Here is a 57,671-nt window from a genome sequence, read left to right as displayed (position 1 = left end):
AAAATAATTATTGGAAAAATTTTAGGTTTTATTTCTTTAAACTTAAAAGCAATTCCGTACGAAATTAAGAAAGGTAAAAACACTGCAAATAAAGATACTGGACCTTTACTTAAAATTGATAATCCTATAAAAAAAGCTGAGAGCATTACATTTTTCCAAATAGCTACTTTTTCTTTTAATATCAAAAATAAGTAATAAATTCCTGCAAGCATAAATCCGTGCGTGTAAATATCCCAAGGAGCTTCATTAATAATAGCAAATACATAAAATGATGTAATTACAATTAATGCATTGTAAAAACTATGCAGTTTTGTTAAGTTTAATTTTAGCGATAAGAGATATAAAAATATACCTAAAAAAAGCACCATTAATGCAGCAGGAAGTCTTAAAGCAAAAATACTATTTATACCAAAAATTAAGCCCGAAAATGCACTCAACCAAGTTGGTAATGGTGGTTTTTCATAACGCGCTTCGCCATTCATGGTTGTTAAAAGCCAATTATGATCCCGTACCATTTCTCTAGCTGTAATAAAATTACGAGCCTCCATAATTGTAACGCTTGGAACATCTAAATGAACCAATAACATTAAAATTATTATGATTGATAATACTAGAATTGGATTTTTTTCAATTATCTTAAGCGCCATAATGTATTTAAAATCAATTATTTAAATAGAAATATTATTTTTCAAATAGGTACATTCCGTTTTTATTGTTTTTATCAATTTCTTGTAAAGATTTTAAATAAACTGGATCCATTTTTTTGAATCGTTTATGAGAAATTAATAATAAAAAAGAATTTCCTTTATTTAAATGATTTATTAATTCTTGTTCATTTTTTATTACTTTTACAGCACCTTTTGAATAAAATTGACTAGAATAACTTTTAATTTTCCAGCAATACAAAGGTATTTCTTTAGTTGTGTTATTTGAAATTAAGTACTTATCTGAATTTATGTAATACTCTAATTTTGGATTAAACTGTATCCCTATAAATAATATTAAAGCAAGTCCTGGGAATATTAATGAGATATAAACAATTTGTTTGACATGTTTAAATTCTTCCCACCAATACGTAATCAATAAAGCAATTGGCACCATTACAGGCATAATGTATGGATGAATTAAACTTTTTGAAACTGTAAAAAATCCAGGAGTCCACAATAACCACAGAAGCAAAAAAAGCACCCATTTATCTTTTAAAATTGCTAATTTTTTTTGCCACACTTTTTGAATAACAAGCAATATCCAAGGAATTGCAAATGCAATTAAAAATAACCAAATCATTCCCATGGGTTGCGATTTTGGAAAACCGTATTTGTCACCTTGCCAGCTAGAATCGAAAAAGCGTTTAAAGTGCTCACCTACAATAAAATAATCAATAAATCCAGGAGTTTTAAGTTCGGCTAAGTAGTACCAAGGCACGGCAATAATTGCAAATAAAAGTATTCCTAAAAACCAATTAAAGTTTTTCCAAACTGCTTTGTATTCTTTAAAAAACACCATCCAAACAAAAATTGGAGGAGCAGTTAAAATAAAAATAATGGGACCTTTGGCTAACATTCCTAATCCTAAACCAATAAAAAACAAGTATTTCCAAAGTTGATTATTGGTTGTTTTAACAGCTTCCCAAAAGGATATCATCACCAAAGTAACGCAAAATGCCAAAGCTGTATCAGTTGATACAACTCCTGTGTGAATGAGAAATTCTGGAATAGTCAATAAAACAAAAGCAGGAATAAAGAAATTTAACTTTTTTTCTTTGGCATATCTTCCAATTAATAAAAGCACCAAAATATTTAGTATTAAGTAAGGAAAACGCACAGCAAATTCATTTTCTCCAAAAGCTTTGATACTTATTGCTGATAACCAAGTAGATAATGGTGGTTTTGCCCAAAAAGGCACATTATAGTCAATTTGCGGCGTTACAAAATCGTTAGTTTCAGCCATTATTCTGGAAATTTCTGCATAACGAGCCTCTGTTTTATCCATTAATGGAATGGAATAATTTAAGACAGCTCTAAAAAGCAGCAATGCAATAACTAAAAGTGCGAAAGGAGATATTTTTTTTGAAAACAAAGTCATTTGTTGTGTTTTGTTTTATACGTTTTTCCAATAGTAAATAAATCGAGCCATAACTTAAAAAAATAGGTGAATTGAACTTTAGATTCTCCAATATCAATCCATTTTTTTAGTGGAATTTCTCGACAAATTTGATGCATTTTATCTTTTCCATAAATAGCAATAATTCTATGAAATAATTCTACATCAAACAACCATTTTGAAATAAAACTTTCTTTAAATATTTTTTTAGAAAGCTCATTATCAATTATTTTGCAACCACATTGTGTGTCATACACTGTAATTCCTAATTGTTGCGATATTGCTGTAGCAATAATTCGCCCAACGTAAAAACGATATAATTTTCGATCAATTTGATTATCAATTTTTGAAATTCTTGAGCCAAAAGCAAACACTACTGTAGTATTTATTTGCTGACTAATTTCATAGCATTCTTCTAATGAAGTAGCTAAGTCAGCATCTAAATATGCCACATGTTTTTGATTCAATTGTTGATTGCAATACAAAACACCAGTTCTAACAGCTGCTGCTTTTCCACCATTTTTTATTGTTGAAATTACTTCAACAGAAGTAGGGAAATTATTTTTTAAATTATGAAGTACTTCTAAAGTATTGTCTTTAGATCCATCATCTACAAAACAAAGTAAAACGTTTTGCTGATTTTTTAAAAACTGAGATATTTGAGCAACATCTAATCTTTTTGCTTCGTTATAGCAAGGTATAACAATAGATAATTCTAATTGTTGTGTCATTTAGTATGTTGTTAAAATATCAATATTTAATTAGTAAATATATAAACTTAATTAATTAGCTTCAAAAAATATTTACAATAGTATTAATTTGTATTTATTTTTAGTTCATTTTTAGAAATTATAATATTTCTGAAATAAATAATAGAACCCATTAAATGGCCAATTAATAACACTGGATCTTTTCTGAAAATGGCGTAAATTAAAATTAAAATGGAGCCTATTAAACTAAGTATCCAAAAACCGATTGGTAAAATAGATTGTTTGTTTTTTTCTGAATAAATCCACTGATATATAAAACGTAATGTAAAAATAACTTGAGAAATTATTCCTAATATTAGTAACCAATATGGAATTGCTTCGTTTTTAAGTAATTTATCTACATCATAAGAGTTGTTGTTGTACGAGTAAATAACAATTAAAATTGGGAAAACCCATAAAAACAAACGAACTAGTTTAGGTGTTTTATACCATTCTCCTTGTAATTGTAAATTTCTGATGTATATAAAGTAAGTTAAAGCTTGCCCTAGCATAATGGCAAAATCTTCTCTTAAATAACCATACACAAATAGTAAAAATGAAGCTAGTAAACTGAGCCACCAAAATAGGCTAGGAGTTAAAACTTTTTTACTTTTTTCAGATAAAATCCATTGTAAAACCAACCTTCCAGAAAATAAAAGTTGTGCTATAAAACCAACGCTGTAAATTAACCAGTTATTCATTAACCTTTGGTTGCTATTTTATAATTTATGTATTTCTTTTTCATCCATACATACGCAAAACAATCTAATAAAGGTCCTAATAAACGGTTCCATAAACCATATTTAGCAACTCCTGCAATTCTTGGAAAATGTTGAACAGGAATTTGTTTAATGCTGCCATTTTGCAACAAAATCATAGCGGGTAAAAAACGATGAAGGCCTTTAAACATTGGAATATTTTTGGCAAAATCAGTTTTAATAACTTTTAACGGACAACCAGTATCATCCATTCCATCATGTGTAAATGCGCGTCTTATTCCGTTAGCAATTGTTGACGACATATTTTTAACAAATGAATCTTTTCTGTTTGCTCTAACGCCTGTAACCAATTCGTAGTTTTCTATTTCAGCTAATAACAAGTTAAAATCTTCTGGCGCTGTTTGTAAATCGGAGTCAATATATCCAACTAATTCAGTTTCTGTATGTTTAAACCCAGCTGCAATAGCAGCACTTAATCCACAGTTTTTTTCGAAGCTTATAAAGCTAAAATCAGAATTATTAGTACAAATTTCTTCAATTAATTCTTGACTTTTGTCTTTACTACCATCGTTTACAAATAAAATTTTTGTTTTTTTTGTGGCAATTTTTATATAGTTAGTTAGCTCTTGTTCAACACGTTTAAGATTTTCTTCTTCGTTAAAAACAGGAACAATAATAGTAAATTCGTACATCATTATTTTTCAATAATTTTTATGAATTGTATTTTTCAAAATTTATGTAAAATTAGAATATTTATATCATATATATGTAACACATCAAAAAAGTTTTAATTTTATGGGTTTTACTATTAAAAAATGGTGAGATTAAATTTTAATAGAAAACTCCATTCCCTGTTTTTAGGTATTTCATAAATAAAATTTATATTCAAAATTTTTAATAAAAGTTTAAATTTTTCCATTACGTAATTGTTATTATCTTTACCACTTTAAATTAAGCAGTAATTAATGGAATTATACAAAACAAATCAATTAAAATTATACAACTCCTTAAGCAAATCTAAAGAGTTATTTGTGCCAATTGTTGAAGGAAATGTAGGAATGTATGTGTGTGGACCAACCGTGTATAGTAACGTGCATTTGGGAAATGTTAGAACGTTTATGTCTTTTGATTTAATTTTCCGTTATTTAAAACATTTGGGATATAAAGTTCGCTATGTTCGAAATATTACTGATGCAGGTCATTTAGAAAACGATGCCGATGCTGGTGAAGATAGAATTGCTAAAAAAGCGCGTTTAGAACAAATTGAACCCATGGAAGTTGTGCAACGTTATACGGTTGATTTTCATAATATTCTTCAAAAAATAAATAATTTACCGCCAAGTATAGAACCAACTGCAACGGGACATATTGTTGAACAAATTGAAATAATTAAAGATATTTTAAACAAAGGCTTAGCTTATGAAGTAAATGGATCTGTATATTTTGATGTGTTAAAATACAATGAAACAGAACATTACGGAATACTTTCTGGTAGAAATATTGAAGATTCTATTCATAATACACGTGAGTTAGATGGACAAAGTGATAAAAAAAATCCACAAGATTTTGCACTTTGGAAAAAGGCGGAACCGCAACACATTATGCGTTGGCCTTCACCTTGGAGTGATGGTTTTCCGGGTTGGCATTTAGAATGTACTGCAATGAGTACAAAGTATTTAGGAGAAACTTTTGATATTCACGGAGGTGGAATGGATTTAAAATTTCCACATCATGAATGTGAAATAGCGCAATCGCAAGTTAAAAATAAAGTGAAACCTGTAAATTATTGGTTACATGCTAATATGCTGATTTTAAATGGCATGAAAATGGCAAAATCAACAGGAAATTATATTTTACCTAATGAAATATTTACTGGTGATAATAAAATTTTGCCGAAAGCATTTTCACCAAGTGCAACACGTTTTTTTATGTTGCAAGCACATTACAGAAGTATTTTAGATTTTACAAGTGCAGGAATTGAAGCGTCAGAAAAAGGTTATTTAAAATTAATGGAAGCGGTTAATAGTTTGAATAAAATTGAACCGAATAATACTTCTTCAATTGATGTAAGCGCTTGGACAAAAAAGTGTTATGACGCAATGAATGACGATTTTAATAGTCCAATTTTAATTGCAAATCTTTTTGAAGCTGTTAAATATGTGAATTTATTAATTGAACAAAAAGAAACATTAACAGCAGAAGATTTAAACCTTTTTAAAACTACTATAAATGCTTTTGTTTTTGATGTTTTAGGTTTAAAAAATGATATGCAGGAAGATAGTTCTGATAAATTATCTGGTGTTGTTGAGTTATTAATTTCTATGCGAAAAGAAGCCAGAGACAATAAAGATTGGGCATTATCTGATAAAATTAGAGATGAACTTTCAGCAATAGGAATTCAATTAAAAGATGGAAAAGAGGGAACAACTTTTTCAGTAAACTAGTTTGAAAAGTATATCAAAAATAGTAGCAATACCGTTTATTTGGTTGGTACGTTTTTACCAAGCAGCTATTTCACCATATACACCATCTAGTTGCAGATATTTGCCAACGTGCTCAAGTTATACGTTAGAAGCGCTACAAAAACACGGTGTTTTTAAAGGTGGTTGGTTGGCATTAAAAAGAATTGGAAGTTGTCATCCTTGGGGAGGTAGCGGATATGATCCTGTACCAGATAAAATTGAGAAAAAAGAAGCATCAAAATAATTAGTACAATTAATAATAAAATAAAAAATAATGACATTACTTCAAATAGATTGGAATCCAGCACCAGAAATTTTTAAAATTGGTTCTTTTGCTTTACGATATTATAGCTTAATGTTTGTAATAGCATTTATGTTAGGGTTACATTTAATGAAGAAAATTTTTATAAATGATAAAATTCCTATTGAAAAGTTAGATTCACTCTTTATTTATGTGGTTATTTCTACACTGATAGGAGCGAGACTTGGACATTTTTTATTTTATGATCCAGAGTTTTTATTTAAAAAACCATTAGAAGTTATTTTACCATTCCGTTTTTCTCCAAAGTTTGAATTTACCGGTTTTGCTGGTTTAGCAAGTCACGGAGCGGCCATTGGAATTATAACAGCTTTATATTTTTATAGCAAAAAAGTATTAAAAGAACCATTATTATATATTTTAGATAGAGTAGCTATTCCAGTTGCAATTGCTGGAGTGTTTATAAGAATTGGAAATTTAATGAATTCTGAGATAATTGGTAAAGCTACCAATTCAGATTTTGGTTTTGTGTTTAAAAGATTGGGTGAAGATTTTCCACGTCATCCAGCACAATTATATGAAGCATTTTGTTACTTAATTATTTTTGGAATTTTAATGTTTGTGTATTGGAAAACTGATAAAAAGCAAAAACTAGGTTACATATTTGGATTGTTTTTTGCATTACTTTGGTCAGCGAGATTTATGGTTGAATTCTTTAAGGAAAAGCAAGTTGAAGGTGGTGAAAATTGGATTTTAGGATTAAATACAGGGCAGATGTTAAGTATTCCACTAATTATAGTTGGACTTTATTTTATGTTTCGAAAAAAAGAATAAATTAAAAAAAACCGCTCATTTCGAGCGGTTTTTTTTATCCTTTAATTTGATTTCGTTTAAATTCTTCAAACTGCGTTTCATTTGTTTTTGGCCAACTGTTATTACTTGTGTCAACATCGGCAGTTTCTTCATCTGGGTCAATTGTAATTTTAACAATTGTTTTACTTGAAGGGAAAACCTTTGTAACTTCTGCATCATTTTTTCTCCAAATTTCAGCAGGATATTGTTTGCGTTCTTTGGTGCCATCTTCATATTCAAATTCAACAATAATTGGCATTACTAATCCTCCAGGTTTGTCAAAAGTTAATTCATAAAAATATTTTGGAGATTTTAAAGTAGCTTTTTCTTCTGTAGTAAAATTTTGTTCAATATAAGTATTTAATACACTGTAATCTTCAGGTTTTTTCCCTTTCAATTCATCTGAATACGCTTTACTATCTTCAGAAACTAAATATAACGATGGAGGCAATTGATCTACCGTAATTCCATATCTTTTTGCTAAATTTTCAGCTTGTTCAGTAGGTTTGTCTGTGATATGATATTTTTTAACTTCTTTAATACCTATATCGTTATTATCTGTAGTATAAAACCAGCCTCTCCAAAACCAATCTAAATCCATTGCAGAAGCATCTTCCATTGATCTGAAAAAATCAGCAGGTGTAGGGTGTTTAAATTTCCATCGTTTTGCATAGGTTTTAAAAGCGTAGTCAAAAAGTTCTGGCCCCATAATTGTATGGCGCAACATCCAAAGTCCGGCAGCTGGTTTTGCATACGCATTATTTCCAAATTCATATAAATCTTCTCCTTCAGCCATAATTGGTGCTAATTGCGATTGATCACCTTTCATATAATCCACAATATTTTTTGGTAAACCTCTATTTAACGGATAATTTTTTTCATAATCTTGTTGTGCTAACATTTGCACAAAAGAATTTAAGCCTTCATCCATCCAAGTCCATTTACGTTCATCAGAATTAATAATCATTGGAAAAAAATTATGACCAACTTCGTGAATTGTTACACCAATCATTCTATATTTTGTACGATCGTTATAGGTTCCATCAGGATTTGGTCTTCCAGGATTAAAACAAATTTGTGGATATTCCATTCCCATTTGTCCATCAACTGAAATAGCTTTATGATACGGATAATCAAAAGTATGTTTAGAATATGTTTTTAAAGTTTGCGCAACTGCTCTTGTTGAGTGATCGCCGTATAACGGATTTGCTTCTTTTGAATAATAAGAATATGCCATTACAGTTCTTCCGCTAATACTTACTGCCATTGCATCCCAGATAAATTTACGTGAAGTTGCAAACGCATAATCGCGTACATTTTCTGCATAAAATTTCCAAGTTTTAGTTTCTTTAGATTTTGTTTTTTCTATTTCAATAGCTTCTTCTTGCGTAACTATTACTACTGGATTGTCAAAAGATTTTCTTGCTTCAGCTAATCTTTTTTGTTGTGTTTTAGTTAGTACTTCATTTTCGTTTGTTAAAACTCCTGTGGCACCTAACATATGATCTTTTGGAGTGGTAATATTAACTTCATAATTTCCAAATTCTAGTGCAAATTCACTTCGTCCATAAAATTGCTTATTTTGCCATCCTTCAACATTGTTATAGACACATAATCTTGGAAAAAATTGCGCAATTACATAATTGTTATTTCCATCTTCTGGAAAATGTTCAAAACCAGATCTTCCGCCTTGGGTAACGTGATTATTAATATTGTACCACCATTTTATTTTAAATGAAAACGTTTCACCACTAGCCAATGGTTCATTTAAATTTAAACGCATCATGGTTTCATTTATAAGATATGATGCATTGCTACCATCAATATTTTTTACGTATTCAATTTTAAAACCACCATTAAACGGTTGTTGAATATATTTTTTTGAAAATTGCTCTGGAGAATAGAGTGTTCCTATTCTATCATTTCTTAAATCTGGGGTTTTAGAATCTGGAGCTCTCATGTTTTGATCTAACTGAATCCATAAATATTCTAAATTATCTTTAGAATTATTATGATACGTAATAGTTTCTTCACCATAAATACGCTGGTTTTCGTCATCTAAAACAATATCCATTTTATAATCTACTTGTTGCTGTGTATATTCATACCCAGGCGCTCCAGAAGCAGTGTGTTCAGTATTTGGTGTTGGTAATTCTTCATCTAATTGTTTAAATTTACTACTATTGTAATGCCCTTTTTTCTTAATTTCTTGTGAAAAAGATACATTTAAACTTATTAGAAACAGTAAAGTAATGGAAATGAGTTTTTTCATAAAAAGTAATAATTAATTTTCTAAAGTAATGAAATTGTTGAAATAAATAAAGCCACTCTTAGAGTGGCTTATTATTATCCTTTAATTTGTTTTTTTTTGAAATTATCAAATTGTGTTTCTGTATTTTTTGGCCAGCTGTTATTACTTGTATCTACATCGGCTGTTTCTTCATCGGGATCTACAGTAATTTTACTTATTACTTTACTTGAAGGAAACACTTTGGTTACTTCATCATCATTCAAACGCCAAATTTCAGCTGGATATTGTTTACGTTCTTTGGTGCCATCTTCATATTCAAATTCAACAATAATTGGCATTACTAAATCACCTGGTTTTTCAAAAACTAATTCATAAAAATATTTAGGTGATTTTAAAGTAGCTTTTTCTTCTGCAGTAAAATTATCTTGTAAATAACTATTTAATACGCTATAATCTTCAGGTTTTTTTCCTTTTATATCGTCTGTATAATCTTTACTGTCTTCTGAAATTAAATATAATGACGGCGGAAGTTGGTCAACAGTAATTCCATATCTTTTGGCTAAATTTTCAGCTTGCTCTGTTGGTTTATCAGTTACATGGTATTTTTTTACTTCTTTAATTCCTATATCATTATTTCCTGTTGTGTAAAACCAACCTCTCCAAAACCAATCTAAATCCATAGCTGAAGCATCTTCCATAGATCTAAAGAAATCAGCAGGAGTAGGGTGTTTAAATTTCCAACGTTTAGCATAGGTTTTAAAAGCATGGTCAAATAATTCTGGTCCCATAATTGTTTGACGAAGTATAAATAATCCTGCAGCTGGCTTTGCATAAGCGTTAGATCCAAAGTTAAAAATGTTATCCCCTTGCGTCATAATTGGAGTTAATCTATCTTGGTCTCCTGCCATATACCTTACAATATTTTTTGGATATTTTGATAATGGAAATAATTCTGGATCGTATTTGTATTCTGCTAATATTTCTACAAATGAGTTGATACCTTCATCCATCCAAGTCCATTCACGTTCATCAGAATTTACAATCATAGGAAAAAAGTTATGCCCAACTTCATGAGTTATAACTCCAATCATTCCTTTTTTTGTTCGGTCGTTATATTTTCCATTAGCATCTGGCCTTCCTCCATTCCAGCAAATCATTGGATATTCCATTCCTTGACGTTCAGCATTGATAGATGTTGCGTGTGGATAAGGATAATCAAAAGTGCTTTCAGAATAAACTTTTAGGGTATTTGCAACCACTTTTGTTGAGTGTTCTTCCCACAATGGATTTCCTTCATTTGGATATAATGAATAAGCCATTACTGTTTTGCCATTAAAATCAACAGCCATTGCATCCCAAATAAATTTTCTAGATGAAGAAAATGCAAAATCTCTAACATTTTCAGCGTAAAATTTCCATGTTTTTGTAGATGTTGCTTTTCCATTTTCAGCAGCTAAAGCCTCTTCAGGAGTTACAATAAATACGGGTTTATCAAATGCAGTTTTTGCTGCTTCATATCTTTTATATTGATCTTTTGTAAAAACATCTTTAGGGTTTTGAATAACTCCAGTTGCATTTAAAATATGATCTTTTGGTGTAGTGATGGAAACATCATAATTTCCAAATTCTAAAGCAAATTCACTACTGCCCCAAAATTGTAAATTTTGCCAACCTTTTACATTATTATACACTGCTAAGCGTGGAAAAAATTGTGCAATTACATATAAATTATTGCCATCAGGAAAAGGTTCATAACCAGATCTTCCTCTATCGGCCATATAATCATTAATATTATACCACCATTTTATGTTGAATACAAATTTTTCACCTGACGCTAAAGGTTTCGGTAAATCTACACGCATCATAGTAAAGTTAATCATATAATTTAAAGAGTTTCCATTGGCATCTTTTATATAATCTATGTTAAATCCTCCTTCAAAAGGTTTTCCCATAAATGTTTTTGCAAATTTTGCAGGTGTATATAAAACGTCTGGTCCACCACCATTAATATCGTTTGATTTGGAATTTGGCGCACGCATATTTTGATCTAATTGCACCCATAAATATTCTAAAGCATCTTTTGAGTTGTTGTGATATGTAATAGTTTCTTCTCCAAATATTTTTTGATTGTCATCATCTAAAATAATGTTCATTTTATAATCAACCTGCTGTTGCGTATATTCATAACCTGGAGCTCCTGAAGCAGTGTGTTGCTTGTTTGGAGTTGGTAACTCTTCATCTAATTGTTTAAATTTGCTACTGTTGTAGTGTCCTTTTTGTCTTACTTTTTCTTGTGAATTTTCTTGTGCAAAAAGTGCGGTGGTTAAGAATACTAAAGATAGTATTGCAACTGTAATTTTTTTCATTTATAAAGTTAATAGGATTTACATTCGAAAATAATTCATTTTAACATAAATTTAATTGTTTTGTTGAAAATTTAACAAACCTTTCACATTGTTTTTAGTTAAATAAAGTGTTTTGTTGAATTTCTTTACTTTTATTTTAATGATATTTTGTTGATCATCAAAATCTTTAATAAGGCAAGTATTTTCAACTTCTATAGAAGTTAGTTTCTCAATATTTGGAATTTCTAAATAAAAGCGTACTAAATCGTCATCGTATTCCTTGCCAATGAATTGATAGGTAGTTTCTTTATTGTTAATTGTAAATTTTAGATGTTTGTTTAAATATGCTTCAAAAATTTGATTGCTATTTTTTACTTCTTTATTTGTGGCTAAAAACAAGTTTTTTTGACCTTCATTATTTAATGAAATTTCAAGGTCATCAATAAAATGACTAATGATTATTTGAACAGATTGTTTTTCTGGAATATATTCAACTTCGCATAAACTAATGTAATATTTATGTATTGTAAAGGCTAATAATGGAATGGATATTAGTAATATTAAATATGAACGATATTTCATAAACTGATTTTTTGCTAATTAACAAAAAGGATTTGATATATTGAAAAAAGGTGCTAACAAAACTATTCTTTTTTTATTTCTAAAAATTTTTTGCGTTGAATTACCATAAAATTTTTGATTGTAAATTCATCACTTAAATAATAATCTTTTAAACCATTATCAGTGCAAAAATCTATAAATAGATACACATCATTTTTGTTGATATTTAAATTTTCAGTAAAAAAAATTTCACCATATTTTTCAAGTATCGTTTCAGGAAAATTTTGTTGAAGACTTTTCATTTTTTTTGCTTCTTTTTTTCGTTCTCTCGATTTTTCAAAAATTTTATCGGTAAGCATTCCAATAATTGCAAAAAAGTTTAAACCAGAATTTCCATATGTAGGGTCAGTTAATTTTCTAGCATTCGGAGCACTTTTTAGATCTAATTGATCTTTTTCAAAAACAGCACCTTTTGGCAGTGAAACCTTTCCAAAATCTAACCTAACTTTTTGTTCAATTGCTATTTCATCTAATTCATTTAAATCGGGTTCTAAAAAAACAATAATTTGCTTATTTTTTATATGATTTAATGATATAGCTATGGTTTTAGTTTTATAGCTAATTGAAGTAAACCGAATTGAATCGCCTAATGAAGCATACATAACAAATTCACCTTTGGAATTACTTGAAGTACCTACTTTACTGGTTTTATTTACAATGTTTATATCTTGTAAAACTATAGAGTCGTTTCTAACAATTCCGTTAAAAGTTATGATTTCTTTTTGTGCGTAACTTACAGAAAAAGTGCATAATATAACTATTAAAAGATAGTTTTCCTTATTCTTTAATTTGTTTGTAAGAAATACTTTCTTCTTTAAATATTTCAATAACTTCAAACAGTTTTTTTTCATAATATTTTTTAATTACATCTCTATATTCGCAATAATTAATAAAGTTATCAATTTTTTCTTCTGGAATATTTAATTTTTCAGTAAAAAATTTGATACCCAATTCTCTTCTAATTTTAATAGGAAACTCTTTTAATTTGGCAATTTCACGCTTTAAGCGTTGTTCTTTTTCGTAAGCAAAATTTGGAATGGTTGCCAATGCAGGTAACGGTTTAAAAGGACCAACAAAAGGAGCGCTTTTTGGACCGTGAATATCAGGACCTAAATCTTTTTTTAAATCTGCTTTAGTAAATGAAAATGTGTGTTTAGGAATAGTATCTTTTGGTTTGTTTTTTAAATCGAAAGATAAATTACCGGTTAGTCCAACAAAAACTTCTTTTAATTTATTTACTGAAGTAATTAAAAAAACAGTAATATTTTTTGATTTCACCATATTTTCAGTCACCTTTATTTTTTTAGGTTCAAATTCAATAGATGAAAATAGTATGGAATCATTTAGTTTGGCTGTAATTTCAAAATCACCATAATCATTACTAACTGTTCCAACATAAGTATTTAAGTTAATAATATGTACATCACTTACTTTATTTAAACCACTATAAATTTTACCCTGTAATTTAAATGGTTCATTTTGAGCAAAGCAATAAATAGTAACTAATGTGAAAAAAAATAGATTGGTTAGCTTTAATTTCATTTAACAAAGAAAGATGATGAAATCTTAAATTTATATTAATGCCATTGTAAACTTTTGTTAAATAGTGATTGTTTATTACATTTGATAAAAAACATTTTAGGATGAAAAAATTATTGATTGCTAGCACGTCAACTGTACACGGTAAAGGATATTTAGAATATATTTTACCAGAATTATCTAAATTTTTTAAAGGTATTCATGAAATTTTATTTATTCCTTATGCCAGACCTGGTGGATTATCGCACAATGATTACACGGCAAAGGTTCAAGAAGCATTTGAAAAAATTAATATTAAAGTTAAAGGAATCCACGAATTTAACAATCCAATAGATGCTGTAAATAATGCTAAAGGAATTTTTACAGGTGGTGGAAATACTTTTTTACTAGTTTTTGAATTATACGACCATAAATTAATGTCTACAATAAAAAATGTTGTTGAAAATGGTACACCATATTTCGGAACAAGTGCAGGTAGTAATGTTGCAGGTTTAACAATGCAAAACACGAATGATATGCCAATAATTTATCCGAAAAGTTTTATCACATTTGGGTTTGTGAAATTTAATATTAATCCTCATTACTTAGATCCAGACTTAAATTCTACACATATGGGTGAAACCAGAGAAACTAGAATTAATGAATATCATACAATTAATGATACGCCAGTTTTAGGTTTAAGAGAAGGTAGTTGGTTAGAAGTTAACGGGAGCAAGGTTGTGTTAAAAGGGAAATTATATGCCCGTTTATTTCAGCCTAAAAAGCAAGCTGTTGAATTGCCGCCAAACACAGATTTAAGTTTTTTAATGTAACTCTAAAAATGTTGCAATTATCTCTGCATCAGGAGAATGTTTAATTTCTTCTGGTAGTAGTTGATAGCTTTGTTTTATTTTAATAGTATCAATAGTTGATGTTTTTAATTGATCGGTTAAAAGCATTGGAGCAATATATGAGTTGTTATTTTTTTTTATAAATTGGAAACTAAATTCTTGAAATTCTTTTTCTATGGCTTTCATTTCAGTACCAATTTCTTCTAACTTTTTCACGTCATTTTCTAAACGAGCTTTTTGAAATCGAGGGAATAAATAATCTATTTTTCTAAAAATTGATTTTGAAATAGTTTTGTATTCATCAAGTTTAGTATTTAATGGAGAACCCGTGATTATTGGATCGTTAATATTTTCAACATCAATAGTAATATTAATGGGTAGATTTTCTAAAATTAAAATGGTTTTTGAAGCATAGGAATTAAAAGTAATGGCAAAGCGTTCAGGATATTCTACAACACCTTGAATTGTAAATTTGTTATTTTCAATTTTTGCAGAATCTATTTGATAAATGGAGTTGCCAATAATTTTATTTAAATAAACTGTTGAAGCTTCACCGTTTAATAGTTCGCCTTTAAGTATAAACTGATTGGAAAAATTGTTTGTATTTGTTGCTTTTTTAGTATCCTTATTTTTTTGATTACAACTAAAAAAAAGTAAAAGGCAGCCTATAATAATGAAACAATTTTTCATAGTAAAGTTAATAATTTACATAATCAACAATTTCAAGTCCGTAACCAGTCATTCCAATACGTTTTTTTACAGATGGTGAATTTGTAAGAACGCGTAATTTTGTTACTTCTAAATCGTGTAAAATTTGTGCGCCAATTCCAAAATCTTTATCATCTGGTTGAATTTTTGGAACGTTATTTAACTCTGCTTTTTGTGATTGTTTTAGTAATGATAAACGGTTAATTAAGTTAAATGACTGATTTTCCTGACTGATAAAAACTGCAACGCCTTTACCAGCATCATTTATAATTTTAAAAATTCTTGAAAAAGAATCATCAGGACTCATAGTAAGCAACCGAATAATATCGTTATTTATTAATGCAGAATTAACGCGTACTAAAATAGGCTCATCTTTGGTCCATTTTCCTTTAGAAAGTGCAATGTGTACTTGTCCGTTATTTGTTTGTTTGTAGGCTTTTAGGTTAAATTCTCCAAAACGTGTTTGTATGGTAAAATTTTCAACTTTATGAATTAATGAATCATATTTCATTCTATATGCCACTAAATCTTCAATAGAAATAATTTTTAAGTTGAATTTTTTAGCAACCTCAATAAGCTGTGGTAAACGCGCCATTGTACCATCTTCATTTAATATTTCTACCAGAATTCCTGCAGGTTGAAATCCTGCTAAACGCGCTAAATCAATAGCAGCTTCTGTATGGCCGGTTCTTCTTAAAACACCTCCTTGTTTTGCTCTTAGTGGGAAAATATGCCCTGGTCTTCCAAAATCTTCAGGCTTTGTTGCTTTTCTAGTTAAAGCTTTTATGGTTTTTGCTCTATCTTGAGCAGAAATACCCGTAGTACAACCTTCACCAATTAAATCTATAGATACCGTAAATTGTGTATTATGTAACACTGTATTTTTACTTACCATTAATGGCAATTCTAATTCTTCACAACGTTCTTCAGTTAAAGGTGTACAAATTAAACCACGTCCGTGTTGCGCCATGAAATTGATCATTTCGGGTGTTACACATTCAGCAGCGGCAATAAAATCACCTTCATTTTCTCGATCTTCATCATCAACAACAATAATAATTTTGCCATTTTTAATATCTTCAATAGCTTCTTGTATTGTATTTAATTTAATATTGTTTTTTGAAGTTGTCATTGTTATTTAATTGGTTTTTTAAATTTTTCGAATACTTTTTTTACAGATTCAAATACGTTATCAATGTTAAATATTCCCATTCCTTTTGCGGCACGTCTAGTAAGTAAAATTCCAAAAGGTAATAAGATTAAAGTTGAAAGCCAGCTTCCAAATAAGGTAGAAATTGCACTTTCTTCTGCTAAATTTCTTCCTAACTGAGAGATAAAGAAATATATTACAAATATGGTAATTGCCATAATCATTGGAAGTCCAAAACCACCTTTTCTAATAATAGATCCTAAAGGAGCTCCAATAAAAAACAGTACCAAACAAGCCAGTGAAAAAGCAATTCTATAGCTTAATTCAAAATCATATAAGTTCAATAATTTACGTTGCTCTTTAAAGCCTCTCATTTGGTTATCGTTTCTAGAAATTATCCGTTTAATACTTTGTAAAGCATCGTTTATTACAATGCTTTTATTTACTAAATTAAAGTTTTCTAAAATAGTTGGATTTAGGCTATCTCTTTTAACTGTGTCTGAAATTTTATAAAGGTTTTTACCTTCAAAACTTTCATAAAAATAATTTGCATTCAGACTCACTTTTTCATCAAATGTTGTTTTTTCTTTTTTTGAAAAAGAATCTAGCTGCTTAATTGTAAGCATTCCATGATGTTCTTTTACAAGTGTATCATTTAATTTTTCAGAATCATTAAATGAGGAAATATCAATATTTATGATGTATTTTTTAAATGTTGCTCTTGAAGCGGGCATTTTTGCTCTATCGGCAGGTGAAAAAGATGATTTTATATGATCTTCGTAGTAATTACCATTATTTAAAGTAAGTGTCATGTATTTACTACCTTCATCGGAAGTAATTTCTCCTTTTTCGGCAGTTATCACTTTTACTTTACCTTTTCCAGCACTTAAATCGGCAATTTGAACATTTTTTAATAAATTTTCTTCTTCACCATATTTTTCATCAAACTTTATACTAAAATTAGGAATGTCAGTATTAAATATCCCAGGAACCAACGCTAAAGCTGGTTTCTTTTTTTTCATGTTTAAGTATAAATTTTTTTGTTTTAATGTTGCCCAAGGATAAATATTATTTAAAAATACAAAGTTAAGCGCACTTAAAAGTACTGTTAAAATTACCAATGGAAGAATCACTCTTTTTAAAGAAATTCCTGCAGATTTTATAGCGGCAAATTCATAATTTTCGGCTAAATTACCCAATGCCATAATTGATGACAGTAAAATTCCGATTGGTAATGCTGTTGGTGTTAAAATTAAAGCTAAATACCATAGAAATTTTAGAATAAAAAACAGGTCAATACCTTTTCCTGCAATTTCATCAAAAGCAAGCCAAAGTGCTTGCATTACTAAAACAAAAAGAACCACAAAAAATGTGGCTAAAAAAGGTTGTAAAAAACTTTTTAAAATATATTTATCAAATATTTTCAAGACGATTATTTTGGCTCAGAGATTGAATATTTTTTCTGATCTCTGTATTTTGACATGTCAAAGATAAAAAGCTTTTCTGAAACTGGTTGATTTGTTTTAAAACTTCTTATTTCAAGTGTTGTTTTAGTGTTGTTTTTACCAGTTTCAATAATATTATAAATATGGTTTGTTTTAGCATCAATACCTACCATAACATTTGAAACTTCAGATTTGTTATCTGTAGGTGTAAGTTTTACATACTGAATTTTAATTCCTTTAATAGTTTTAAGTTCACCCATTGCATAGTTAAACCCTTTTTTATAAAAAGAAAACATTTTAGAAGGTGTGATTGTTTCATCGTTATTTTTTGATGGTTTTTGAATAATAACTTCTTCATCTTCATGTATTATTAAATACGTTTTTTTTCCATCATATATTTGTTCAGTTCCCATATAATTCAAATGATACAAATCTCCTTTTAATGTAACATTTCCTAATGTTTCTTGATGCACATTAGCTTCTTCATTATCTAGTTTATGGTTAAATTCAATATAAATATTTTTATAGCCCTCAACTTTTTTTGCAACATTATCAAGTAGCGTTTTTGCTTCTTGAGATTTTTGTGCAAATGTTTGAAAACTAATAAGTAGTACTGTAATTAAAATTGTTAATTTTTTCATTCCTTTTCTTAAATCTATTATTTTTTAATTTTCTTCATTATTTAATAAAAAGTTTAAAGCGGCTTCATCAGCAACTAATACTTGCCTTGCTTTACTTCCTTCAAAAGGGCCAACAATTCCGGCAGCTTCTAATTGATCAATTAATCTTCCAGCTCTGTTGTAACCTAGTTTTAACTTTCTTTGTAATAGCGATGCAGATCCTTGTTGCGCATGTACAATTACTAATGCGGCATCTCTAAATAAAGCGTCGCGTTCGCTTATATCAATATCAAGACTTGTGCCAATTTCTTCTCCGCTGTATTCTGGTAGCATGTGTGCGTCAGGATATGCACGTTGAGAGCCAATAAAATCTGTTATTTTTTCAACTTCCGGAGTATCTACAAAAGCACATTGTAAACGTATTAAATCGTTTCCTGCAGAAAAAAGCATATCTCCTTTTCCAATTAATTGATCAGCACCTGAGGTGTCTAATATTGTACGTGAATCTATTTTAGAAGTTACTCTAAAGGCTGCTCTAGCTGGGAAATTAGCTTTAATAATACCCGTAATAACATTTACAGAAGGACGTTGAGTAGCAACTATTAAATGAATTCCGATTGCTCTTGCTAGCTGTGCTAAACGTGCTATTGGTGTTTCTACTTCTTTACCAGCAGTCATAATTAAGTCGGCAAATTCATCAATTACTAAAACAATGTAAGGTAAAAATTTATGACCATTTTCAGGATTTAATTTTCTTGCTTTAAATTTAACATTGTATTCTTTAATGTTACGAACCATGGCAGATTTCAATAAGTCGTAACGAGCATCCATTTCAATACATAATGAATTTAAAGTATTTATTACTTTAGTTGTATCAGTAATAATTGCTTCATCTGTATCTGGTAATTTTGCTAAATAATGACGTTCAATTTTATTGAATAATGTTAATTCAACTTTTTTAGGATCTACCAATACAAATTTAACTTCGGCAGGATGTTTTTTATATAATAATGATGTTAAAACGGCATTTAAACCAACTGATTTTCCTTGTCCGGTTGCTCCAGCCATTAATAAATGTGGCATTTTAGCAAGGTCAACCACAAAAGTTTCGTTTGAAATAGTTTTACCCAAGGCAATTGGTAATTCCATTTCAGAGTTTTGAAATTTAATGGATGAAATCACAGATTTCATAGAAACCATTGTTGGCTTTTTGTTAGGCACTTCAATACCAATAGTTCCTTTCCCTGGAATTGGCGCAATAATACGAATTCCCATGGCAGAAAGTGAAAGTGCTATATCATCTTCTAAATTTTTAATTTTTGAAATTCGAACACCAGCTTCTGGAACAATTTCATATAAGGTAACTGTAGGACCAACTGTAGCTTTAATTCGGTCAATACCAATATTATAATTGTTAAGTGTTTCAACAATTCTGTTTTTATTGGCTTCTAACTCTTCTTGATCTACAGATATACTTTCGTTATAATCTCTTAATAAATTTAGTGTTGGAAATTTGTAGTTTCCAAGTTCTAGTGTTGGGTCAAATTCACCAAAATCTTTTACCAATTGATCCGATAAATTTTCATCAACCTGGTTTTCTTCTACAATATTATCAACATCAATGGTTATGTTTTCTTCTTTAGGTTCTTCAGAATTAATAATTTTAAAATCCAGTTCATTATCTGGTTTTTCAAAAATAGGAGTGGGTTTTTTAGTTAATGGAATATCAACTGTTGGCTGTGGAACAGATATTACAGGTATTATCTCTTCACTGTGTTCCTCTTTTTTGTCATTATTTATTTCGTTATCTTCTAATGCTGTTTTATTAGATTTTACGGCACTATGCACCATTTCAGGAGTTAATTTAAAACGGATAACTAAATACGTAATTAATAAAAAAAGTAGACTTAATATTAAGCCAGTTTTTCCTAAAAATTGTTGTAGGTAACTATTTAATTCAAACCCAACAACACCTGCTAGTAATGCGTTTTTATTTGCAAAAAATGCTAATGAAATTGAAATCCAAACCATTCCTAAAAGTCCCCAACCCCAAAATTTACGAACTTTAATTAGAGTACCTTTTAAAAATATAGAAATTCCTGTAAAAAATAAGAGTATTGGTATGTACATTGCTGCAATTCCAAAACCTTTATATATAGATAAATGACTTAAACTAGCGCCAATTTTACCTAATAAATTATTTACAGTAACTTTTTTATCAGTAAAACTATCAAGTTGACTTTGGTCTTGTTGCCAATTAAATAAATAGGATATAAATGAAGAAAGTAGAAATATACTAAATAGTACTAGAAAAGCGCCCAAAATAGTTTGCGTTTGCCTATTTCCAAAAAAAGATTTTATTTTTTGAAAACGCTGTTTATCAGTAGTTTTGTTAGTTGTTTTTGCTTTTTTTGCCATTTACTTCATTATCTCACAAAAATAGAAAATTTATGTGATTGCGTTTAAATTACTAAATAAATTTAGGTATGTAAATTATTAAACCAATAATTACAGCAAATATTGCTGCAAAAAATGCAGCGCCTGCAGAAATATCTTTAATAAAGCCAATTTTTGTGTTATAATCTGGATGAATAAAGTCGGCCATTTTTTCAATCGCAGTATTTAATGATTCTGCTACCAAAACAATTGCAATTGCTGTAATTTGAAACAACCATTCGGTAGCAGAAATATTCATTAAAAAGCCAATTATTGTCATTATAATGCCAATAATAACTTGTGCTATAATACTTTTTTCAGATGTAATTAAAATCCAAAAGCCTTTTGCAGCATATTTAACAGATTTTATTCTGTTTAGAAAAAAATTACGTTCTGAATTCATCTTATTAAAGTGCTTTTAACGCAGCTTCATAATTTGGTTCATCAACAATTTCAGGAACTTGTTCAGTATAAGTTACAATTCCTTCTTCATTAATTACAACAACAGCTCTAGAGTGTAAATTTGCCAAAGGACCATCTTTAATTGTTAATCCGTAAGATTTTCCGAATTTTCCTTTAGCAAAGTCTGATAAAGTAACTACATTTTCAATACCTTCAGCACCACAAAAACGTGCTTGAGCAAAAGGTAAATCTCTTGAAATACAAAGTACTTTTGTGTTTTCTAAACTTGCTGCTTCTTTATTAAAATTTCTAACAGATGCAGCACAAGTGCCAGTATCTAAACTAGGAAAGATGTTTAAAATTAATTTAGAACCTTTAAAATCTTTTAATTTAACTTTAGATAAATCAGATTTAATTAATGAAAATTTAGGTGCTTTTTTCCCAACTTTTGGTAATGATCCAACTGTTTTAATTGGATTTCCTTTTAATGTTATTTTTGCCATAATATTTATTTTTTAGTACTTAGTAAGTGTGAAGTAGCAAATGTACATTTTTTAACGGTCTTTTAAAATGATGATGAATGAATATTTAATATTAAAATGAAATTTAAGAACACACAACAAATTCATTAAGCAATTTAAAATATGTATCTTCGCAAACTGAAATAAAAGCAAGGTTGAAAATACATAATTACACTTCTGAATTTAAGAATAATTTAAAATTAGCTACACCAATAATGATGGGCTCATTAGGGCATTTGTTAGTTGGTTTAATTGATGATATAATGGTGGGAAGACTTGGTCCAATTCAACTTGCAGCAACTTCTTTAGGAAATAGTTTGGTGTTTATTGCACTTTCAATTGGTATTGGTTTTTCATTGGCAATAACACCTTTAATTGCCGAATCTGATGGAGAAGGTGATAAACAAAAAGGAAGAAGTGTTTTTCAACATGGATTAATTTTAACAACAATTATTGGGTTGGCAATGTGGGTTTTATTATTGTTTATAAAACCTATTTTATATCATTTAGATCAACCTGAAGAAGTTGTTAAATTAGCGATTCCTTATTATGAGATTGTAGCATTTTCTATGATTCCATTAATGATTTTTCAGGGTTTTAAACAATTTACTGATGGACTTTCTGAAACAAAGTATGCCATGTGGGCAACCATTTTAACCAATGTTGTAAATGTAGTTTTAAACTTTGCATTAATTTATGGATTTTGGATTTTCCCTCGATTAGAAATTGTTGGTGCCGCAATAGGAACCTTAGTTTCACGTTTTGTGATGGTGATTTTTATTTATTATGTGTTGAAAAAAAGAAAAAAATTCAGCATATATATGAAGAAACTTCAATTAGCTGAAATTAGTAATATTGTATTTAAAAAAATTATAAAATTAGGATTTCCCACAGCATTACAAATGTTATTTGAAGTAGGTTTATTTACAGCTTCCGTTATTTTGGCGGGAACATTTGGAGCCTTACCACAAGCAGCAAATCAAATTGCTTTAAAATTAGCTTCTACAACTTTTATGATTGCAGTTGGAGTAGGAGTTGCCGCAACAATTAGAGTTGGAAACCAAATTGGACTAAAAAATTATATTGAATTACGAAGAATTGCTTTTTCAAATTTTTTACTCATCTTTATAATCATGTTTGGTTTTGCCATTGGTTTTTTTATTTTTAAAGATTTATTACCGCTGGTTTTTACAGAAAATTTAGAAGTAATCCAAATTGCATCAAGCTTGCTAGTTGTGGCTGGTTTTTTTCAACTTTCAGATGGTTTACAAGCAGTAGTTTTAGGAGGTTTAAGAGGTTTGCAAGATGTGAATGTACCTTCTTTTATAACCTTTGTTGCTTATTGGATTATTGGATTTCCAGTCTGTTTTTATTTAGGTAGAACTTTGAATATGGGACCATTTGGGATATGGATTGGTTTGTTAACAGCATTAACCAGTTCAGCAGTAATGCTATTTTTAAGATTTAATTATTTAACGAATAAATTAATACAAGAAAAAAATGAACTTACCTAAATTTTTATTGGGAGATAATACGGATCATCAAGATGCTATTTTTGTAATACATACTGATTTTCCACGTTTTATAATCAATTTAGTTGATGATGAAATTGAATGGTTTGAAGATTTTCAGGGAGAAGATCAAGAAGAACTAGAAAATGAAGTAGCATCACTTATTGAACAAGCAACTGCTTTTTACGATCGTGAAATGGAACGCTATCAAAGTGAATAATCTTCATTATTCTTTTTTGTTATTTCCGTTTAATAATTTATAGGCTTGACCTACCCAATCATCACGCTCAATTCTACCAGGGAAAAACTTAATTAATTCAGTTAAGTCTTCTATATCTTTACTTGTAAAGTTAGATATTTGAGTGTAATTATAGATACCAACTTCATTTAGTTTTTCCTCTATATTAGGTCCAATACCTTTTATTAATTTTAAATCATCTTTTGTTTCTAGTGATCCTTTTCCAATGGTTTCAAAATCCAAGCTTTTAGGTGCTTCAAAAACAGTATTTACAGTTTCTTTTCCGCCACGTTCAAAGGTTTTTTTTGCTCTAATTTTGCTAATATCGTCCACTAAATCAAAAGAATCATCATTGTTAATGTCGGTTATTGCTGTTTCTTTTCTTTCAGATTTTTTTGTTGATTTTCTTTTAAGAGTACCAAAGTAATAACCAATTACAAAAGCGCCTAAAAGCCAAAAAAATAGTTCCGCTAAATGAATTAAATTTTGATTTGAAAATATAGACTGCATATTTGTTTGTTATTTTATAATTTTTATTTCAATTCTTCTGTTTTTAGCTTTTCCTTCTTCTGTGTATTTATTTGCAATTGGTTCAGATTCTCCTTTTGAAGTAGCTTTTATTTTTGTAGAATTTAATCCTTTTTTAATTAAATAATCTCTGGTAGCATTTGCCCAATTTAAACCTTTAATTACATTGTTTTGGTAAAAGCCATCGTTATCAGTATGGCCAGTAATTATAATTTCTGATTCGTTATATTTTTCAAAATATCTTCTTAAATATGGGATGTACTCATTTAATTGTAATGAATCAATAATTTTATAATCATCAGTAAAATTAATGTGTAAAATTTTATTTGAAATTGCTGCCTCAAGGCTATCTATTTCCTGTTGATTTCGATTTTTAAGTTCAAATTTTATGGCATTTATAGCTGTTTTATTTTTTTTAAAAATCTCAAAATTTTCAATTTGAGCAGTTTCAATTCTATGAGGATTTATTGTAGAAGCGTTAAAAATATTTTTAACAAATTCAGCTCTTTTAATACCTAAATTTTTTAAATTTTCTGTGGTTGAATAAAAACCAGAAATTAAAATGTTTTTATCGTAATTATTTAATAGATAGTTATTTATGCTATCTGTGAAATTGTAGTTTTCTGATGATACAAATACACTATCAGTATTTTTAATAATTGTAATTTTTTGGTTAAAAGCAAAAATAGTATCATTATTTGTACTTGTAACCACCATTTTTAACGGCTCAATTTTTGTTGAAATTAATAGAGCATTTTCATTTTCTGGAAAACAATTGTGAAAAATTTTATTTGAAACAAAATAATGAAAAGTTAACGCAATAGAAGACCATATAACAAAAGTAAGGATGGCTTTACTAAAATTTAGCATGGTTAATTTTTTTGCACGCTAAATTTAAGAATAAAATTCCTTTAAATCAAATATAACTTGTTATGGTTGATGGAATTAAAACAAAATTATTTTTTAGCTGCTTGAACCAATTCTAATTTATTTAAAGCGGTTTTAGTAGTAAATACGCCGTAATTTATAAAGGCATTTTTCTTCTCAATTTTTTCAATAATACCAATTGCATTGCTATCAATAATTCTAACTTTATCGTTTGTTTTAAAAACATAATCAGCTTTTTGTTTGGCAATTACCTTTTCTTCTTTAATTTTTTCTTCACGGACTTTTTCAACAGCTACTAATACTTCTTTTTCAACAACTTTTAGTTTTTCTTCGGCTTGTTTTTTTTCTACTGTTAGCTTTTTCTTTTCAACCTTTGTTTTAGGTTTTGGTGGGTGTTTCTTTAAATATTTTGTTTTTTCAACAACTAACCAATTATTAAAATCGGCAGTTAATTGTTTTTTATTATTTGTTTGAAAATATTTATTTAATAAGTCGTTAATTTTTCTTCCGTATTGTAGCATTTTTTGATTGCTATCATACAATTCTTGAAAGCTTTCTAATTTTTCCTGAATTTTTTGCTGTTTTTCAGTTAAATTATCAGTTTGTTCAATAGCTTTAAATTTTTCTTTCTCTAATATTTCAGATGTTTTTTGAAGTTTGTTCCGTTCTTTTTGAAGGTTTGAAATGGTTTTGTCTAACCGAACTTTTTCTCCTTCAACACGTTTTTTTGCTTTGTTAATTAAGCTATACGGAATTCCATTTTTTTGAGCAACTTCAAAGGTAAAAGAACTACCTGCTTGTCCAATAAATAATTTAAATTTTGGCTCTAAAGTTTTTTCATCAAACTGCATATTTGCGTTTGACACAAATTCTAATTCGCTTGCCAAAACTTTTAAATTGGCATAATGCGTAGTAATAATTCCAAAGGCTTTTTTCTCGTAAAATTCTTCTAAAAATATTTCTGCCAAAGCGCCACCTAATTCGGGATCACTTCCAGTACCAAATTCATCAATTAAAAATAACGTATTTTCATTGCAACTTCTTAAAAAGTTACGCATATTTTTTAGGCGATAACTATAGGTACTTAGTTGGTTTTCAATGGATTGGTTATCTCCGATATCCGTTAAAATTTTATCAAAAATATATGTTTCTGAACGTTCGTGCACTGGAATTAATAAACCACTTTGCAACATAGCTTGTAATAAGCCAATGGTTTTTAGTGTAATACTTTTTCCACCTGCATTTGGACCAGAAATTACAATTATTTGTTGTTGTTTGTTTAACTCTAAAGTTTGAGAAACTGTTGGAAGGTTTTTACTATTATTTTTTACCAATAATATTGGGTGAAAAGCATCTCTAAAATAAATTTTCTTTTCGCTAGTAATTTTAGGTAAACACGCATTTATCTTTTTCGCATATTTAGCTTTTGCACCAATAACATCAAGCTTCGTTAAATATTTTTGATATTCTAATAATTGAGGTGAAAAAATGCGTAAACTGTTGGTTAAATCTTTTAAAATTCTAACAATTTCTTCGTGTTCGTCAAACAATAAATTTTGAAGTTCTCGGCTATATTGCAATGTTGCTTCTGGAGCAATATATACAATACTTCCGGTTTTAGAACTTCCTAATAAACTCCCGCGCACTTTTCTTCTATGCATTGCCTGTACGGCTAAAACACGCTGATTATCTACTACAGATTCTCTAATTTCATCTAAATAACCAGAACTGTTGTAATAAGCGAGTGCCTTGGTAAAACTTGCGCCAATTTTTCCGCGAACCGAATTTATTTCGTTTCTAATTTGCTTTAAAGTAGGTGATGCATTATCATTTACTTCAGCAAAAGGTGTTATATATTTTTGAATATTTTCAACGATAAACTTTTCATATTCAATTTCTTCCGATTTTAAATACAGAATAGGGTAGTAGTCTTTAAACTTTTTTAAAAATTTCAACAATTCATAAACCGTTGATGCGTTGTTTGCAATTCTTAAAAAGGCAGCAGGTTCTAAATAGCTGTTTTCAATTTTTAGCAAATGAATTTCCTTTAAAATATCGTCAAAATAATGATTTGGAATTCTGTTTTCATTTACAAAGGATGAAAGATATTCATTAACCTGATACAACTCTTGTTGTAGTTTTTCACGACTTTTTATAGGCTTAATTTTCTTGCTGGCTTCTTTGCCTAATTCAGAAATACACAGTTCACGTACCGATTGTAAAATGGTATTAAATTCTAAATCATTTAATGTTTTTTCTGAAATGTTACTCATAAAAAGTGCTACTTTTGAAAAGTTATACAAAAATAGACATTTAACACAAATACAAGTAATGAAAGTACAAATTGCCGAAAGTTGGAAAAAAGTGTTGCAAGATGAGTTTGAAAAGCCTTATTTTGAGGAGCTTACAAAATTTGTTAAGCAAGAGTATAGTTCAAATATTTGTTATCCTGAAGGAAATAAAATTTTTGAAGCCTTTAATTTATGCGATTTTAATCAGTTAAAAGTGGTAATTATTGGTCAAGATCCATACCACGGACCAAACCAAGCTCACGGATTGTGTTTTTCCGTAAATGAAGGAATTGCACATCCACCATCATTAATTAATATTTTTAAAGAAATTGAAGCCGATATTCAGATTCCGTATCCTCAAAGTGGTAAACTTGAACGTTGGGCAAAACAAGGTGTTTTGTTATTAAATGCAACACTTACTGTTAGAGCTCATGAAGCAGGTTCTCATCAAAAAAAAGGTTGGGAAGAATTTACAGATGCTGTAATAAAAATAATTTCTAAAGAAAATGAACATGTTGTTTTTCTGTTGTGGGGAGGTTACGCAAAAAAGAAAAGTGTTCTAATTGATAGTAAAAAGCATTGTGTTCTAACAACTGGACATCCATCTCCTTTAAGTGCAAATAGAGGGTATTGGTTTGGTAATAAACATTTTAGTAAAGCAAATAGTTATTTAAAAACCAATAATTTACCACAAATTAACTGGTGATGAATGTCATACAATTTAATAACAAATTCGCTTAATTTTACACTAAAATAAATAATATAAATAATGAAAAATACGATAAAACTTTTAGCAGTACTCATTTTAATTTTAACAGTTGTGAGTTGTAAGGATAAAGCCAATTATTCTAAAATAAATTCACCTTTAGAAACAGTAAATAATGATCTTCATAAAATTGTTGTTAAAGAAAAAATTGATGGCGGTGGATATGTGTATTTAAATGTTGAAGAAGATGGAAAAGATTATTGGATGGCAATTGCAAATATGCCAGTTGAAGTAGGTAACACATATTACTACAATGGTGGTATGGTAATGAAAGATTTTATTAGTAAACATTTAGATAAAACTTTTGAAGCAATAACATTTGCAGAAGGAATTCGTTTAACTGAAGAAGTACAGGTAACTGAAGACCACGTACATGAACATAGCTCTGAAATGGAAGCAGCAGCAGTTATGACTGAGAAAATTGAGAAAGCCAAAGGAGGAAATTCGCTAGAAGAAGTTTTTAAAAATAGAGCAACATTAGATAAAAAAAATGTAATTGTTAAAGGTAAAGTGGTAAAAGTTAATAATGGAATTATGGATAAAAATTGGGTGCATATTGAAGATGGATCTCAATTTAATAATGAAAAAGATTTAACAATTACTACACAAGAAACCGTTAAAGAAGGTGATATTGTTACATTTAAAGGAACAATAGTTTTAAATAAAGATTTTGGAGCTGGGTATGTTTATGATATTATACTTGAAGAAGCTACCTTACTAAAATAAAAGCAAGATATATAAAATAAAAAAAAGCGCTTTAAGCGCTTTTTTTTATTAACCAAACTTAAATTATATAATGAAAACAAAGCTTACCACTTCTTTGCTTCATTTCTATATACACAATACTTGTGCCAAATATTTTACATTGTTGTTAATTAAGTGTTAAACTATAAGTTTTAAAGCGTTTTAAAAAAAATGTATATCAACTATTTTTTATATTTTCGTGGAGTAAAATATACATTATATAATGAATATAGATAAAGTACTTCTTATAATAATTATTGCAAACGTATTAGCATCAATTAAAGGATTTAATGACCGTTTGTTTTTCGATAAATATAAATTTCAAATAGGCGCTATAAATAGAGGTGAAAAAATACGCATGCTAACTTCAGGTTTTCTGCATGTAGATTATGTGCATTTATTGTTAAATATGTATGTATTATACATATTTGCACCAATTATTATAAATACATTAAGTACAATAAATTTTTTAATTATTTATTTTGGAAGTTTAATTGCAGGTAGTGTTTTAACGCAAATTTACCATAAAAAGGAATTGTATTATACCGCTGTTGGAGCATCAGGTGCCGTTGCAGGAATTATTTATGCAGCTATCTTATTAAAGCCAGGAATGAACTTATTTATGTTTCCATTACCAATTCCAATTCCTGGTTATATTTTTGGAGTAGGATATTTACTTTACTCTATTTATGGTATGAGAAAACAATTAGGAAATGTTGGTCATACAGCACATTTAGGAGGAGCAATTGGTGGTTATGCTTTGTTACTTTTAGTATATCCTGAAGCTGTTTTAAACAACACGCTTACAGTTATTTTATTAGGAATTCCAATTGCTTTATTATTGCTTTTTGGGCATAAGCTAAAATGAAAAAAGCCAAACAAAAGTTTGGCTTTTTTTGAGCGAGAGACCGGGCTCGAACCGGCGACAGTCAGCTTGGAAGGCTGAAGCTCTACCAACTGAGCTACTCTCGCATTAACGGTTGCAAATATACAATCAATTTACAATCTAGCAAATGATTTTTAAAGAATTTTAAATTTTTTTTATATAATGAAATCCTAATTTTTTAAAGCCTTCATTTTCATAGAATTTATGAGATTTTATATTTTCAACATAAGTGTTTAACTCTATAGTTTCAAAGTTGTTTTTTTGGGCATAATTATAAATCCATTCAAATAATATTTTACCAATACCTTTGCTTCTAAATGTATGATCAATAATAACGTGATCCGGTTCAATTGTTTTTCCACAATAATGTCTTGTTAAAAACCACAAACCAGAAATACCAATTAATTTATGGTTAACATATACACCAATACATTTGTAATTTAAACTTTTAGACATTTCTAAAATTCTTTCTTTTAAAATATTTTCATCGGTAAAGGAATTTAATTCTTTTAAAAGAGGTAAAATAATAAGAATTTCTTCTGATGGAATTAGTTTAATATCAATGTTTTCCATGATAAATTGTAAATTAGCATTTTATATATCAATAGTATGAAAATTATTTTAGAAACCGAAAGACTGTATTTAAGAGAGTTTGAAATTTCAGATGCTATTAATTTATACCATTTAAATAGCGATTTTGATGTTATTAAATATACCGGAAATAAACCTTTTCAATCAGTAAATGAAGCTGAGAATTTTATAAAATTATATACAGATTATAAAAAAAATGGTTTTGGAAGATGGGCAGTTTGTTTAAAAGGAACCCATGAGTTTTTAGGTTGGTGTGGTTTAAAAAAAGATACAGACTCAAAAGAAGTAGATTTAGGTTTTCGTTTTTTTAAAAAACATTGGGGTAAAGGTTATGCAACTGAATCGGGTTTAGCTTGTATAAATCTAGGTTTTAGCACTTTAAATTTAACAAAAATTATTGGCAGAGCTTATATTGAAAATAAATCTTCAATTCGTGTGTTAAAAAAATGTAAATTTAAAGCCGTAAAAAATTTTACATATGACAATCAACCAGCCGTTTTGTTTGAAATAAATTATGATAGAAGTTAAAAAAATTAGCGCATTGGATACTTACCCAGTTAGGTTAGAAGTATTAAGAAAAAATATTCCGCTTCCATATCAATTTAATGGAGATTTAGATTCAGATACTTTTCATTTAGGTGTTTTTAAAAACAATCAGTTAATTGCAGTTTCCAGTTATATGAAAGCTGAAAATTCAAACTTTAAAGGTAGTCAATATCAATTAAGAGGAATGGCAACTTTATCAGAATATCAAGGACTTGGCGCTGGAAAACTAATGATGGAAAAAGCTGTTGCAATATTGAAAGAATTTCACATAAATTGTTTGTGGTGCAATGCAAGAGTTGTAGCCGTTCCGTTTTATGAAAAGCAAGGATTGAAAACTTTCGGTGATAAATTTAATATTCAATATGTTGGAGGTCATTATGTAATGTATAAATATTTATAACGTGAAAAAATTAGTAGTTTATTTGTTTATTGGAGTGTTATTATCAAATTGTGATGTTAAAGTTACTCAGCAAAATGATATAGATGACATTAAAAAAGCATTAAATCAAAGTGCAGAAAATTGGAGTAGAGGTGATATAGAAGGCTTTATGGATGTGTACTGGAAATCTGAAAAACTTCAATTTATTGGTAAAAAAGGAATAACTTATGGTTGGAATGCTACATTGAATAATTATAAAAAGAAGTATGCAACTCCCGACCAAATGGGCACTTTAATTTTTAAAGTTTTAAGCACTGATTTTTTGGCCAAAAATTTATATTCATTAACTGGTGAATATTATTTAAAAAGAAATTCTGGTGATTTAAATGGTATTTTTACGCTTATTTTTAAAAAAATTGAAGGTAAATGGGTGATTGTTTCAGATCATACACAATAAAAATAAAGTGTTTTATCACTCTTTTTATAAAAAAATGGTTGATTTTATAGATTTAAATGCGGTTCTAAAATAGAATGATTCTAAAGTTATATTCAAAAAAAATATAGTAAGTTTGTCAAATACAATTAATTAAGAGTTTTTTATTTGTCCCCCCATTCAAAATGCTTTAATGAAATATAGATTATTAATTTTACTTCTTAGTTTTTTTTACTTCACAGCTTTAAGTCAAGTATCCAAAAATTCAATTCAACAATTAAAGTTAGATTTAAGCAATGAATCTGTTGATACGGTAAAAGTTATAAAACTTATTAAAGTAGCTGAATATTATGAATCATCGAAAAACTTCGATTCAACATATTTTTATTATAACGAAGCAATTAAATTAGCCGAAAAAAATAAAAATCAAATTTACATAGCAAGATCCTATAAAAAGCAAGCAGTATATTGCTTTTATGTAAATAAATATATTGATGCTTTAGAAAATTTTGAAAATGCACTTTTAGCTTACGAAACTTTAAATGATAATGTTCAAATTGCTGATATATTTAATTATATAGGTAGAGTTTATTCTTTAATTTTTAGAGAAGATCAAGCAATTCAGTATTTTTTAAAATCACTTAATTTATATGAAAATAATTTAAAAGATAAAGATGGAGTTGCCATGAACTATATAGATATTGGCAACTTATATTATGGCCAGGAAAATTATGAGTTTGCATCAAAATATTTTGACGACGCTTTAAAATTGTATGAAGAATTAAATGATGAAAGTGGTGTTGCTACTTGTTATACAAATCTTGGAAATGTTTTTGCTGACAACAATAATATATCAAAAGGGTTGTATTACTATTATAAATCAATTGAAATACAGGAGAAAACAAACTTTAAAGATGGATTAGCTACAAATTATAATAATATTGGCGATTGTTATATAGGTTTAAAACAATATAAAGAAGCAAGTATTTATTTTGAAAAAGCATTAAAAATTGTAAGCGAAAATAATGCACCGGATTTGAAAGTTATAGTTTATTACAATTTAGCAGATTTAAATAGCAAGCAAGATAAAATAAATGAAGCAATTAATTATTCTTTAAAAAGTTTTAATTTATCAAAAGAAATAGGAGATTTAGAGTTTCAAATTTTAAATTTGCTATCGTTATCTGATAGTTATGATAAATTAGGAAATTTAAGTAAATCGTATGAATATTTAAAAAAGTATAACAAGTTAAAAGATAGTGTTTTTGATAAAGAAAAGCGAAAAAATGTAGGTTTATTTCATGCGCTTAATGAATTGGAAAATAAAAGAGTAACAATTAACGAGTTGTCTTCTAAGAGTGAATTAGCCGAAATAAAATACGAAAACGAAAAAAAGATTTCTTATGTGTTAATTATATTAATGACAATTTTTGTTATTTTTTTAGTAATATCAATCCATCTTCATACAGATAAGAAAAAAGCCTATAATTTATTAGAATTTAAAAATCATCAAATTAATAAGATGAATGAAGAAATTCAGAAACAAACTTTAAAATTAAAATTGCTTAACAGTACAAAAGATAAGTTTTTTTCAATAATTGCTCATGATTTAAAAAATCCTTTTAATTCTATTCAAGGTTTTACAGAACTTTTAATAGACCATTATAAAGATTATAATGATGAAAAAAAGCTAAAATTTTTAAAAATAATAAAAGGATCATCATTAAAAGCTTCCAACTTATTATCAAACTTATTGCTTTGGGCAAATAACCAATCTGGTAATATGAGTTTTAATCCTAAAAAACTTGAATTAGCAATGGTAGTGTCTGAATCTGTTTCATTTGTTGAAATTCAGGCTTATAACAAAGAAATTAATATTATTAATAACGTTGATAGTCATATTTTAATTTATGCTGATGAAAATATGATTGATACAGTTTTAAGAAATTTAATATCCAATTCAATAAAATTTACGTACGCAAAAGGTGAGGTTCAAATTTATGCTCTTGTTAAAGATGATTTTGTTGAAATTACTGTAAAAGATAACGGTATTGGAATTCCGCCAGAAGAATTAAAAAACCTTTTTAATATTGAAGTTAAAAATACAAGTATTGGTACAGCTAATGAACACGGTTCTGGTTTGGGCTTGATTTTATGTAAAGATTTTGTTGAAAAAAATGGAGGTAAAATTTGGGTTGAAAGTATACCAAATGTTGGAAGTGAGTTTAAGTTTACACTGCAATTATATAAAAATTAATTACCCAATTTAATTAAAACATTACTTTTCAAAATATTTTTTAATTAAAGAAAATAAATTAGTTGCCTGAATTGGTTTTGAAATATAATCAGTACAGCCATAGCGCAATGCTTTTTCTTTATCACCCGGAAAAGTAAACGCAGTTTGTGCAATTATAATCACATTTTTGTTTAGTTCTCTAATTCTTAAGGATGCTTCATAACCACCCATTTTTGGCATTTTTATGTCCATTAAAACTAAATCAATTTCAGGATTTTTCTTAAATATGTCAATGGCTTCCTCACCATTTTTTGCTAAGAATATTTTTGAGCTGTAATCTTCTAAAAGTATCGATAAATATATAGAAGCTATTTCTTCATCTTCAACAATTAGAACATTGATTTTTTTAGTATTAATGCCCGTTTTTAATTCAGTATCATTAATTGCTTCAATATAATTTGCTTCAGTTTCTTTAAGTGGTAATGTAAAATAAAATTGAGATCCTTGTTTTTCAATAGATTCTACCCAAATTTTACCTCCAAGCATGGTTATGTACGATTTTGAAATTGATAATCCTAAACCTGCACCTTCAAATACATTTGTATCTTCAATATCAGCTTGTACAAATCTGTCAAAAATTGCGTGTTGTCTATTTTTAGGAATACCTATTCCAGTATCCATTACATAAAACTCTAGGTTTTTATCTTTTATAGTATAACCAAAGTCAATGCCACCAATAGTTGTAAATTTTAACGCGTTTTTAATTAAATTACTTAAAACAGCATATAATTTATCTCTATCGGTTTTAATTATAATCTCATCTTTACCTTTTGGCAATATTAAGTTTAATAATAGCCCTTTATTAGTAGCTTCACGTTTATAAAATGAATATAAAATTTCTAATTCATCATTAATATTTGTAGTTGTTAAATTTATTTTAATTTGTCCTGTTTCAAGTTTAGATATATCCATTAAATCATTTAATGTATTTAACATACGTTCACCACTTTTAGTAATGATATCAATAAATGATTGTTGTTTTTCATCAGTTAATTGTGGGTTTTTAAGAAGGTTTGCAAAGCCCAAAATGCCATTCATTGGTGTTCTGATTTCATGACTGATATTGTGTAGGAAAGCGGTTTTAAGTTTGTCTGATTCGGTAGCTTTTTCTAAAGCAAATGTTAAATCTTCTTCAATTTTTTTATTTTGTATAGAAAGTCCAATTTGATATGAAACAAAAATTAATAAATTTTTGTCATCTTCAGTAAAAGCTTCACTACTTGTATAACTTTGTAACACAATAACACCCGTTATATTATTACCAACTTTAATTGGTACAGCAAGCATTTGTTTAGGAATTGCGCCAGAAACGGTAAAGTTGTTTTCTTTACCTAATTTTACAAGTTCTTGACCTGAAATAAATAATGTTTTTTTGTTTTTAATAATGTATTGTATAATAGAGTTTTTTGCAGAAATATCTGTAAAAGGTTCTTTTTCATTTGCAAAAAATGGAAGTGTTATTTGATTGTTCACATCATCATATAAAGCAATATAAAAATTGGTTGTATCAATAATTACCTTTAGTTCTTGCTTAATTAATTTAATTAATTGTTTTAAGGTTTTAGTTGTATGAACTGCATTTGAAATGTTATACAATACTTTTTGAATATTTTGACTTTTAATTCTTTCAGAAATATCTCGTTGTATTGCTAAAAAACCTATTAAATTTTTTGAAGTATCAAGAATTGGTTCAAATGAACCTTCAATGTGCACTAAAGTATTGTCCTTTTTTTTATTGATGTAGCTAAAGTTTGAAATACTTTGTTTATTGGTTAGTTTATGCCAAAAATTATCATAATCAATATTATTAGGAGCATTACTTTTTAATATTCTAGGTGTTACTTTCCCAACAACTTCATCGGCTGTATAACCATATAGTTCTGTAAATTTTGGATTTATATAAGTTATAATTCCTTTATTATCAGTCATAAATGTAACTTCATTCGAGTTTTTAAAAATCATATTCATTTTTAAAAGATCTTCAGAAGTTTCTTTATTTATTTTAATTTCTTTTTCTAATTCTGCTTTTTTTTGTTCAATTAATACTTCTAAATTGGTATGGTATTCTTTAAGTTCTTTTTCTGATTGAAATCTTTGAAGCGCATTTTTAACAGTTATTGGTAGCATTTTTAAATAAAATCCATCAATATCTTTAATTAAATAGTCATAAGCGCCCATTTTTAATGCTTGTACAGCAATTTCTTCACTACCAGTTCCTGTTGTAACAATAATTGGAATGTCAATTTTTAATTCTAAAATTTCAAAAGCATTTCCATCACCTAAAAAATAATCAGTAACTATGGCATCAAATTTTTCATTTTTAAGTATCGCTTTGGCAACAGAAATTGAATGTGCTAATTTATAGGTATAATTAAATTCATCGGTTTTAGCAAACCGCTCAAATGCCATTTGATCAACTTTGTCATCTTCAATTAATAAAAGGTGTTTCATAGCTATTTATCTATTGTTGTTTGGTAATTCGCTTAAGGTCCAATATAAGTTAATAGTTTTTACTACTTCAACAAACTGCATATAATCTACAGGTTTAATCATATAGCCTGCAACTCCTAAGTTAAAGCTTTCAACTTTGTCTTGTTCGTCTTTTGATGTTGTTAAAACTACTGTAGGAATTAAATTAATTGCATTATTTTTTTTACGATGCTCTAAAAACTCAATACCATTCATTTTTGGCATATTTATATCTAGCAAAATAATTCCTGGCAAAGCATTTTCTAAATTATTTAGGTAATTTAATGCTTCTAAGCCATTTTCGCAAATAACAACTGGATTTAATATTTTTAGTTCCTTTAAAGCGCGTTGTATTGTCATAGCGTCCACTTTATCGTCTTCTACTAATAATATTGTAAGATTTGAGTTTTTCATAATTTGCTAAATTTTTATTGGTAGTGTAAAATGAAATGTTGTTCCTTTATTTATTTCTGATGTTATCCAAATAGTACCATGATAAATTTGAATGATCCTTTTAACTAGAGTTAGTCCAACGCCTGTTCCTTCATGATTATCTCTTGTTTCTAAGCGTTGAAATATTTGAAAAATTCTATCAAAATATTTTTCTTCAATTCCAGGGCCATTATCTGTTATATAAAATTCCCAAATATCTATTTTATTAATACAGCCAATGTTTATAGTAACTGAAGGTTTATCATTAAATTTAATGGCATTTTCAATTAAATTCTGGAAAACTTGACTAAAACGAGTTGGGTCACCTAGTATTTTTGGGAGAACAGTATCTACTTTTATGTTTATATTTTCGGCTGGATTTAAAGATATGATAACATCTTGAACAAGTGTATTTAAATCAATAATAATTTCTTTTTCTCGGGCTTTTCCTGCTCTAGAGTATTGTAAAACACCTTCAATTAAGTTGTCTAATCGTTTAACTCTTCCTATTAGCATTGAAAGTTGTTCTTGTCCTGCTGCATCAATTTTATCGGAATAATCTTTGGATATCCAATAGCTAAGTTGGCTTATTGCTCTTAAAGGCGCTTTTAAATCATGTGAAACTATTTGCGCAAAATCTCTTAATTCTCTATTAGAAAATTCTAATTGTTCAGTTCTTTCCTTTATTTTTTCTTCTAGGTTTTCTGTATATTCAATTATTTCTTGTTTTAATTTGTTTTGATATAATAAGATGGCCAATTGATTTGCTATTTCTTTTGAAATTTGAATGTTTTCGGTTGTGAAAATATTCATAGAGTTTGATATTAATCCCAATGTTCCAACTAACTGATTTTCTGACATTAAAGGGATTATCATCGCTGAATTTAAACCATGGTCTACTATTTTTTTAAAATGTGCTGAAACGAATTTTTCATTTTTTAAATTTTCTATTATTTGAATATCTCCTTTTTTTAAAGTCTCTTTATCAAAAAATTCAAAGTCTGAAGTTGGTATTGGATGTTTAGGAGTTGATATTCCTTGAACTTCTGTATTTGTATTTATAAAAGTTAAATGTTCACTTACGTTATTATATTCCATTAAACTTGCGTGTTTGAACGGAACAATTTTTTTTATTTCAGATAATACATCTTTAGCTATAATATTAATATTTTTTGCTGATACTGTGGCAGAATCTATTTTATGTAGCAATTTTAAGCGCTCATTAAATTTAATAAGTGTTTTTTGTGCAAGTTTACTTTCAGTAACATCAATACAAATTCCAAGAACTCCTAAAATTTCATTATCACTATTTTTTATAGGGATTTTACTGGTTAGTAAGTAACCTTCTTTTCCTTGTGCATTAAAATACTTTTCTTCAATATTTAGTTCTGGTTTTCCCGATTCTAAAATTCTTGTATCCCAGCGTCTGTATAATTCTGCGAAAGAATTATCTCTATCAAAGTCGTAATCTGTTTTTCCAATTACATCTTGCGGAGATTTTGCCCCAACAATTTCAGAAAATACTTTATTAGAACCTTGATAAACTAGGTTGTTATCTTTCCAAAAAATTTGATTTGGGATATGGTTAATTAATAATTCTAAAAAATCTTTTTGTTCCTGTAATTTTTTATGTGCCAATTTACGTTCTGTAATATCTAAGCCAATACCAATTTGTGTTCCGTTAGCTAATTTAATATTGGTCCATTCGGTATTTAAAATGCTCCCGTTTTTTGTTGAAATAGGAAATTCTCGCCATTCTTTTGGAGCATTTAACATAAAATCAGCTGCTTGTTTCCTAATTTGTTCATCCGGATAAAATAGCTTCATGAAATCCATTTCATCTGCATCTTTTGTTGTAACACCTAATTTAGTTTCAAATTCTTCATTTAAAAACAGCATATTTATGTTAGGATCATATAAAGAAAGCATTACAGGAATATTATTAATAATCACTTTCAATAATTCTTTTTCTTGTATTAAATTAGCTTTTAATAATTTTTGTTCAGTAACATCTTTTACCATAGCTAATAAATTGCCATCGGGTAAAGTAGTAACTGTTACTTCTGCTGTAAAAGTTGATTCATCTTTTCTTTTAAATAGCCATTCTTTTTCGTAGTAATTTTCTGATATTATGGTGTTTAATGCCGGCTGAATGTTTTCAATTTCATTTGGCACAACTATATCTTCAGCATGTAAACCAACTAATTCATGATGTGTATATCCTAACATTTTACAAATTGCTGTATTTGCATCTAAATAATAACTTTCTGAATTTGCAATTAAAATGCCTTCAGGTGCATGTTCAAAAAGTGTTCTATATTTTTCTTCATTAATTTTAAGTATATGTTCCGTTTTTTTACGTTCTGTAATATCTTCACCAGAACTTAATGTTGAAACAATTTTTCCATCATTGTCTAAAATTAAAACGTTGGTCCAAGCAATTAATTTTTTTTCACCTTCTTTTGTAATTATTTCATTTTCAAACTTTTTAACCTGTTCAATTTTACCTTCGTAAACAAGTTTTGAAACATCTTTAATTGTATTTATTTGATCTTTTGGAATAAAATTCTCTACCCAATTTTTTCCTATGATTTCTTCTTTTGTATAACCAAGAATTTCACAACCTTTTGGGTTAATTAGTTCAACTAATCCATTTGCATCAATACTAACTAACATAACTCCAGCTACATTTAGGTAGTTTTGTGCTTTGTTTTTCTCATTTATTAATTGTATGTTGGTTTTTACCTTATCGGTAATATCACTTATAATTCCTTCGTAATGCGTAATTTTATTGTTGCTATCTCTTCGGATGTAAGATTGGTCTTGTATCCATTTTATTTGATTATTTTTAGTAATAATTCGGTAGGGTTGATGTTTAAAATGCGTAATTTTAGTATTGTTACTTGTAACTTTAACTTCATTAAATACTCTTTCTTTATCTTCAGAAAAAATAATATTTGCATATGAAATTTCCTGACTGATAAATTCTTGCGCTGTATAACCAGTTAGTTTAAAAACATTTTCAGAAACAAATTCAACAGTCCAATTTTCATTGTTTTGCCATAAAAATGCAACTGACTCACTTCTATTTATAATAGTGTTGGCTTCTAATAGCGCTATTTCAATTTTTCTTTTTTCGGTAACGTCACGTTGAGTTCCCCAAAAAGAAATTAAAGCATTGTTTTCAATAATTCCATCAGCATTGTTTAAAAAATAGCAGAGATTTCCTTCGTTATTTTTTTCAACAGTATATGCGTCACTTATGGTATAATTATTTTTAATAAAACTAGTTAAAGAGTCAATATTTTCTTGAATAATTTTATTACCGTGTAAGTCAAAAAAACGATAACCAATCATTTCACTTGCTGTATTAAAACCGTATAATTTTGCAAATGCGTCATTACATTCAGAAATATACATGTATTTATACATTAAGTCAATTTGTTTATTAATAGGTAAGTTAATTGCAATGGGTTTTTCAGATTCTATTCTGTAAAAACCTTCACTAGTATTATTTATTAAATATTTATATTTTAACTTAGTTTGTTCAAAAAGCCACATTTGTGTTTCATTTTCCTTATATAAGGATTCATATCTTTGGCGGAAAGTAAGTGAGTGAAAAACATCTTTAAATACATTTTCTTTTGAGTCAAGTTTTAATGTTCTTTTGTCTATATATTTTAAATACAATGTAAAAATGATACTATATATTATGGCTGCTAAGTTTTTTGAGATTAGTCCTGAAAAAATAATTTGTTTTACTTGTAAAGCTCCGTTAAATGCGCCTAATCCAAATAGTACAGAGTCAACGCTAAGAATAAAAATTGTAGAATATAATATTCGAAAAAAGGTGGATTGTATTTTTTTAGAAACAGCTTCGTATATAAAAATTATTAAAAATGAATCTAAAAAAATAAGCATAGAACCTATTATTGAAATTTTAGAATTTTGGTTAAAAAGTTCTATAGGTAAGTTATAAACATTTAATACTTTATCATCAGTAATACCAATACTAATAGAAAATTGCAATAAAATTAATAGGATATTTGCAGCTAAAATTCCGTAAATAGCTTTTCTGGTTTGCAGGGCATCTTCTTTTAAATAAATAAGTAAAATAGCAAAAATACTACCGGTAAAAATTATTGAAGAACCTGATGATACAAAAAGATTTGGGTAAACTTCAAAATACAATGTATTTGCTAAAAAAACTTGCATGTACTGAAAAACTCCTAGCGCAGCAAATAATAAACTTAGTCCAAAATAAGTTCGCAACCTAAATAACAATAATATAATAAATGCTACGGTAAAACACTGAAATACTAAATATAAAATTTGGTAGTAATTGATGCTTTGCATATATAAATTGTTAAGCGTTTGGTTTTTAAAAAGTTATATATGATAAAAATAGCTTTATTTTTTTAAACAAAATAAAAATTAAAAAAAAATAAATAGCAATTGTATTTTTTTTAAAATAGAGGCTAATTAAAAAGTCTTTTAATGAATTGAAATAAAAAAGATGTAAATATCTTTTGAGTTTTTTAATTCATGAGTATCCAGAATATAAATTAAATTTTATTTCTAGCCGAAAAGGGAGGTGAATTATTAGTGAATATGTGGATTATTTAAAGCAGTTATTTTCTTTTATCTTCAAATTTATTACAGCCCAATTAAACTAATCAATTTCTTCTTTTAAATTATTCCACCAGTATTTTTTCAATAAAAATGCACATATTACTAAAATTGCAATGGCAATATATACTGGTATAGTTTGTCTGAATATAATATACATTGGTAGTATTACTAAAGTGGTTTGAGCAATAATACCAATTGTAACATTAAACATATCAATTCCAAAGTCTTTATTTTCTTTAAAAGTTGGATTTTCGGCTATTAATTTCTCTTTAATTGGCTCCCAAAATCCCCAAGGTCTCACATTTTTATAAAAAGAAAGTAGTACTTTCTCTTCAGTTGGTGGCGCAGAATATGTTCCTATAATAGAACCCGCAATAGATATTATTAATATAATTGGGAATAAATATAATCCTAACACCTCTGGAAATAATTCAGGTACAATTCCTGCTGAAATTAAACCGGCTGCCATTCCCCAGAAAAAGCCTTCACCATTAAATCTCCACCAATGCCATTTTAAAATATTAGCACCAACGTAACTTCCATATAATACAGAAACTATCCATTGTAAAACAGAATTAACATCTTTTGCAAATAAACCTAAGATAATACTAATTATAACTACAATAATTCCTGTTAAATAGTTCATATTTTTAATTTGAACTGATGAAGCAGCAGGGTTTTTATATTTTAAATAAATATCGTTTACTAAATAAGCTTGAGCAGCATTTAAAGTTCCTGCAAAAGTTGACATAAATGCAGCAATAAGGCCAGCTAATAAAAGGCCTAATAATCCAATTGGAACAAATTCTTTTATTGCTGTTGGTAATATTAATTCAAAATCTATAACTCCAGCAGAATTTACTAAGTTTAATTTTTCATAATAAATGAGCGCTAATGCAGCAAAACCAGCAATCATTAAATAGCGAATAGGCATTAAAACAACAGAAACAAATCCACTCATTTTTGAAGCTTCGGCAGATGATTTTGTTGACAATATTTTTTGCATATCATACGTAGGAGCGGGGCCGGCGATACTTACCAAAACACCTTTAAATACCATCATCATAAAGAATACGGTAAATAAGCCAAATCCATCTTCCTGAATTTTTTGATTAACTTCAGGAATTATAGTACTCCAATCCATATTCAATTTCCAACCAAATGTTGGACTCATCCAATTTTCAGGAACATTTAAAATATGTTCACCAACTGCTTGAAAACCTAAATAGCCAATTACTAAAGCAGCCACTGTCATAATTGCAAATTGCACAACATCAGCCCAAACAATACCTGACATACCACCAAGTAGCGAGTAGAATACTGCAAAAAGAGTAAAAATAATACCATAAAAATGAGGCACAAATTCAGGAGAAACAGCAAAAGGCACATAATTACTTACAATTTCCCACGGTATAAATATTTCTATAAATTTACCTAATCCAATAAACCCATATGCTAAATAACCTAAACACATAATAAGTGCAAAAACTACTACAATTATGTGTGAAAGTTTGGCGCCTTTTTTAAAACCAAAACGTGTTCCAATCCATTCCGCACCAGTTGTTGCGTTAGAGCGTCGTAACCATTTGGATAAATAAACCATTAAAAAAATTTGATTAAAAACAGGCCAAAGCCAAGGAATCCAAGCGCTTTTTATTCCATAAACAAACATTAATGTGACCAACCAAATTGTTCCAGAAATATCAAACATTCCAGAAGCATTTGATAATCCTAGCATATACCAAGGAATAGATTTTCCACCTAGTAAATAATCGTCTTTACTTTGTTGAGCTCTTTTTCTTAATACAAGACCAATTACAACAATGGTAATTAAATACAATAGTATTATTAATATATCAACAGTGTGGAGTAATTTCATAGATTATTCAGATTTTAAGTTTTGTATCACTTGTAAAAGGAATGTTTTTAGTAGTTTTTAACTGCAATAGCAGTTGTAACTGTTTTTTTCAATTCATTTATTTTTCAAATTTAGGCATATGTTAATCGTAATAATGATATTATTTCATCAAAACGTTAAAATATTATTACATTTTAAATAAGAAATTGAAAAGTAAGTACTAATTTTTAATTTTAAACGAATTCATTTTTATAGTCGTATTAGGTTTTTAGCAATCTTTATGTAATCGTATTTTTTATACGTGTTAGCTTTTAAAAAGCAAATTGAAAATATTTTATTGATATATGACAAAATAATATTAATCAAAAGCTAACTATTTATCCAATTTTGACTTTAAAAAAACAAGAAAGTTAATTACAATTATCAAAATTTAGGGTATTTAAAATATAGCTTTTAATATTTAGATAAGTATCTTATTTTTGTTGAATGAATGAAATTGAACAATACATTAGAGTTATACAAGATTTTCCTAAAGAAGGAGTCTTATTTAAAGATATTGCAACGCTATTACAAAATCCAAAAGCAATGCAATTATGTAAAAAACAGTTAATTGATCTTGTTGGAGATCAAAAGATTGATAAAGTTATTGGAATAGAATCTCGCGGATTTTTTTTCGGAACTTTATTGGCAGCGCATTTTAATGCTGGATTTATACCAGTTAGAAAACCTGGAAAGTTACCATATAAAACCATATCTGAATTGTATGATTTAGAATATGGTACCGATGCTGTTGAAATACATATTGATGCAATAAAAAAGGGAGAACGTGTACTTATCCATGACGATGTTTTGGCTACAGGCGGAACAGCCAACGCTGTTTGCAAGTTAGTAGAACGTTTAGGTGGTGAAATTGTTCAATGTAATTTTATAATTCAATTAGATTTTTTAAACGGAAAAGAAAAGTTGAAGAATTATACAATAGCATCGGCCTTACAATATTAAGTTTAAAAGTCTTCTGCAAGTAAATCTTGAAGAATTGAATTTTAAAATGGCCTTCAAAATGTGGAAACCCGTATAAAATCTATAAACGGAATTATTACTTTTGATACTTCATTAAGAAATGGCTTTAAAGCATTTATTAGTTAAAAAAATAATTGTTATGTTTCAAAAAGTATTGATTGCAGAAGATATGGATTTTATTAATAGTGGAATAAAAACCGAATTAACAAAGTTAAATATTCAACAAATAGACTATGTTCAGTATTGTGATGAAGCTTTTTTAAAACTTAAAAGGGCGCGTATTGATAATGTACCTTACGATTTGTTAATTAGTGATTTATCGTTTGATGAAGATGGAACAATGCAAGAGTTAAAAACTGGAGATCAGTTAGTTGAAAAAGTAAGAAATGAATTTCCTTCCTTAAAAATAGTTGTGTTTTCAGTTGAAGATAAAACATTTAGAGTTCAAACATTATTTAATGACTTTAAAATCAATGCTTTTGTATGGAAAAGTAGAGATGGATTGAAAGAACTTAAAAAAGCAATACAACTTATCTATAATTCAAATAAATTATACGTTTCACCACATGTTGCTAATGCACTTTTTAAAAGTGAGGCAATTGAAATATCTGATTATGATATTTTTTTATTAGAATGCCTTTCTAACGGAAACTCACAAGAGCAAATCAGTAAAAATTTAGATTCAAAAAAATGGAGCCCTTCAAGTATTAGTTCTATTGAAAAAAGATTGAAATTTTTAAGAGAGCATTTTAATGCTAACAATCCAGCACACTTAGTAGCTATTACAAAAGATTTGGGACTTATTTAAAAAAATCACTGTATTACGGAAAACCGTAAGTTTTAAATATATATTTAAAGTAAATTTATCACATTAAAGCAATTTAATATATTGTATTTTATTGAGGATTAACTTGGAGAATTGCTATACCATAAAAGATACAAAATAACCTTCATTTAAAATTGTAGGTTTCACCTCAAAACTTTACAAAAAATCAAAGCCTTACGGTTTCCCGTAAGGTTTTGATTTTTTAAGGATTTAAATTTGAACTATATAATTTAAAAATATAATTAAAATGAAAAAAATTACATTAATGTTAGTCGTTCTAATCGTTTTCACAAGCTGTGCATCAATTTTTACTGGAGCAAAAAGAAATGTTTTGTTTGAAACAGAACCATCGGGAGCTAAAGTATTTGTTAATGGGTTTGAAAAAGGTATAACTCCAACACAAATAAAAGTTAAAGCTGATGACCGAATTGATTTTAGAATCGATAATTATAAGGAAAGAGTGGTTATTATGGATAGCAAATTTAATCTTGTAAGTATACTAAATGGTTTTAGTATTATTGGTTGGGGAGTTGATGCATTAACAGGCTCATTGAAAAGAGTAGATACAAAATATGTTAAAGTAACATTAGAAGAAAAATTAAATGCAACAGCAGTAAATGGATTTCTAAAAAAAGGAGATATTTCAAAAGTAAATATTGATACTGAAAATAAAATTATTGAAACTATAATAGTTTTAAATTAATTTTTATTTAAAAAAAATCAATTAAAACAGCCTCTTACAGATTATGATAAGAGGCTGTTTTTCGTAACTATTCATAGTAAGTTTAAAAAAATTTAGTTATTTGCATAAAAAGGATAATCCGTATAACCTTTTTCACCTGTATCAGAATAAAAAGTATCGGTATCCCAAGCTGTTAAAGGTAAGTTTTTCTCAAATCTTTCAACCAAATCTGGGTTAGAAATAAATAATTTACCGTAAGCTACTAAATCGGCAAAACCATTTTTTATAACTGTATTTCCTTTTTCTTGGGTAAAATTATTATTTATCATAAGAGTTCCATGATATAATGGTCGAAAATGATTTGCAATATTTTCTACGGCATAAGGAACTTTTGAAACATCCGTAAAAGGTTCGGAAAGATGAACGTAAGCAATATTATAATTGTTTAATTTTTTTATAACATATTCAAATAAAGGAATGGTTTCTTCATCAACATCTATTCCGTGAGTATTATGCATAGAAGGGTTAAACCGAACACCAATGCAATTTTCAGGAAAAACTTGTTTAATTTCGTCTAAAACTTCAAAGAAAAAACGTGCTCTATTCTCAATATTTCCGCCGTATTTATCTTTTCTGATGTTTGAACTTTTATTAAAAAATTGATGAAATAAATACCCATTAGATGAATGAATTTCCAAGCCATCAAACCCAGCTTCTTTTGCATTTATTGCAGCCTGTTTAAATTCTTCAATGGTAGTTTTAATATCATCCAAAGTCATTTCCTTTGGCGTTACAGTATCTTTAAAACCATTTGGCGTGAATGATTTAGAGTTAGGATTTAAGGCGCTAGGAGCAAAAGGCAACTCACCATTATGAAAATCAGGATGAGAAACTCTTCCAACATGCCATAATTGAATAAATATTTTACCTTCTTTTTTATGAACTGCATCGGTAACATTTTTCCATCCTTTTACTTGATTTTTAGAATAAATCCCAGGTGTGTTAACATAACCAACAGCCCGTTTTGATATCTGTGAACCTTCCGTTATGATAAGCCCCGAGCTAGCTCTTTGCGTATAATATTTAACGTGTAAATCTGTAGGAATATTTTCATTATTATTACATCTAGAGCGTGTCATAGGTGCTATAACCATTCTGTTTTTTAATAATAAATCTCCCATTTTGTAGGGAGTTAAAAGCGGTTGAATTTTTGTCATTGTTATTTTATTAACTTTTTGTAAAGTTAATTTATATCATTTAAAGTTTAAATTTTATCCTTCTAAAAATTAAAATTTTGTATTTATGTAATAATTAAACTCCGTAAGACACTAAACAACTAGAAATAAAAAATACAGTAGATAAAAACAATTTAAATTGATGCCTAAGTTTTTAAATAGGTAACAAATCATTACAATTAGAATTGTGCAAAGGAAAATAAAATATAACATACTATAAATCTAAAAAAAAAATAAAAAAAAATGATACATCAACTAAAATATGTTTTATGCTTAACATTCGTTATTTTACTTCAATTACCAGGAAATGCTCAGGTTAATAATAATCAGCAATTTTTAAAGAACATAGGTATTACAGATAGTTTGTATTCTAATACTCTAAAGGAATATAGAGAAATTTATGTATCGCTGCCTGAAGGTTATAACCCTTTAAATACTATTAAATATCCTGTTGCATATATTTTAGATGGAGAAATGTTGCTTCCTACTGCTAATATTGTACAAAGTTATTACAGCGGTGGCTATACACCGGAAATGATTTTAATTGGAATTTCAAACAGTAAAAATAGAACCAGAGATTTAACGCCTACAAAAATTGAAACAAAATATGGGATGCCTTTTACAGAGGAAAATGGACAGGCTTCTAATTTTTTAAAATTTATAAAAGAGGAACTAATTCCTTTTGTTGAAAAAAAATATCCAGTAACCAATTACAGAACATTAATTGGGCATTCGTATGGTGGTTTGTTTACAATTTCTACGCTCGTAAATAATCCACAATTATTTGCCAATTATTTAGCTATTGATCCAAGTTTAGATTGGGACAATCAAATAATATTAAACCAAGCAAAAGCTGTTTTTGCAAAAAATAGTTTTAAAGGAAAGTCGTTGTTTATGTCTTTGGGTGGACAATTGCATATGCAAAACTCTAAAGTAACTTTAGAAAATGTAATGCAGGACACCACAGACTTTACGGTGTTTAGCCGTTCTAACATCAAATTTTCAAATTTAGTTAAACAAAACAATAAAAATGGATTGACGTATGAGTGGAAATTTTATCCTAAAGATTTACACGGTACCATTGCATTTCCATCTATAATGGACGGTTTAATAAGTATTTTTGAATGGTATCAGATGGAAAATACCGATAAAATAAATTCTTTTGATACGCCAAAAGAAGAGATCTTTAGAATTATAAAAAACAGGGAAAAGAAGCTTCAAACCCATTTCGGATATTCAGAACCACCTTATCCAGAAGAACTTTTAAATATGTCAGGCTATATGAATATGGATATGGAGCAACTTGAAAAAGCAAAAATGTATTTTGAACTTGCCATTGAATATTATCCGCAAAGTGCCAATGCCTATGATTCTATGTCAGAATTTTATGAAAGAATTAATGATTTTGATAATGCTCTAGCGTATGCTATTAAAGCTTATGAGAAAAACCCGAATGAGCACAACAAACAAAGAATGGAAACTTTAAAGAAAAATTAATTTTAAACTCGCCTCCTTAAATAGCATTTATTTATTTTTTTGTCATTTTATAAAAATCCGTACTTTAGAGTAACGAGTAGTATACCACTAGTTTTTAGTTAATAAATAGTGTCTCGTCCTAAATTAGGTTGAGTTTTACCCAATCTGATTTATAAAAAAATTACTTTAATTCATAAAAAAGACCGTTTTATTAAAACGGTCTTCTTGTAACAAATTTTTATCTTTAAGAGATAAATATTTTTGTGAATTAATCTATAACTTCTACGTTAATAGCATTTAATCCTTTTCTTCCTTGTTCAGTATTATACTGTACTTTATCGTCTTCTCTAATTTCATCCATTAAACCAGAATTATGTACGAAAATGTCTTCGCCTGTTTCTGATGATTTAATAAATCCGAATCCTTTTGAATTGTTGAAAAATTTTACTGTGCCTTCTTGCATCTTTACTTAATTTTAAATTATTAATTATTATTTTTTCAATAAAAAACATCCTAGTTAAGAAAAGTATACTAAAGAATAATAATTAGACTGAAAAAACAATCTATTAACTTAAAAACACTATTGAAAAAGTAATTGTAAAAATAAAATTGGAAAGAAGAGAAAACTCGTAAAAACTAATTGTACTATATACTACCTTAAAATTCTATAGGTATATTTTATTGAATTGCAAATATATGCTATTTATTTAATGCCCCCTAATTATTTGAGTTAATAATTAATTTAAAGCTTTTTATTTTAATAGTCAGATTTCTGAATGTTAAAAATAAAATTCAATAAAATTTATAACTAACAAAATAAAAGCCAGTGGATAAAAACGCATATAATTTATTTTTTGTTCAGCCTACTTTCAAAAAAATCCTCGCGGATTTTCTATTCGGTTTTTTTTGCTAAATTAGGCACTTAAAACAAGTAATAAACCATATAAAAATACAATTGTATGCTATATAAAAGAACACTTAAAAATTGAATAAACTTCTAAAATATAGAGAAAAACTTAATCTAACTCAAGAGGAATTAGCAGAAAAAGCGGGTGTTTCTACAAGAACAATTCAACGAATTGAAAAAGGAACAGAGCCAAAAGGGCATACTTTAAAAGTTTTGGCAAAGGCTTTAGGAATTTCAGAAGATGATTTGAAAGAAAATAAATCCGAGTCAAAAACAAAAATTATAAATTATCAACTCGCAAAATATATCAACCTGTCATCAATATTTGGTGTAGTTTTTCCACCTTTAAATATTATACTTCCGTTTTTGATTATGAAGTATAAAAAACAAGCGAATGAAGTGAATAAACAGATTATTTCTGTGCAAGTTTTATACACAATTATTGGTGTTGTTGTATGTGGTTTAAGTCTTTTTATACCCAAATGGCTTGGAACAACCAAACAATTATTTTTAATGACATTAATTAGTTTCCCTATAATTAATCTATTTATCATTATTAGAAACGCTATAGAATTAGATAAAAGCCAAAAACTGTATATCAGACTGAATTTCAGCCTCATATAATTTCTGTCGGGAGTTTGTCGTATAATTGTCAGGGGGATTTTAATTATTTTATCAAAATACTTAAATAGGTTTGTACTTTCAAAAATCAATAAAAAATTAAAATGAAATCGTACAAATTAATTTTAGCAATCGCATTAATTCTAACAATTAAAAACAGTATTGCTCAAGTCGCAGAAGATTCAAACTTATTTATTGAACTTAAAAAAGCTGATAGTCTTATTTTCAATGAAGGATTTAACAAGTGTAATTTCGATGCTTTAAAAAAAGTACTTCATCAAGATTTAGAGTTTTTTCACGACGTGGGTGGTGCTCAAAATTTAGAACAGTTTAATGAAGCTTTTTCAAAAAATATCTGTGGTGATTTTAATTACAAACCAATAAGAAGATTACTGCCTGAAACTCTTGAAGTATATCCTTTAAAAAATAATGGAGAATTATATGGTGCTATTCAAAAAGGAGAACATAATTTTTATATTAAAGAACCAAACAAAGAAATTTATATAACAGGCTATGCCAAATTTATAACCACTTGGGTTTTAGAAAATGGAGACTGGAAAGCTAAACGAATTTTGAGTTATGATCATAAACCTGTAAAAAATTATGGCGAAGAGTTCAATGCTAATTATGCGCTTCCTTTGTTTGATAATGACCAAAATATAGAAGCGTTATTAATAAAACATAAAATTCCATCAATAGCAATAGGGTTAATTAAAAACGGTAACCTTCAACAAATACGAACATTTGGAAACAAAAAGTCAAATCAACCAATTTCAAATAACAGCATTTATAAAGTTGCATCCTTAACAAAACCAATAACTGCCTTTGTTGTATTAAAACTTATTGATGAAGGCGCTTGGAGCTTGGACGAACCTGTTTCAAAGTATTTTATAGATGAAGATATAAAAAATAGTAACTATTTAAATAAACTAACTACAAGACATATTTTATCTCACCAATCGGGTTTTCCTAACTGGAGATATTTAACAGATGATAGTAAGTTATTATTTCAATTTGAACCAGGAACAAAATGGCAATATTCTGGAGAAGGTTTTGAATATCTTAGAAAAGCAATTGAAAAGAAATTGAAGCGCCCTTTTGAAGACATTGCTCAAGAAAAATTATTTAAACCGCTTGGAATGAATAATACCCACTATTACTGGACAGAAAAAATTGATGAAAAACAATATGCAGTTGAACACGATGAAAACGGAAAAGCAATAAACTATGAAAAATATACTGTTGCAAATGCTTCAGCAAATTTACTAACAACAGCAGAAGATTACTCTAAATTTTTGGTGTATGTTTTAAATGGAGCTGGTTTATCGGAAAAAATTTATGATGAATTTCTAAAAGTTCAAGCACACGAGAAAAAGGGAGTTGATTGGAGTTTAGGAATGCAAATGTTAACTAACTTACCTAATAACGAAACTGCATTTATGCACACAGGTGGAGATTATGGCACAAAAACAATAGCTTTAATCTTGAAAAATTCTAAAGATGGTTTAGTACTATTTTCAAATTCAGAAAACGGAGTGGTTTTATGGCAAAAAATCATATCTGAATATTTTAGAGAGATTGGAGAAGAAATTGTTCGCAGGAATTTAGAATAAAGCAACATAAGTAATATTAAACTCTATGAAATCATTAATTGCAGTTTTATCCATTCTTCCTTACTCGTAAGTTGCAAAAAAAATTAGTTTGAACCACAAGAAGCCTTATGCTGGTGGTTCTTTGTGTTGTACAACAAATGATTTTTAATATGGCTAAAAGCAGTACACAAAAACCAAATTTTATCTAAAAAATCATACCGTTCACTAATTGAATCCATAAAATTAAGGAATGGCACTAACCTATTTTATGCAAAAGGCTTACGGTGTAAATTACTTTATCAAAAAAATAGATTGGAAAATTTTAGAGAAAAAAACATAAAACCTATACCATTAAAAATAATGATAATAAAATGATAGAAGGAATATATTTAGATTGTATTGAAGGCAAAAAACAATCTCTTTAGGTTCTATTAATTCAAATAAAGTTATAAAAAAGTACGGTAAAAATAATAGCTATTTTGGTGCTAAAACCAAGTTTATTTTTATATTTATGGTTGCATATAATGTGAAAGAATTGCGTTTTCAAATCCTCAATTTTTCATACGATTAACCTTTGTGATTTATATCAAATAAAAATTGAATTCAATATTTAAATATTAGTTCTGAATTTAAAAAATTGCTAAAAATGAAAAATTACATTCTAATTTTATTGTTAGTTTCACTAACAAATTGTGATAAATATTCAAATCAAGAAAACACTAACATTTACAAAATTATTAATTTAATTGCCAAAAACTCACCTTCAAGCCATCCATTTAAATCTGAGCACAACAAAGATTTTGATATACGTAAATTTTATATTGACAATCATTTTATTGTAGCTGTAAACCCAATAATGGAACCTATTGGAAAAACAATTGGTATGAGTGATAAAAATAGACTTGAATATGGAGAATTGTTTGAAAAATTACAAACTCTTCAGACAAATAAACCTATCAAAATTAGTGAAATTAATTTATTTGATGATGTGAAATTTATTGAGCTAACCGAAAAACATATTCAAAATATGAAAAGTAAATGTGAATTTGATGATTTTCATTTATATCTAAGCTTCACCAGAATTGCATTTAATTCTAATTATAGTCGAGCAATTATTGGCGTTGAAACAGCTGTGAGTTGTTTAGCTGGAGAGTATGGAATGTATATATTAAAAAAAGACAATGGAATTTGGGAAATTGAGAAATACATACTTAATCAAATATCATAAAACAAACCTCAACACCTCATAAAATCTATACTTACATTTAAACCAAGCATATTTATTAGCCTAATGTTTTTTAAAATGAAGCTTAAAAGACGATTTTATATTTCTTGGGTTGGGTTGCGTGGTGCTGTTCCAATTGTATTTGCTACTTATCCACTTTTAGCTGGAATTGACAAAGCACATATGATTTTTAACATTGTATTTTTTATTTCGGTAACCTCAATATTAATTCAAGGAACCACCCTTTCTATAGTTGCAAAATGGTTAGGTGTGGCATTACCTGAACAAGCAAAGAAATTAACCGCAACAGATTTACTATTATCAGAAAATCCCAAAGCTGAAATGAAAGAAATTTTAATAACTTCAAACTGTTTTGCTGTAAATAAGAAAATTGTTGAACTAGGATTTCCAAAAAATGCAATAATTGCAATGATTATAAGAGATAATAATTATTTAACACCCAATGGAGCAACAATAATTAAAGCGCAGGATACTTTAATAGTTCTCGCAGACAAACATAATGTGTTTGATGAGGTATATAAAACACTTAAAATATAGTAAGAGAATACTACAAACAACAATACACATATCAAACTACTTACTTCTATAAAAAAGAATGCCTGAGAATGTAACCTTTTTTAATTTTAATAAAGAAAAATACACAACTTTGATTTTATTAAATTACTAGGTTTAATTTTTTTAACAATTATTTATCTATAAAAGAAATATATTTATTGTTTATCAATAAATTTTTATTTATAATTGTATCGTAATTAGGTAATCAATTAAAAAAATGAAAACAAAAGTAAAAACAAAAAACTTTATATTTAAAGGACTGATAATTGTTTCATGGATTATTTTCGTTGGCTTATGTATTGAAGCTGGAGGATTGATTGTGAATTTTATTTTCAGTCTATTCAAACCAGAATTTGTCCAAAATCTATATCAAAAACTGGACTTAAGTGAAATGTATGAAAGTAGTAAATTTGCTTTTTTCGGAATGTATGGATTTATCTTGACCATTTCTATTTTAAAAGCAGTTTTATTTTACATTGTAATTGTATTAGCATCCAAAATTAATCTATCAAAACCATTCAACAATTTAGTTTCAAAACAGATTTATAAAATTAGTTATTACACACTATCAATTGGTTTGTTAAGTTATATTGCAAGGCAATTAACAATAGAATTGGAACATTATGGTTTTGTAATTGACAAGCTAAACCAATTTTGGGCCGACAGTCAGGCTTTTATTATAATGGCTGCTGTAATTTATGCTATTGCAACTATTTTTTCAAAAGGAGTTGAATATCAAGAAGAACTTGAAGAAACTGTATAACTATGGCAATTATTGTAAACCTTGATGTAATGATGGCAAAACGAAAAATGTCACTCAATGAACTATCTGAAACAGTTGATATTACTTTAGCAAACCTTTCTAAACTTAAAACTGGAAAAGTGAAAGCTATTAGGTTTAGCACCCTTGAAGCAGTTTGTGAAGCATTAGATTGTCAACCAGGAGATTTATTAGAATACACAAAGGAATAAAAACCAAATTAAAATGTGTGAAAAGTTAACAACTAATTCCTTACAAATGTAAGTGCTAAATTAATAGGTTGTTGCAGTTTAACTATGTCTGGTTAATTTATCTAGCTACAGCATCAACATACTTTTTACTTTTTAAAACTTATAAATACTTTAAAGCCATTATTTAAAGATGATTCAAAAGTAATAGTTCCAGGTATTGATTTTATTCGGGTTTCCACATTTTTAAGTCCATTTTTAAACTTTAATTCTTTCAAATCCAGACCTTTACCATTATCTGAGTAATTTATATGCAGTTGGTTTTTATCAACTTTAAAGGTAATTGCAACAAGCGTGGCCTCACTGTGTTTGCGCATATTTACCATGAGTTCTTGCAAAATACGATACAATTCAATTTGCTTTTCTTTTGCTATTAAATCCATCCCTACTTTTTGAATATCCTTAAGAATAACAGTTGTGGTATTGCTATTAAAACTGGTAAGCATTGATTTTAAAAACGGTTCAAAATGCGCTCCTGTTTCAATTGAATTGTTTTGATGCGAAATATCTCTGGTCAATAAATACACTTTTTCCAAATCATCCAACAACACTTCTTTTGGGTTTTCCGTATATTGTACTTTATTCATTATGTTTACCATATTATTAGCAATTTCATCATGAATTTTTTTAGAAATGCGTTCTTCTGTTTTATAAACTTCTACCCTTTTTTCTATTTGATATTTTTTCCTTTTATAGTAAATAAAAATTAATAAGGTGATAAAAATTGTGCTTCCCGAAGTGAACAATAAAACATTGGTTGTTTTTCCCTTTTGAATTTCCAGTTCCTTATTAGCTGTGCTAATTTTTAGTTGTGAATTTTCTTCACGATTTTTATCACTATCGTATTTTATTTTAGCAAATTGATTTTTGGCTATTTGCTTCGCATTTTGCAAACTATCATTCAAACGTAAGTACCTGCGGTAATACTCTTTTGCTTTTATTGGATTATCTAATGCTATCAATTTTTGTAAAGCCTCTAATTGATCAGGTGTACTATTTTGACGGATTGCCACATCGTACATTTTTGAAGCATAAGAAAGAGCCGTTTTAGAATTTATGTTTTCATAATATGTTGAAAGATGCGCATAACTGGCAATTAAACCCCATAAATCGTTTTCTTTTAATCGCATTTCCATGGCTTTTTCCAGCTCGGGCAACACATTTTCATTTGTTTTCGCCAACCATTTTACGTAGGCTAGATTGTCAATAACCCGGGCTCTAGTCCTAAAAATAGTGATAGTATCTTTTAACAAGCTATCTAAAATTTTTATTGAAGTAGTGTAATCACCAATATCTCTATAGGTAATAGCTATGTTATTTGCTATAATTAATTTTTGTTCTTTAGAAGATGCTAAATCAATTGCTTTTTTATAAAATAGCAATGCATCAGTTACCTGCCCTTGTAATTTCGAGGAAATTGCCCAGTTAGTATAAACATTTGCTGAAGAAAGTGAGTCTTTATCTCCTAAATAGTTCAAAGCTGATAAGCCTGAAAATTCACTTGCATTATAATCTCCATAAACACGCTCAATACCTGCTATTTCATTTAAGATTCGACCATTTGTAATACTGTCATTGTATGTTAAAAACTCATTTTTAATCAAATTATAATAGTAATAAGCACTATCCTTTTGCTGTTCCCTATCATAATAGTATGCTAATTGATAATAACTTTGACTAATGGATGCTGAATCATTCTTTTTAATTTCTTTTTGTAATAATTCTTTTGAAGTGTTAATAGCACTATCATAGTGCATTAAATTTCCAAATAAATAAATTTTATACAATAGAATTTCCTTAGTATCTAAACTATCTTTTGTTGAATGTATCCATTGTAACGCTTTATCCGCAGATTGTAACCGAGTTTCAAAAGCTAAAGTATCATTTTTCATCTCTTGTAAGAATACACTAATAGAATCTTGTTTACTATTATTTGAAGATTTTAATTCTTCTTTTGGAGAACAAGATGCCAACAGAAATAAACTACAAACAACAAAAAAGAGGAATGTAAATTTTAAATTTTTCATTCCTCTAAAATAAGATAAAACTATAAATCAACTAGTATTTTATATCAATTTTATGGTATCGGTTTTGGTGGTGGTGGCGTTATCACATCTTCTTCTCCCCCAGTTGCAAATAATTCTGATTTTCCCTCGCGGATTGTTAAATCAGAATCATCATCGTTTGAGCAGGAAAATAATAATCCCGAAGCTATAATAATCCCAAATAAAATAATTTTTTTCATTTTTCTTGTTTTAAAATTTGACAATAGTATTGCTATCCGAGTTTTTACTCAGAAATTTTCTAAATGTGCAATACGTTCCTTTGAAGAATTTTTCTTCTTGTTTGCTTGGGAAGTATGAAGTCTAAAAACAGTTAAGATTAACTGCTTCCCAAAACGGTTAACTTTACTGTTTTAGAGCTTCATTTTAGAATTAGCCTATGTACATTCTTAATTCGTACTTAATTAAGTTTTTACTAATTCTAACGCAAAGATTAAACGGAATGAAGGATTTTGAATGGAAAATTATTGGATAAGATTTGGAAAATATTATAAAGTAGCTTGGAAAATATTTTCCAAGCTACTTTATAAATTATTTATAACTTTGGAATACCTAATAAACTAAGTATGTTAAAAAAATTACTACTTCAATTATTTGAAAAGCTTGAAAATGAACGTAATAATAATGTCTTGTCCTGAAATAGGTTGACCATTTTTTGGTTAAAAATTAGGATTAAAAATAGTCAAATTACCGGAACATTGATAAGTTTTTTCAAAAAAATCCCTGTGGGTTTTAAAAAACTTACCAATATTCCTACGCTGATTTTTTTGCATATGATTTATATTTTTGTTGGTTATAATTTTGGTGAACATTTTGTGGCGTATTAAGATCCAGGCTCCAATGTAATCTTTCATTATTATAAATTTGTACAGCTTGTTTAATCATTTTCTGAGCAATGCTTATAGATTTAATAGTTTTTTTGAGTCCAAATTCGTATTTT

General features: G+C 28.0%; 52 protein-coding genes, 1 tRNA gene and 1 pseudogene (1 of these 54 running past the window's edge). 23 read left to right on the top strand and 31 right to left on the bottom strand.

Annotated features, from left to right (window positions below; translation table 11 throughout):
- From BM335_RS14065 to BM335_RS14045, 5 genes are all read right to left on the bottom strand, one after another.
- On the bottom strand, positions 1 to 647 hold the start of the coding sequence (locus BM335_RS14065; RefSeq protein ID WP_090229665.1) for an ArnT family glycosyltransferase. It extends 982 nt beyond the left edge of the window; 647 of the gene's 1,629 nt are visible here — the first part of the coding sequence; the start codon lies at positions 645 to 647; the stop codon falls past the left edge of the window.
- Between the two features lie 34 nt (positions 648 to 681).
- Positions 682 to 2,085: an ArnT family glycosyltransferase gene (locus BM335_RS14060; protein WP_090229661.1), complete on the bottom strand. Its 1,404-nt coding sequence runs from the start codon at positions 2,083 to 2,085 to the stop codon at positions 682 to 684.
- Positions 2,082 to 2,834 (bottom strand): glycosyltransferase, encoded by a 753-nt coding sequence (locus BM335_RS14055; RefSeq protein ID WP_090229657.1) that lies wholly within the window; start codon positions 2,832 to 2,834, stop codon positions 2,082 to 2,084. Before BM335_RS14055 ends, BM335_RS14060 begins: the two co-directional genes overlap by 4 nt.
- An 83-nt stretch (positions 2,835 to 2,917) precedes the next feature.
- The gene (locus BM335_RS14050; RefSeq protein WP_090229654.1) at positions 2,918 to 3,553 is read right to left on the bottom strand and encodes a lipid-A-disaccharide synthase N-terminal domain-containing protein; all 636 of its coding nucleotides are present in this window, start codon (positions 3,551 to 3,553) and stop codon (positions 2,918 to 2,920) included.
- Complete coding sequence (locus BM335_RS14045; protein ID WP_090229650.1) at positions 3,553 to 4,266, bottom strand: glycosyltransferase; 714 nt, start codon at positions 4,264 to 4,266, stop codon at positions 3,553 to 3,555. Before BM335_RS14045 ends, BM335_RS14050 begins: the two co-directional genes overlap by 1 nt.
- 270 nt (positions 4,267 to 4,536) lie before the next feature.
- Here BM335_RS14045 and cysS point away from each other — a divergent pair, with 270 nt between their 5' ends.
- From cysS to lgt, 3 genes are read left to right on the top strand one after another with little or no spacing between them, the layout of a single operon-like run.
- A complete protein-coding gene (gene cysS / locus BM335_RS14040) occupies positions 4,537 to 6,015 on the top strand; it encodes a cysteine--tRNA ligase (protein WP_090229645.1) in 1,479 nt (492 codons plus the stop codon).
- Between the two features lie 10 nt (positions 6,016 to 6,025).
- Positions 6,026 to 6,277 carry a membrane protein insertion efficiency factor YidD gene (yidD, locus tag BM335_RS14035; protein ID WP_090229988.1) on the top strand — a complete coding sequence of 84 codons (252 nt, stop codon included), beginning with the start codon at positions 6,026 to 6,028 and terminating at the stop codon, positions 6,275 to 6,277.
- Between the two features lie 30 nt (positions 6,278 to 6,307).
- Entirely contained in the window at positions 6,308 to 7,126 is an 819-nt protein-coding gene (gene lgt / locus BM335_RS14030; RefSeq protein WP_090229642.1) for a prolipoprotein diacylglyceryl transferase, read from the top strand.
- Between the two features lie 34 nt (positions 7,127 to 7,160).
- On the opposite strand, the gene BM335_RS14025 is transcribed toward lgt, so the two are convergent.
- From BM335_RS14025 to BM335_RS14005, 5 genes are all read right to left on the bottom strand, one after another.
- Entirely contained in the window at positions 7,161 to 9,416 is a 2,256-nt protein-coding gene (locus BM335_RS14025; RefSeq protein WP_090229639.1) for a M1 family metallopeptidase, read from the bottom strand.
- 74 nt (positions 9,417 to 9,490) lie between these two features.
- Complete coding sequence (locus BM335_RS14020; protein ID WP_090229635.1) at positions 9,491 to 11,761, bottom strand: M1 family metallopeptidase; 2,271 nt, start codon at positions 11,759 to 11,761, stop codon at positions 9,491 to 9,493.
- Positions 11,762 to 11,812: 51 nt separating this feature from the next.
- Positions 11,813 to 12,322: a DUF6702 family protein gene (locus tag BM335_RS14015; protein ID WP_090229630.1), complete on the bottom strand. Its 510-nt coding sequence runs from the start codon at positions 12,320 to 12,322 to the stop codon at positions 11,813 to 11,815.
- Positions 12,323 to 12,384: 62 nt separating this feature from the next.
- Positions 12,385 to 13,197, bottom strand: a complete 813-nt coding sequence (locus BM335_RS14010; protein WP_218157823.1) for a carboxypeptidase-like regulatory domain-containing protein — start codon at positions 13,195 to 13,197, stop codon at positions 12,385 to 12,387.
- Positions 13,139 to 13,903 carry a peptidase associated/transthyretin-like domain-containing protein gene (locus BM335_RS14005; RefSeq protein ID WP_090229621.1) on the bottom strand — a complete coding sequence of 255 codons (765 nt, stop codon included), beginning with the start codon at positions 13,901 to 13,903 and terminating at the stop codon, positions 13,139 to 13,141. Before BM335_RS14005 ends, BM335_RS14010 begins: the two co-directional genes overlap by 59 nt.
- A gap of 101 nt (positions 13,904 to 14,004) precedes the next feature.
- On the opposite strand from BM335_RS14005, the gene pepE reads away from it, so the two are divergent.
- A complete protein-coding gene (gene pepE, locus BM335_RS14000; protein WP_090229616.1) occupies positions 14,005 to 14,712 on the top strand; it encodes a dipeptidase PepE in 708 nt (235 codons plus the stop codon).
- Here the strand turns inward: pepE and BM335_RS13995 are convergent.
- From BM335_RS13995 to tpx, 7 genes are read right to left on the bottom strand one after another with little or no spacing between them, the layout of a single operon-like run.
- Positions 14,704 to 15,420: a DUF4369 domain-containing protein gene (locus BM335_RS13995; RefSeq protein ID WP_090229611.1), complete on the bottom strand. Its 717-nt coding sequence runs from the start codon at positions 15,418 to 15,420 to the stop codon at positions 14,704 to 14,706. The genes pepE and BM335_RS13995 overlap by 9 nt on opposite strands.
- 7 nt (positions 15,421 to 15,427) lie before the next feature.
- Complete coding sequence (gene ribB, locus BM335_RS13990; protein WP_090229607.1) at positions 15,428 to 16,570, bottom strand: 3,4-dihydroxy-2-butanone-4-phosphate synthase; 1,143 nt, start codon at positions 16,568 to 16,570, stop codon at positions 15,428 to 15,430.
- A 2-nt stretch (positions 16,571 to 16,572) separates the two neighbouring features.
- On the bottom strand, positions 16,573 to 18,015 hold the full coding sequence (locus tag BM335_RS13985) for an LptF/LptG family permease (protein ID WP_090229603.1): 1,443 nt from the start codon (positions 18,013 to 18,015) through the stop codon (positions 16,573 to 16,575).
- 5 nt (positions 18,016 to 18,020) lie between these two features.
- Positions 18,021 to 18,674, bottom strand: a complete 654-nt coding sequence (locus BM335_RS13980; protein ID WP_090229599.1) for an outer membrane lipoprotein periplasmic chaperone LolA1 — start codon at positions 18,672 to 18,674, stop codon at positions 18,021 to 18,023.
- A gap of 24 nt (positions 18,675 to 18,698) precedes the next feature.
- Positions 18,699 to 21,071 carry an FtsK/SpoIIIE family DNA translocase gene (locus tag BM335_RS13975; protein ID WP_090229595.1) on the bottom strand — a complete coding sequence of 791 codons (2,373 nt, stop codon included), beginning with the start codon at positions 21,069 to 21,071 and terminating at the stop codon, positions 18,699 to 18,701.
- A 52-nt stretch (positions 21,072 to 21,123) separates the two neighbouring features.
- A complete protein-coding gene (locus BM335_RS13970) occupies positions 21,124 to 21,492 on the bottom strand; it encodes a diacylglycerol kinase (RefSeq protein ID WP_090229589.1) in 369 nt (122 codons plus the stop codon).
- Positions 21,493 to 21,496: 4 nt separating this feature from the next.
- A complete protein-coding gene (gene tpx / locus BM335_RS13965; protein WP_090229584.1) occupies positions 21,497 to 21,994 on the bottom strand; it encodes a thiol peroxidase in 498 nt (165 codons plus the stop codon).
- A gap of 173 nt (positions 21,995 to 22,167) precedes the next feature.
- On the opposite strand from tpx, the gene BM335_RS13960 reads away from it, so the two are divergent.
- Together BM335_RS13960 and BM335_RS13955 are read left to right on the top strand one after the other, a co-directional pair.
- A complete protein-coding gene (locus BM335_RS13960) occupies positions 22,168 to 23,526 on the top strand; it encodes an MATE family efflux transporter (protein ID WP_090229580.1) in 1,359 nt (452 codons plus the stop codon).
- Positions 23,513 to 23,743, top strand: coding sequence for a hypothetical protein (locus BM335_RS13955; RefSeq protein WP_090229575.1), 231 nt, complete (start codon positions 23,513 to 23,515; stop codon positions 23,741 to 23,743). The genes BM335_RS13960 and BM335_RS13955 overlap by 14 nt, the downstream gene beginning before the upstream one ends.
- 6 nt (positions 23,744 to 23,749) lie before the next feature.
- Here BM335_RS13955 and BM335_RS13950 read toward each other — a convergent pair whose 3' ends face one another.
- The 3 genes from BM335_RS13950 to BM335_RS13940 form a co-directional block, all read right to left on the bottom strand.
- A complete protein-coding gene (locus tag BM335_RS13950) occupies positions 23,750 to 24,271 on the bottom strand; it encodes a hypothetical protein (protein WP_090229566.1) in 522 nt (173 codons plus the stop codon).
- Between the two features lie 9 nt (positions 24,272 to 24,280).
- Complete coding sequence (locus BM335_RS13945; RefSeq protein WP_090229561.1) at positions 24,281 to 25,159, bottom strand: OmpA family protein; 879 nt, start codon at positions 25,157 to 25,159, stop codon at positions 24,281 to 24,283.
- 86 nt (positions 25,160 to 25,245) lie between these two features.
- Entirely contained in the window at positions 25,246 to 27,450 is a 2,205-nt protein-coding gene (locus tag BM335_RS13940; protein ID WP_090229555.1) for an endonuclease MutS2, read from the bottom strand.
- 58 nt (positions 27,451 to 27,508) lie between these two features.
- On the opposite strand from BM335_RS13940, the gene ung reads away from it, so the two are divergent.
- From ung to BM335_RS13925, 3 genes are all read left to right on the top strand, one after another.
- Complete coding sequence (gene ung, locus BM335_RS13935) at positions 27,509 to 28,174, top strand: uracil-DNA glycosylase (RefSeq protein WP_090229985.1); 666 nt, start codon at positions 27,509 to 27,511, stop codon at positions 28,172 to 28,174.
- A 63-nt stretch (positions 28,175 to 28,237) separates the two neighbouring features.
- Positions 28,238 to 28,960 carry a hypothetical protein gene (locus BM335_RS13930; protein ID WP_090229551.1) on the top strand — a complete coding sequence of 241 codons (723 nt, stop codon included), beginning with the start codon at positions 28,238 to 28,240 and terminating at the stop codon, positions 28,958 to 28,960.
- A 241-nt stretch (positions 28,961 to 29,201) separates the two neighbouring features.
- Entirely contained in the window at positions 29,202 to 29,846 is a 645-nt protein-coding gene (locus BM335_RS13925; RefSeq protein ID WP_090229546.1) for a rhomboid family intramembrane serine protease, read from the top strand.
- 31 nt (positions 29,847 to 29,877) lie between these two features.
- Here BM335_RS13925 and BM335_RS13920 read toward each other — a convergent pair.
- Positions 29,878 to 29,950: transfer RNA gene (locus BM335_RS13920), tRNA-Gly, on the bottom strand.
- A 58-nt stretch (positions 29,951 to 30,008) separates the two neighbouring features.
- Positions 30,009 to 30,437: a GNAT family N-acetyltransferase gene (locus BM335_RS13915; RefSeq protein WP_090229543.1), complete on the bottom strand. Its 429-nt coding sequence runs from the start codon at positions 30,435 to 30,437 to the stop codon at positions 30,009 to 30,011.
- A gap of 36 nt (positions 30,438 to 30,473) precedes the next feature.
- Here BM335_RS13915 and BM335_RS13910 point away from each other — a divergent pair, with 36 nt between their 5' ends.
- The 4 genes from BM335_RS13910 (at position 30,474) to BM335_RS13895 (ending at position 34,070) form a co-directional block, all read left to right on the top strand.
- Positions 30,474 to 30,983, top strand: a complete 510-nt coding sequence (locus tag BM335_RS13910; protein ID WP_090229539.1) for a GNAT family N-acetyltransferase — start codon at positions 30,474 to 30,476, stop codon at positions 30,981 to 30,983.
- Positions 30,970 to 31,401: a GNAT family N-acetyltransferase gene (locus tag BM335_RS13905; protein WP_090229535.1), complete on the top strand. Its 432-nt coding sequence runs from the start codon at positions 30,970 to 30,972 to the stop codon at positions 31,399 to 31,401. Before BM335_RS13910 ends, BM335_RS13905 begins: the two co-directional genes overlap by 14 nt.
- 1 nt (position 31,402) lies before the next feature.
- Positions 31,403 to 31,837: a YybH family protein gene (locus tag BM335_RS13900; RefSeq protein ID WP_090229530.1), complete on the top strand. Its 435-nt coding sequence runs from the start codon at positions 31,403 to 31,405 to the stop codon at positions 31,835 to 31,837.
- Between the two features lie 169 nt (positions 31,838 to 32,006).
- Positions 32,007 to 34,070, top strand: coding sequence for a tetratricopeptide repeat-containing sensor histidine kinase (locus BM335_RS13895; protein WP_090229525.1), 2,064 nt, complete (start codon positions 32,007 to 32,009; stop codon positions 34,068 to 34,070).
- 21 nt (positions 34,071 to 34,091) lie between these two features.
- On the opposite strand, the gene BM335_RS13890 is transcribed toward BM335_RS13895, so the two are convergent.
- From BM335_RS13890 to BM335_RS13875, 4 genes are all read right to left on the bottom strand, one after another.
- Entirely contained in the window at positions 34,092 to 36,560 is a 2,469-nt protein-coding gene (locus tag BM335_RS13890) for a response regulator (RefSeq protein ID WP_090229521.1), read from the bottom strand.
- 6 nt (positions 36,561 to 36,566) lie between these two features.
- Positions 36,567 to 36,992: a response regulator gene (locus BM335_RS13885; protein ID WP_090229516.1), complete on the bottom strand. Its 426-nt coding sequence runs from the start codon at positions 36,990 to 36,992 to the stop codon at positions 36,567 to 36,569.
- A gap of 6 nt (positions 36,993 to 36,998) precedes the next feature.
- Positions 36,999 to 41,366, bottom strand: a complete 4,368-nt coding sequence (locus BM335_RS13880; RefSeq protein ID WP_090229513.1) for a PAS domain S-box protein — start codon at positions 41,364 to 41,366, stop codon at positions 36,999 to 37,001.
- Positions 41,367 to 41,682: 316 nt separating this feature from the next.
- Positions 41,683 to 43,521, bottom strand: coding sequence for a sodium:solute symporter family protein (locus tag BM335_RS13875; RefSeq protein WP_090229508.1), 1,839 nt, complete (start codon positions 43,519 to 43,521; stop codon positions 41,683 to 41,685).
- A gap of 465 nt (positions 43,522 to 43,986) precedes the next feature.
- Here BM335_RS13875 and BM335_RS13870 point away from each other — a divergent pair, with 465 nt between their 5' ends.
- The 3 genes from BM335_RS13870 (at position 43,987) to BM335_RS13860 (ending at position 46,049) form a co-directional block, all read left to right on the top strand.
- Complete coding sequence (locus tag BM335_RS13870) at positions 43,987 to 44,502, top strand: adenine phosphoribosyltransferase (protein WP_090229504.1); 516 nt, start codon at positions 43,987 to 43,989, stop codon at positions 44,500 to 44,502.
- A 157-nt stretch (positions 44,503 to 44,659) separates the two neighbouring features.
- Entirely contained in the window at positions 44,660 to 45,328 is a 669-nt protein-coding gene (locus BM335_RS13865) for a response regulator (protein WP_090229982.1), read from the top strand.
- Between the two features lie 265 nt (positions 45,329 to 45,593).
- Positions 45,594 to 46,049 (top strand): PEGA domain-containing protein, encoded by a 456-nt coding sequence (locus BM335_RS13860; RefSeq protein WP_090229500.1) that lies wholly within the window; start codon positions 45,594 to 45,596, stop codon positions 46,047 to 46,049.
- Between the two features lie 92 nt (positions 46,050 to 46,141).
- Here BM335_RS13860 and BM335_RS13855 read toward each other — a convergent pair whose 3' ends face one another.
- On the bottom strand, positions 46,142 to 47,245 hold the full coding sequence (locus BM335_RS13855; RefSeq protein ID WP_090229496.1) for an alkene reductase: 1,104 nt from the start codon (positions 47,243 to 47,245) through the stop codon (positions 46,142 to 46,144).
- Positions 47,246 to 47,506: 261 nt separating this feature from the next.
- Between BM335_RS13855 and BM335_RS13850 the strand changes: the two genes are divergently transcribed.
- On the top strand, positions 47,507 to 48,760 hold the full coding sequence (locus BM335_RS13850; RefSeq protein WP_090229493.1) for an alpha/beta hydrolase-fold protein: 1,254 nt from the start codon (positions 47,507 to 47,509) through the stop codon (positions 48,758 to 48,760).
- 247 nt (positions 48,761 to 49,007) lie between these two features.
- Here BM335_RS13850 and BM335_RS13845 read toward each other — a convergent pair whose 3' ends face one another.
- Positions 49,008 to 49,202, bottom strand: a complete 195-nt coding sequence (locus BM335_RS13845; protein ID WP_090229491.1) for a cold-shock protein — start codon at positions 49,200 to 49,202, stop codon at positions 49,008 to 49,010.
- Between the two features lie 522 nt (positions 49,203 to 49,724).
- On the opposite strand from BM335_RS13845, the gene BM335_RS13840 reads away from it, so the two are divergent.
- The 6 genes and pseudogenes from BM335_RS13840 (at position 49,725) to BM335_RS13815 (ending at position 54,632) form a co-directional block, all read left to right on the top strand.
- Complete coding sequence (locus tag BM335_RS13840; protein ID WP_090229489.1) at positions 49,725 to 50,270, top strand: helix-turn-helix domain-containing protein; 546 nt, start codon at positions 49,725 to 49,727, stop codon at positions 50,268 to 50,270.
- A gap of 101 nt (positions 50,271 to 50,371) precedes the next feature.
- On the top strand, positions 50,372 to 51,880 hold the full coding sequence (locus tag BM335_RS13835; protein WP_090229486.1) for a serine hydrolase domain-containing protein: 1,509 nt from the start codon (positions 50,372 to 50,374) through the stop codon (positions 51,878 to 51,880).
- Between the two features lie 625 nt (positions 51,881 to 52,505).
- A complete protein-coding gene (locus BM335_RS13830) occupies positions 52,506 to 53,087 on the top strand; it encodes a hypothetical protein (protein WP_090229482.1) in 582 nt (193 codons plus the stop codon).
- Between the two features lie 45 nt (positions 53,088 to 53,132).
- Positions 53,133 to 53,642 (top strand): annotated as a pseudogene (locus tag BM335_RS13825) (TrkA C-terminal domain-containing protein); the annotation flags it as partial.
- A 235-nt stretch (positions 53,643 to 53,877) separates the two neighbouring features.
- Positions 53,878 to 54,423 (top strand): DUF2975 domain-containing protein, encoded by a 546-nt coding sequence (locus BM335_RS13820; protein ID WP_090229474.1) that lies wholly within the window; start codon positions 53,878 to 53,880, stop codon positions 54,421 to 54,423.
- Between the two features lie 2 nt (positions 54,424 to 54,425).
- Positions 54,426 to 54,632: a helix-turn-helix domain-containing protein gene (locus BM335_RS13815; RefSeq protein WP_090229468.1), complete on the top strand. Its 207-nt coding sequence runs from the start codon at positions 54,426 to 54,428 to the stop codon at positions 54,630 to 54,632.
- A 125-nt stretch (positions 54,633 to 54,757) separates the two neighbouring features.
- On the opposite strand, the gene BM335_RS13810 is transcribed toward BM335_RS13815, so the two are convergent.
- The 3 genes from BM335_RS13810 to BM335_RS15850 form a co-directional block, all read right to left on the bottom strand.
- Positions 54,758 to 56,695, bottom strand: a complete 1,938-nt coding sequence (locus BM335_RS13810; protein ID WP_143102431.1) for a tetratricopeptide repeat-containing sensor histidine kinase — start codon at positions 56,693 to 56,695, stop codon at positions 54,758 to 54,760.
- Between the two features lie 50 nt (positions 56,696 to 56,745).
- The gene (locus tag BM335_RS15770; protein ID WP_177219220.1) at positions 56,746 to 56,913 is read right to left on the bottom strand and encodes a hypothetical protein; all 168 of its coding nucleotides are present in this window, start codon (positions 56,911 to 56,913) and stop codon (positions 56,746 to 56,748) included.
- Between the two features lie 571 nt (positions 56,914 to 57,484).
- Positions 57,485 to 57,671, bottom strand: a 187-nt coding sequence (locus BM335_RS15850; protein WP_245780680.1) for an integrase core domain-containing protein, incomplete at its 5' end; no start/stop codon positions are given.

This window comes from Lutibacter maritimus, assembly GCF_900116115.1.
Lineage (GTDB): Bacteria > Bacteroidota > Bacteroidia > Flavobacteriales > Flavobacteriaceae > Lutibacter > Lutibacter maritimus.
This window is presented reverse-complemented; position numbering and strand designations above follow the sequence as displayed.

Coding starts and splice junctions, on each gene's coding strand:
- BM335_RS14060 (WP_090229661.1), bottom strand. CDS start 2,085: ATGACTTTGTTTTCAAAAAAAATATCTCCTTTCGCACTTTTAGTTATT.
- BM335_RS14055 (WP_090229657.1), bottom strand. CDS start 2,834: ATGACACAACAATTAGAATTATCTATTGTTATACCTTGCTATAACGAA.
- BM335_RS14050 (WP_090229654.1), bottom strand. CDS start 3,553: ATGAATAACTGGTTAATTTACAGCGTTGGTTTTATAGCACAACTTTTA.
- BM335_RS14045 (WP_090229650.1), bottom strand. CDS start 4,266: ATGATGTACGAATTTACTATTATTGTTCCTGTTTTTAACGAAGAAGAA.
- cysS (WP_090229645.1), top strand. CDS start 4,537: ATGGAATTATACAAAACAAATCAATTAAAATTATACAACTCCTTAAGC.
- lgt (WP_090229642.1), top strand. CDS start 6,308: ATGACATTACTTCAAATAGATTGGAATCCAGCACCAGAAATTTTTAAA.
- BM335_RS14025 (WP_090229639.1), bottom strand. CDS start 9,416: ATGAAAAAACTCATTTCCATTACTTTACTGTTTCTAATAAGTTTAAAT.
- BM335_RS14020 (WP_090229635.1), bottom strand. CDS start 11,761: ATGAAAAAAATTACAGTTGCAATACTATCTTTAGTATTCTTAACCACC.
- BM335_RS14015 (WP_090229630.1), bottom strand. CDS start 12,322: ATGAAATATCGTTCATATTTAATATTACTAATATCCATTCCATTATTA.
- BM335_RS14005 (WP_090229621.1), bottom strand. CDS start 13,903: ATGAAATTAAAGCTAACCAATCTATTTTTTTTCACATTAGTTACTATT.
- pepE (WP_090229616.1), top strand. CDS start 14,005: ATGAAAAAATTATTGATTGCTAGCACGTCAACTGTACACGGTAAAGGA.
- BM335_RS13995 (WP_090229611.1), bottom strand. CDS start 15,420: ATGAAAAATTGTTTCATTATTATAGGCTGCCTTTTACTTTTTTTTAGT.
- ribB (WP_090229607.1), bottom strand. CDS start 16,570: ATGACAACTTCAAAAAACAATATTAAATTAAATACAATACAAGAAGCT.
- BM335_RS13980 (WP_090229599.1), bottom strand. CDS start 18,674: ATGAAAAAATTAACAATTTTAATTACAGTACTACTTATTAGTTTTCAA.
- BM335_RS13975 (WP_090229595.1), bottom strand. CDS start 21,071: ATGGCAAAAAAAGCAAAAACAACTAACAAAACTACTGATAAACAGCGT.
- BM335_RS13970 (WP_090229589.1), bottom strand. CDS start 21,492: ATGAATTCAGAACGTAATTTTTTTCTAAACAGAATAAAATCTGTTAAA.
- tpx (WP_090229584.1), bottom strand. CDS start 21,994: ATGGCAAAAATAACATTAAAAGGAAATCCAATTAAAACAGTTGGATCA.
- BM335_RS13955 (WP_090229575.1), top strand. CDS start 23,513: ATGAACTTACCTAAATTTTTATTGGGAGATAATACGGATCATCAAGAT.
- BM335_RS13950 (WP_090229566.1), bottom strand. CDS start 24,271: ATGCAGTCTATATTTTCAAATCAAAATTTAATTCATTTAGCGGAACTA.
- BM335_RS13945 (WP_090229561.1), bottom strand. CDS start 25,159: ATGCTAAATTTTAGTAAAGCCATCCTTACTTTTGTTATATGGTCTTCT.
- BM335_RS13940 (WP_090229555.1), bottom strand. CDS start 27,450: ATGAGTAACATTTCAGAAAAAACATTAAATGATTTAGAATTTAATACC.
- ung (WP_090229985.1), top strand. CDS start 27,509: ATGAAAGTACAAATTGCCGAAAGTTGGAAAAAAGTGTTGCAAGATGAG.
- BM335_RS13930 (WP_090229551.1), top strand. CDS start 28,238: ATGAAAAATACGATAAAACTTTTAGCAGTACTCATTTTAATTTTAACA.
- BM335_RS13925 (WP_090229546.1), top strand. CDS start 29,202: ATGAATATAGATAAAGTACTTCTTATAATAATTATTGCAAACGTATTA.
- BM335_RS13915 (WP_090229543.1), bottom strand. CDS start 30,437: ATGGAAAACATTGATATTAAACTAATTCCATCAGAAGAAATTCTTATT.
- BM335_RS13910 (WP_090229539.1), top strand. CDS start 30,474: ATGAAAATTATTTTAGAAACCGAAAGACTGTATTTAAGAGAGTTTGAA.
- BM335_RS13905 (WP_090229535.1), top strand. CDS start 30,970: ATGATAGAAGTTAAAAAAATTAGCGCATTGGATACTTACCCAGTTAGG.
- BM335_RS13895 (WP_090229525.1), top strand. CDS start 32,007: ATGAAATATAGATTATTAATTTTACTTCTTAGTTTTTTTTACTTCACA.
- BM335_RS13890 (WP_090229521.1), bottom strand. CDS start 36,560: ATGAAACACCTTTTATTAATTGAAGATGACAAAGTTGATCAAATGGCA.
- BM335_RS13885 (WP_090229516.1), bottom strand. CDS start 36,992: ATGAAAAACTCAAATCTTACAATATTATTAGTAGAAGACGATAAAGTG.
- BM335_RS13880 (WP_090229513.1), bottom strand. CDS start 41,366: ATGCAAAGCATCAATTACTACCAAATTTTATATTTAGTATTTCAGTGT.
- BM335_RS13875 (WP_090229508.1), bottom strand. CDS start 43,521: ATGAAATTACTCCACACTGTTGATATATTAATAATACTATTGTATTTA.
- BM335_RS13870 (WP_090229504.1), top strand. CDS start 43,987: ATGAATGAAATTGAACAATACATTAGAGTTATACAAGATTTTCCTAAA.
- BM335_RS13865 (WP_090229982.1), top strand. CDS start 44,660: ATGTTTCAAAAAGTATTGATTGCAGAAGATATGGATTTTATTAATAGT.
- BM335_RS13860 (WP_090229500.1), top strand. CDS start 45,594: ATGAAAAAAATTACATTAATGTTAGTCGTTCTAATCGTTTTCACAAGC.
- BM335_RS13855 (WP_090229496.1), bottom strand. CDS start 47,245: ATGACAAAAATTCAACCGCTTTTAACTCCCTACAAAATGGGAGATTTA.
- BM335_RS13850 (WP_090229493.1), top strand. CDS start 47,507: ATGATACATCAACTAAAATATGTTTTATGCTTAACATTCGTTATTTTA.
- BM335_RS13845 (WP_090229491.1), bottom strand. CDS start 49,202: ATGCAAGAAGGCACAGTAAAATTTTTCAACAATTCAAAAGGATTCGGA.
- BM335_RS13835 (WP_090229486.1), top strand. CDS start 50,372: ATGAAATCGTACAAATTAATTTTAGCAATCGCATTAATTCTAACAATT.
- BM335_RS13830 (WP_090229482.1), top strand. CDS start 52,506: ATGAAAAATTACATTCTAATTTTATTGTTAGTTTCACTAACAAATTGT.
- BM335_RS13820 (WP_090229474.1), top strand. CDS start 53,878: ATGAAAACAAAAGTAAAAACAAAAAACTTTATATTTAAAGGACTGATA.
- BM335_RS13815 (WP_090229468.1), top strand. CDS start 54,426: ATGGCAATTATTGTAAACCTTGATGTAATGATGGCAAAACGAAAAATG.
- BM335_RS13810 (WP_143102431.1), bottom strand. CDS start 56,695: ATGAAAAATTTAAAATTTACATTCCTCTTTTTTGTTGTTTGTAGTTTA.
- BM335_RS15770 (WP_177219220.1), bottom strand. CDS start 56,913: ATGAAAAAAATTATTTTATTTGGGATTATTATAGCTTCGGGATTATTA.